The 57,671-nt window shown below is 72.5% G+C and carries 44 protein-coding genes and 4 pseudogenes (1 of these 48 cut by a window edge); 29 read left to right on the forward strand and 19 right to left on the reverse strand.

Features of this window, described 5'->3' with window-relative positions; all coding sequences use genetic code 11:
• The 10 genes from ACIQUT_RS23790 to ACIQUT_RS23835 all read left to right on the forward strand — a co-directional run.
• Nucleotides 1–100 carry the final stretch of an alpha-ketoacid dehydrogenase subunit beta gene (locus ACIQUT_RS23790; RefSeq protein WP_403565438.1) on the forward strand. Its footprint begins 887 nt before the window's first position, so 100 of the gene's 987 nt are visible here — the last part of the coding sequence; its start codon lies beyond the left edge, outside the window; its stop codon occupies nucleotides 98–100.
• Complete coding sequence (locus ACIQUT_RS23795; protein WP_403565439.1) at nucleotides 97–879, forward strand: thioesterase II family protein; 783 nt, start codon at nucleotides 97–99, stop codon at nucleotides 877–879. Before ACIQUT_RS23790 ends, ACIQUT_RS23795 begins: the two co-directional genes overlap by 4 nt.
• Before the next feature lie 367 nt (nucleotides 880–1,246).
• Entirely contained in the window at nucleotides 1,247–1,465 is a 219-nt protein-coding gene (locus ACIQUT_RS23800) for an MbtH family protein (protein WP_218783205.1), read from the forward strand.
• Nucleotides 1,462–2,823 carry a PLP-dependent aminotransferase family protein gene (locus ACIQUT_RS23805; RefSeq protein WP_403565440.1) on the forward strand — a complete coding sequence of 454 codons (1,362 nt, stop codon included), beginning with the start codon at nucleotides 1,462–1,464 and terminating at the stop codon, nucleotides 2,821–2,823. The genes ACIQUT_RS23800 and ACIQUT_RS23805 overlap by 4 nt, the downstream gene beginning before the upstream one ends.
• A 382-nt stretch (nucleotides 2,824–3,205) precedes the next feature.
• Nucleotides 3,206–10,513, forward strand: a complete 7,308-nt coding sequence (locus ACIQUT_RS23810; protein WP_403565442.1) for an amino acid adenylation domain-containing protein — start codon at nucleotides 3,206–3,208, stop codon at nucleotides 10,511–10,513.
• A 30-nt stretch (nucleotides 10,514–10,543) separates the two neighbouring features.
• A complete protein-coding gene (locus ACIQUT_RS23815) occupies nucleotides 10,544–11,839 on the forward strand; it encodes an LLM class flavin-dependent oxidoreductase (protein WP_403565444.1) in 1,296 nt (431 codons plus the stop codon).
• Nucleotides 11,836–12,762, forward strand: coding sequence for an LLM class flavin-dependent oxidoreductase (locus ACIQUT_RS23820; protein WP_403565445.1), 927 nt, complete (start codon nucleotides 11,836–11,838; stop codon nucleotides 12,760–12,762). The genes ACIQUT_RS23815 and ACIQUT_RS23820 overlap by 4 nt, the downstream gene beginning before the upstream one ends.
• Before the next feature lie 13 nt (nucleotides 12,763–12,775).
• Complete coding sequence (locus tag ACIQUT_RS23825) at nucleotides 12,776–13,333, forward strand: NADPH-dependent FMN reductase (RefSeq protein ID WP_403565446.1); 558 nt, start codon at nucleotides 12,776–12,778, stop codon at nucleotides 13,331–13,333.
• Between the two features lie 27 nt (nucleotides 13,334–13,360).
• Complete coding sequence (gene metK / locus ACIQUT_RS23830; protein ID WP_403565448.1) at nucleotides 13,361–14,587, forward strand: methionine adenosyltransferase; 1,227 nt, start codon at nucleotides 13,361–13,363, stop codon at nucleotides 14,585–14,587.
• A 123-nt stretch (nucleotides 14,588–14,710) separates the two neighbouring features.
• Nucleotides 14,711–15,244: a hypothetical protein gene (locus ACIQUT_RS23835; RefSeq protein WP_403565449.1), complete on the forward strand. Its 534-nt coding sequence runs from the start codon at nucleotides 14,711–14,713 to the stop codon at nucleotides 15,242–15,244.
• 12 nt (nucleotides 15,245–15,256) lie between these two features.
• On the opposite strand, the pseudogene ACIQUT_RS23840 reads toward ACIQUT_RS23835, so the two are convergent.
• Nucleotides 15,257–15,535: pseudogene (locus tag ACIQUT_RS23840) on the reverse strand (MarR family transcriptional regulator); the annotation flags it as partial.
• 216 nt (nucleotides 15,536–15,751) lie between these two features.
• Between ACIQUT_RS23840 and ACIQUT_RS23845 the strand changes: the two are divergent.
• Nucleotides 15,752–16,423, forward strand: coding sequence for a DUF4097 family beta strand repeat-containing protein (locus tag ACIQUT_RS23845; RefSeq protein WP_403565451.1), 672 nt, complete (start codon nucleotides 15,752–15,754; stop codon nucleotides 16,421–16,423).
• A 122-nt stretch (nucleotides 16,424–16,545) separates the two neighbouring features.
• Nucleotides 16,546–17,328, forward strand: coding sequence for a hypothetical protein (locus ACIQUT_RS23850; protein WP_403565453.1), 783 nt, complete (start codon nucleotides 16,546–16,548; stop codon nucleotides 17,326–17,328).
• A 493-nt stretch (nucleotides 17,329–17,821) separates the two neighbouring features.
• On the opposite strand, the gene ACIQUT_RS23855 is transcribed toward ACIQUT_RS23850, so the two are convergent.
• On the reverse strand, nucleotides 17,822–18,298 hold the full coding sequence (locus tag ACIQUT_RS23855) for a hypothetical protein (protein WP_403565455.1): 477 nt from the start codon (nucleotides 18,296–18,298) through the stop codon (nucleotides 17,822–17,824).
• A 663-nt stretch (nucleotides 18,299–18,961) separates the two neighbouring features.
• On the opposite strand from ACIQUT_RS23855, the gene ACIQUT_RS23860 reads away from it, so the two are divergent.
• From ACIQUT_RS23860 to ACIQUT_RS23885, 6 genes and pseudogenes are all read left to right on the forward strand, one after another.
• Nucleotides 18,962–19,630, forward strand: a complete 669-nt coding sequence (locus tag ACIQUT_RS23860) for a hypothetical protein (protein WP_403565456.1) — start codon at nucleotides 18,962–18,964, stop codon at nucleotides 19,628–19,630.
• A 248-nt stretch (nucleotides 19,631–19,878) separates the two neighbouring features.
• A complete protein-coding gene (locus ACIQUT_RS23865) occupies nucleotides 19,879–20,193 on the forward strand; it encodes a hypothetical protein (RefSeq protein WP_403565457.1) in 315 nt (104 codons plus the stop codon).
• A gap of 312 nt (nucleotides 20,194–20,505) precedes the next feature.
• Nucleotides 20,506–20,781, forward strand: a pseudogene (locus ACIQUT_RS23870) (PEP/pyruvate-binding domain-containing protein); the annotation flags it as partial.
• Between the two features lie 796 nt (nucleotides 20,782–21,577).
• Nucleotides 21,578–21,673, forward strand: a pseudogene (locus ACIQUT_RS23875) (hypothetical protein); the annotation flags it as partial.
• Between the two features lie 138 nt (nucleotides 21,674–21,811).
• Nucleotides 21,812–23,617, forward strand: a complete 1,806-nt coding sequence (locus ACIQUT_RS23880) for a hypothetical protein (protein ID WP_403565458.1) — start codon at nucleotides 21,812–21,814, stop codon at nucleotides 23,615–23,617.
• A gap of 370 nt (nucleotides 23,618–23,987) precedes the next feature.
• Complete coding sequence (locus ACIQUT_RS23885; RefSeq protein WP_403565460.1) at nucleotides 23,988–24,566, forward strand: GNAT family N-acetyltransferase; 579 nt, start codon at nucleotides 23,988–23,990, stop codon at nucleotides 24,564–24,566.
• 11 nt (nucleotides 24,567–24,577) lie between these two features.
• On the opposite strand, the gene ACIQUT_RS23890 is transcribed toward ACIQUT_RS23885, so the two are convergent.
• The 3 genes from ACIQUT_RS23890 to ACIQUT_RS23900 all read right to left on the reverse strand — a co-directional run bounded on the left by ACIQUT_RS23890 (nucleotide 24,578) and on the right by ACIQUT_RS23900 (nucleotide 26,630).
• A complete protein-coding gene (locus ACIQUT_RS23890) occupies nucleotides 24,578–25,138 on the reverse strand; it encodes a hypothetical protein (RefSeq protein ID WP_403565462.1) in 561 nt (186 codons plus the stop codon).
• Nucleotides 25,139–25,239: 101 nt separating this feature from the next.
• Nucleotides 25,240–25,545, reverse strand: a complete 306-nt coding sequence (locus ACIQUT_RS23895; RefSeq protein ID WP_403565463.1) for a hypothetical protein — start codon at nucleotides 25,543–25,545, stop codon at nucleotides 25,240–25,242.
• A 164-nt stretch (nucleotides 25,546–25,709) separates the two neighbouring features.
• On the reverse strand, nucleotides 25,710–26,630 hold the full coding sequence (locus tag ACIQUT_RS23900) for a hypothetical protein (RefSeq protein ID WP_403565465.1): 921 nt from the start codon (nucleotides 26,628–26,630) through the stop codon (nucleotides 25,710–25,712).
• Nucleotides 26,631–26,828: 198 nt separating this feature from the next.
• Between ACIQUT_RS23900 and ACIQUT_RS23905 the strand changes: the two genes are divergently transcribed.
• Both ACIQUT_RS23905 and leuE read left to right on the forward strand, forming a co-directional pair.
• A complete protein-coding gene (locus ACIQUT_RS23905) occupies nucleotides 26,829–29,639 on the forward strand; it encodes an AAA family ATPase (RefSeq protein WP_403565466.1) in 2,811 nt (936 codons plus the stop codon).
• A 358-nt stretch (nucleotides 29,640–29,997) separates the two neighbouring features.
• Nucleotides 29,998–30,618, forward strand: coding sequence for a leucine efflux protein LeuE (leuE, locus tag ACIQUT_RS23910; protein WP_403565543.1), 621 nt, complete (start codon nucleotides 29,998–30,000; stop codon nucleotides 30,616–30,618).
• A gap of 143 nt (nucleotides 30,619–30,761) precedes the next feature.
• Here leuE and ACIQUT_RS23915 read toward each other — a convergent pair whose 3' ends face one another.
• Both ACIQUT_RS23915 and ACIQUT_RS23920 read right to left on the reverse strand, forming a co-directional pair.
• The gene (locus ACIQUT_RS23915; protein WP_403565468.1) at nucleotides 30,762–31,589 is read right to left on the reverse strand and encodes a nucleoside-diphosphate kinase; all 828 of its coding nucleotides are present in this window, start codon (nucleotides 31,587–31,589) and stop codon (nucleotides 30,762–30,764) included.
• 345 nt (nucleotides 31,590–31,934) lie between these two features.
• Nucleotides 31,935–32,432 (reverse strand): GNAT family N-acetyltransferase, encoded by a 498-nt coding sequence (locus tag ACIQUT_RS23920; protein ID WP_403565470.1) that lies wholly within the window; start codon nucleotides 32,430–32,432, stop codon nucleotides 31,935–31,937.
• A 173-nt stretch (nucleotides 32,433–32,605) separates the two neighbouring features.
• Here ACIQUT_RS23920 and ACIQUT_RS23925 point away from each other — a divergent pair, with 173 nt between their 5' ends.
• Nucleotides 32,606–32,926: a hypothetical protein gene (locus ACIQUT_RS23925; RefSeq protein WP_403565471.1), complete on the forward strand. Its 321-nt coding sequence runs from the start codon at nucleotides 32,606–32,608 to the stop codon at nucleotides 32,924–32,926.
• Nucleotides 32,927–33,162: 236 nt separating this feature from the next.
• On the opposite strand, the pseudogene ACIQUT_RS23930 reads toward ACIQUT_RS23925, so the two are convergent.
• The 3 genes and pseudogenes from ACIQUT_RS23930 to ACIQUT_RS23940 form a co-directional block, all read right to left on the reverse strand.
• Nucleotides 33,163–33,356: pseudogene (locus ACIQUT_RS23930) on the reverse strand (transposase); the annotation flags it as partial.
• 126 nt (nucleotides 33,357–33,482) lie between these two features.
• Entirely contained in the window at nucleotides 33,483–36,176 is a 2,694-nt protein-coding gene (locus ACIQUT_RS23935) for an NACHT domain-containing protein (RefSeq protein WP_403565473.1), read from the reverse strand.
• 251 nt (nucleotides 36,177–36,427) lie between these two features.
• Nucleotides 36,428–36,685 (reverse strand): hypothetical protein, encoded by a 258-nt coding sequence (locus ACIQUT_RS23940; protein WP_403565475.1) that lies wholly within the window; start codon nucleotides 36,683–36,685, stop codon nucleotides 36,428–36,430.
• 261 nt (nucleotides 36,686–36,946) lie between these two features.
• On the opposite strand from ACIQUT_RS23940, the gene ACIQUT_RS23945 reads away from it, so the two are divergent.
• The 5 genes from ACIQUT_RS23945 to ACIQUT_RS23965 all read left to right on the forward strand — a co-directional run bounded on the left by ACIQUT_RS23945 (nucleotide 36,947) and on the right by ACIQUT_RS23965 (nucleotide 41,362).
• Complete coding sequence (locus ACIQUT_RS23945; protein ID WP_403565476.1) at nucleotides 36,947–37,993, forward strand: hypothetical protein; 1,047 nt, start codon at nucleotides 36,947–36,949, stop codon at nucleotides 37,991–37,993.
• A 17-nt stretch (nucleotides 37,994–38,010) separates the two neighbouring features.
• Entirely contained in the window at nucleotides 38,011–39,171 is a 1,161-nt protein-coding gene (locus ACIQUT_RS23950; protein ID WP_403565477.1) for a trypsin-like serine peptidase, read from the forward strand.
• Entirely contained in the window at nucleotides 39,165–39,359 is a 195-nt protein-coding gene (locus ACIQUT_RS23955) for a hypothetical protein (RefSeq protein ID WP_403565479.1), read from the forward strand. Before ACIQUT_RS23950 ends, ACIQUT_RS23955 begins: the two co-directional genes overlap by 7 nt.
• Before the next feature lie 68 nt (nucleotides 39,360–39,427).
• Entirely contained in the window at nucleotides 39,428–40,258 is an 831-nt protein-coding gene (locus tag ACIQUT_RS23960) for a helix-turn-helix domain-containing protein (RefSeq protein ID WP_403565480.1), read from the forward strand.
• Nucleotides 40,259–40,390: 132 nt separating this feature from the next.
• Nucleotides 40,391–41,362: a methyltransferase gene (locus ACIQUT_RS23965; RefSeq protein ID WP_403565545.1), complete on the forward strand. Its 972-nt coding sequence runs from the start codon at nucleotides 40,391–40,393 to the stop codon at nucleotides 41,360–41,362.
• Nucleotides 41,363–42,040: 678 nt separating this feature from the next.
• Here the strand turns inward: ACIQUT_RS23965 and ACIQUT_RS23970 are convergent.
• Nucleotides 42,041–43,132, reverse strand: coding sequence for a helix-turn-helix transcriptional regulator (locus ACIQUT_RS23970; protein WP_403565482.1), 1,092 nt, complete (start codon nucleotides 43,130–43,132; stop codon nucleotides 42,041–42,043).
• Between ACIQUT_RS23970 and ACIQUT_RS23975 the strand changes: the two genes are divergently transcribed.
• The gene (locus tag ACIQUT_RS23975) at nucleotides 43,122–44,471 is read left to right on the forward strand and encodes an FAD-dependent oxidoreductase (RefSeq protein ID WP_403565484.1); all 1,350 of its coding nucleotides are present in this window, start codon (nucleotides 43,122–43,124) and stop codon (nucleotides 44,469–44,471) included. The two genes, ACIQUT_RS23970 and ACIQUT_RS23975, sit on opposite strands and share 11 nt — an antisense overlap.
• Before the next feature lie 382 nt (nucleotides 44,472–44,853).
• Here the strand turns inward: ACIQUT_RS23975 and ACIQUT_RS23980 are convergent, their stop codons facing one another.
• Complete coding sequence (locus ACIQUT_RS23980) at nucleotides 44,854–45,426, reverse strand: hypothetical protein (RefSeq protein WP_403565486.1); 573 nt, start codon at nucleotides 45,424–45,426, stop codon at nucleotides 44,854–44,856.
• 485 nt (nucleotides 45,427–45,911) lie between these two features.
• Here ACIQUT_RS23980 and ACIQUT_RS23985 point away from each other — a divergent pair, with 485 nt between their 5' ends.
• Entirely contained in the window at nucleotides 45,912–47,549 is a 1,638-nt protein-coding gene (locus tag ACIQUT_RS23985) for a serine/threonine-protein kinase (RefSeq protein WP_403565488.1), read from the forward strand.
• A 279-nt stretch (nucleotides 47,550–47,828) separates the two neighbouring features.
• Here the strand turns inward: ACIQUT_RS23985 and ACIQUT_RS23990 are convergent, their stop codons facing one another.
• Together ACIQUT_RS23990 and ACIQUT_RS23995 are read right to left on the reverse strand one after the other, a co-directional pair.
• Nucleotides 47,829–48,029 (reverse strand): hypothetical protein, encoded by a 201-nt coding sequence (locus ACIQUT_RS23990; RefSeq protein WP_403565489.1) that lies wholly within the window; start codon nucleotides 48,027–48,029, stop codon nucleotides 47,829–47,831.
• 240 nt (nucleotides 48,030–48,269) lie between these two features.
• Complete coding sequence (locus ACIQUT_RS23995) at nucleotides 48,270–48,650, reverse strand: hypothetical protein (RefSeq protein WP_403565490.1); 381 nt, start codon at nucleotides 48,648–48,650, stop codon at nucleotides 48,270–48,272.
• Between the two features lie 77 nt (nucleotides 48,651–48,727).
• Between ACIQUT_RS23995 and ACIQUT_RS24000 the strand changes: the two genes are divergently transcribed.
• A complete protein-coding gene (locus tag ACIQUT_RS24000; protein WP_403565547.1) occupies nucleotides 48,728–49,084 on the forward strand; it encodes a barstar family protein in 357 nt (118 codons plus the stop codon).
• Nucleotides 49,085–49,253: 169 nt separating this feature from the next.
• On the opposite strand, the gene ACIQUT_RS24005 is transcribed toward ACIQUT_RS24000, so the two are convergent.
• The 5 genes from ACIQUT_RS24005 to ACIQUT_RS24025 form a co-directional block, all read right to left on the reverse strand.
• Complete coding sequence (locus tag ACIQUT_RS24005; RefSeq protein WP_403565492.1) at nucleotides 49,254–49,643, reverse strand: hypothetical protein; 390 nt, start codon at nucleotides 49,641–49,643, stop codon at nucleotides 49,254–49,256.
• 190 nt (nucleotides 49,644–49,833) lie between these two features.
• Nucleotides 49,834–51,084 (reverse strand): SWIM zinc finger family protein, encoded by a 1,251-nt coding sequence (locus ACIQUT_RS24010; RefSeq protein WP_403565494.1) that lies wholly within the window; start codon nucleotides 51,082–51,084, stop codon nucleotides 49,834–49,836.
• The gene (locus ACIQUT_RS24015; RefSeq protein ID WP_403565549.1) at nucleotides 51,081–53,915 is read right to left on the reverse strand and encodes a DEAD/DEAH box helicase; all 2,835 of its coding nucleotides are present in this window, start codon (nucleotides 53,913–53,915) and stop codon (nucleotides 51,081–51,083) included. Before ACIQUT_RS24015 ends, ACIQUT_RS24010 begins: the two co-directional genes overlap by 4 nt.
• 186 nt (nucleotides 53,916–54,101) lie before the next feature.
• Nucleotides 54,102–56,342 (reverse strand): hypothetical protein, encoded by a 2,241-nt coding sequence (locus ACIQUT_RS24020; RefSeq protein WP_403565496.1) that lies wholly within the window; start codon nucleotides 56,340–56,342, stop codon nucleotides 54,102–54,104.
• A gap of 830 nt (nucleotides 56,343–57,172) precedes the next feature.
• Nucleotides 57,173–57,367 (reverse strand): hypothetical protein, encoded by a 195-nt coding sequence (locus ACIQUT_RS24025; protein WP_403565498.1) that lies wholly within the window; start codon nucleotides 57,365–57,367, stop codon nucleotides 57,173–57,175.
• Between the last annotated feature and the right edge of the window lie 304 nt (nucleotides 57,368–57,671).

A 57,671-nucleotide genomic window follows, 5' to 3' on the forward strand; every position in this document is an offset into this window, starting at 1 on the left:
GCCGTACCCGGCGCCGCTGCTGGAGCGCCACTACCTGCCCGGCGTGGACCGGATCCTGGACGCGGTGGCGTCCCTGGAATGGGAGGCGGTCCCGGCATGATCACCGAGCCCGGCACGATCACAGAGCCCACCGCCACCTGGTTCCGCTGCCTGCGCCCCCGGCCGGCCGCCCGGATCCGGCTGCTGTGCTTCCCGCACGGCGGCGGCTCCTCCGCCGCCTTCCGCCAGTGGCACGCCCTCCTGCCCGACCACGTGGAGCTCCACGCGGTCGAGTACCCCGGGCACGCCGACCGCCTCCTCGAACCCCTGGTCGACGACCTCGCCCGGCTCGCCGACCGGGCCTGCGAGGCCGCACTGCCCCTGCTGGACCGGCCGTTCGCCCTCTACGGGCACAGCCTGGGCGCCCTCGTCGCCTTCGAGACCGCCCGCCGGCTGGAGGCCCGCGGGCACACCGCGGTCCGGCTGACCGCCTCCGGCATGCCCGCACCGCACCTGGTGCGCCCCGGCACCGTCCACCTCGGCGACGACCGCGCCGTACTGGCCGAACTCGACCGCCTCGGCGGCGTACGGCCCGAAATACTCGAACACCCGGACCTGCGCGACCTGGTTCTGCGCACGGCCCGGGCCGACTACCGCCTGGCCGAGACCTACCGGTCCGCGCCCGGCGCGGTCCTCCGGACGCCGGTGACGACCCACCGGGGCCTGGAGGACCCCGAGCTGACCGAGGCCGAAGCCGCCGGCTGGCAGCTGGCAACCACCGCCGAAACCACCCACCACACCTTCCCCGGCGACCACTTCCACCCGACCGCCGACCCCACCCCGGTCATCACCGACGTCCTGACGGGCCTGACCAACCGCCGACTCACCGCAACACAGTGAAGCCCCACGCCCCACAGGAGCGCGGGAAACCCCGCGCCCAGCCCCCACCGCCCCGATAGAGACGCGGGGAACCACGCGCCCAGCCCCAACGGGCCCGCAGCCGACAGCGGCCCCGTAGGGGCGCGGGGAACTGCGCGCCCAGCCCCCACTGGCCCGCAGACGACGACCGACCCCACAGGGGCGCGGGGAACTGCGCGCTCACCCCCCACCGGCCCGCGGTGTCACAACCGGACCCCGCGGAGCGCCCACCCACCGCGGCCATATCAACGGCGTCAGCGCCCTGACAGCCCCGCCCCCCACCCTGTTCGCACGGCCCGGCCGGCCCGGAGCCCGGTCCACCGATCCGTCGACCCATCCGAGGAGCATCATGACCAACCCCTTCGAGGACGCCGAGGCCACCTATCTCGTACTCGTCAACCACGAGGGCCAGTACTCCCTGTGGCCGTCGTTCGCCGAGGTCCCGGCCGGCTGGACGGTCGCCGTCCAGGCCACCGGCCGGCAGGACGCGCTCGACCGGATCGCCGGGCTGTGGACCGACATGCGGCCCAAGAGCCTGGTCGACGCCATGAACGGCGCCTCCGCGTGAGTCCCGCCCCCGGCCCGGCGGCCGGACTCCTCGACCCCCCGCGTCCCCCGGCGCCGGCATCGGCGTCGGCGTCGGCGCCGGCCGGGGGAGTCCTGAGCACCGCCGACCTCCACGCCTCGCTGACCGACCCCGCACTGACCTCGATGACCCTGCTCAACGAGGTCACCGGCCGGTACCCGCAGGCGGTGTCGTTCGCGGCGGGCCGCCCCTTCGAGGGCGGCTACGAGGTGGCCGCGCTCCACCGCCACCTGGAGACCTACACCCGCCACCTGGCCGGGCAGGGCCTCGACCCCGACCAGGTGACCCGGGCCCTGTTCCAGTACGGCCACACCAAGGGCATCATCAACGACCTGATCGCCCGCCATCTCGCGGTCGACGAGCAGCTGACGGTGGACCCGGCCTCGGTCGTGGTCACCACCGGCTGCCAGGAGGCGATGGTCCTGGTGCTGCGCGCGCTGCGGCGCGATCCGCGGGACGTCGTGTTCGCCGCCGCCCCGACGTACGTCGGCTTCACCGGCGCCGCCCGGCTGGTCGAGATGCCGGTCCGGCTGGTCCGGGAGGGCCCCGGCGGCCTCGACCCCGACGACCTGGAGGACCAGATCCGCCGGGCCCGCGCCGCCGGCCTCAACCCGCGCGCCTGCTACGTGATCCCCGACTTCGCCAACCCCGGCGGCGCCGCCATGCCGGTCGCCGACCGGGAGCGCCTGCTGCGGATCGCCGAGCGCGAGAACATCCTCCTGCTGGAGGACAACCCGTACTCGATGTTCCACGACGGCGTACCGCGCCGGCCCACCCTCAAGTCGCTGGACCGCGGGGCCCGGGTGGTCTACTTCGGCTCGTTCGCCAAGACCGCCTTCCCCGGCGCCCGGATCGGCTACGTCATCGCCGACCAGCCCGTCCGGGAGGGCGGCGTCCTCGCCGACCAGCTGGCCAAGCTCAAGAGCATGCTGACGCTCAACACCTCCTCCGTCGCGCAGGCCGCCATCGGCGGACTGCTGCTGGAGCACGGGTGCAGCATGGAACGGGCCAGCGCACCCGCGGCGGAGGTCTACCGGCGCAACCGGCACGCCCTGCTCGACGGCCTCGCCCGGCGGTTCGGCGACCCGGCGCACGGCGTCCGCTGGAACACCCCCGCCGGCGGGCTGTTCGCCGTGGTCACCGTCCCCTTCCGCGCGGACGACGCGGCCCTCGACGACTCGGCGCGCCGCTTCGGCGTGCTGTGGACGCCGATGCACCACTTCTACGCCGGCACCGGCGGCACCGAGCAGCTGCGGCTGTCGTTCAGCGTGCTGACACCGGCCGAGATCGACACCGGCCTCGACCGGCTCGCCGCGTTCGTCGCCGACCGCACCCACTGATCCATCCTCCTCCGGGCCCGCCCCGCACCCCCGTCGGGGCGGGCCCCTTTCCCACGCCCTCGCCGGTGCACTCCGCACTCCGCCGCAGCACTCCGCCGCAGCACTCCGCCGCAGCACTCCGCCGCAGCACTCCGCCGCCACCCGCTGCCGTCACACGCTGCCGCCGCCCTCCGTGCCGCCCCGGCCCCCGTCAGCACTGTCAGCGCCGTGTCGACGGCCCCCGGCAGACTCGTGACCGCACGTCACAGCGGTGACCCGGCATGCCCGGAGTACGACGCTGCCCCCGAGGAAGCGGCAGCCGCGCTGCGGAGGTGTGCGTACAGCCGGTGGAGGCGAACCGCCCGCCGTCCCACGCCCTGATCCGATCCAGGAGAGACCTCAGATGACCCATGACCCCTCCGCAGGCGTGCTGACCGGGACGCGGGCGGCGGCGGACGGCACCCGCCGGACCTCCCTGACCGAGGAGCAGCTCGGCCTGCTGCTCCAGCACCGCGCCGACCCCGCCGCATCCCCGTACAACGTGCCGCTGGCGCTCGACCTGCGCGGACCCCTCGACCCCGCCGCCTTGGAACGGGCGCTCGCCACCCTGACGACCCGCCATCCCCTGCTCTCCGCCCGCGTCGTGGACGACGCCGACGGCCTCCCCGAGCTGGAGATCCGCCCCGGCCGCACCCCGCGCCTGGAGCGCAGCACCGTCGCCCCCACCGCCGACGGCGCCGATGCCGCCGCGCTGCTGGCCGTCGCCCGCCACGAACTGGACCTGGAACGGGACGGCGTCCTGCGGGCCCTGCTGCTGCGCCACGGCGCCGAGCACCACACCCTGCTGCTCGTCGTCCACCACCTCGTCGTGGACGGCGAGTCCACCGCCATCCTGCTCGCCGACCTCCTCACCGCCTACCGGGAGGGCGAGGTCCCCGGCGAAGCCCCGGCCGACTTCGCGGACTACGTCGCCGACCGCGCCCGGCGCGCCGACGACACGGACACCACCGCCCTCCAGGAGTACTGGCGCGACCGCCTGGACGGGGCCGACGTCGACGTCGACTTCCCCCTGGACATCCCCGGCCGCGGCGACACGCCCGTCGGCCGCAGCGTGCCGGTCGAACTGGACGCCGGCCTGTCCGCCGAGATCGGCCGCTTCTCCCGCACCCACCGGGCCGGCCCCGCGGCCGTGCTGCTCGCCGCCTACCTCAAGGCGCTCGGGACGTACGCCCGCCAGTCCGCCCCGACCGTGGCCGTCCCGCTGGGCGTCCGCAACGACCTGCGGTTCGAGCGCACCGTCGGCTACTTCGTCCGGACCCTGCTCGTCCGCTCCCCCGAGCAGGCCGGCCTGACCGCGGCCGGCTTCGTGGCCCGCGTGCAGACCGAACTCGCCCGCGCCGTCGACCACTCCCGGCTGCCGTTCCCCAAGATCGCCCGCCTCATCCCCGGCACCGACCCGGCCGACCCGCAGGTCTTCAACTGCACCTTCGTCCTGCACAGCTGGGCCGACTCCTCCGCGGCCGCCACCGAGGGCGTCGAACTGCCCGGCGGCCTGCGCGCCCGCTGGCGCCAGGACGTCCCCTCGCCGGGCCTCGGCCTGCTCACCCTCGAACTGTACGAGGGCGAGGGCCGGGTCCGCGGCCGCCTCAAGTACGACGCCTCCCGCATCGAGGCCGGCACCGCCGAGGCCTTCGCCGAGCACGTCACCACCCTCGCCCGGGAGATCGTCCGCGAGCCCGAGCGCCCGGTCACCGACCTGGAGGGCATCGGCCCGGCCGCCCGCGCCACCCTCGACCTGCTCAACGCCACCGACCACCCCATCCCCGACACCGACATCGACACCCTGCTGCGCCGCCGCACCGAGCAGCAGCCCGACCGCGTCGCCGTCGAGTCCGGCGACCGCGCCTGGACCTACCGCGAGCTCGGCGACCGCATCGACGCCTACGCGGAGGCCCTGGCCGGCCGCGGGATCGGCGCCGGCGACCGGGTCGGCACCATGCTGCCGCGCACCGACGAGGCGGTCGCCGCCATGCTCGCCGTGCTCCGGATCGGCGCCGCGTACGTCCCGGTCGACCCGGCCCACCCCGAGGCCCGCCGGCGCCACATCGTGGACAGCAGCGGCATGCGGACGGTGCTGGTCACCGCCGACACCGAGCAGGCCTGCCCGCCCGGCCCCGCACCGGTCCGCCTGGACACGCTCACCGCCGGCCCGTCCTCCGTGCCGCAGGGCGCCCCCACCGCCGACAGCGCCCTGCACGTCCTCTACACCTCCGGGTCCACCGGCCTGCCCAAGGGCGTGCAGCTCAGCCACCGGGCGCTGGTCACCGACGTCCTCGCCGCGATCCGCCACTTCGGCATCGGCCCCGACGACGCCATGCTGCTGAAGGCGCCGTTCACCTTCGACGTCAGCGCCCACGAGATGCTGGTCGCGCTGGTCGCCGGCGCCCGGCTGGTCATCGCCCCGCCGGACGCCGAACGCGACCCCGACCTGCTCGCCCGGACCCTCGACCGGCACCGGGTCACCCTGCTCCACCTGGTCCCCTCCCAGCTGCGGCTGCTGCTGGAGGCCGAGGGCTTCCCCGCCAACCGCAGCCTGCGCACCGTGGTCAGCACCGGCGAGTCGCTGCCCAACGAGCTGCGCCGCGCCTTCGAGGCGGTCCACCCGGCCCGCCTGCACAACGCGTACGGCCCGACCGAGACCTCGTACTCGACCGTCTTCTCCTGGCCGCGCGGCGACGCGGGCTCGTGGACCGGCCGCGGCGAGGTGCCGATCGGCGTGCCCTTCGACAACATCCGCTGCCACGTCCTCGACGACGGGCAGCGGCTGCTGCCGCCGGGCGCCCCGGGCGAGCTGTGGATCGGCGGCGGGACGGTCTCCGACGGCTACCTCGGCGATCCCGAGCGCACCGCCGACCGCTACCGCACCCTCGACCTCGGCGACGGCCGCCCCGGACGGGTCTACCGCACCGGCGACCTCGTCAGGCTGCTCCCGGACGGATCCCTCACCCACCTCGGGCGGTTCGACGACCAGGTGAAGATCAACGGCAACCGGGTCGAACTCGGCGAGGTGCGCGCCGCGCTGATGGCCGTCGAGGGCGTCGAGGACGCCACCGTCCAGGTCGCCCGGCACGCCGCGGGCAGCCTGCAGATCACCGCGTACGTGGTGCCGCAGGGCCTGGACGCCGCGGTGGTGCGCCGGGACGTGAGCCGGGCGCTGCCCTCGCACATGGTGCCGGTGCGGATCACGCCCGTGTCCCGGATCCCGCTGCTGGCCAACGGGAAGACCGACCGCCGGGAGCTGGCCCGGCTCGCCGCCACGGCCGGGCCGTCCGAAGCGCAGGCCGCCGAAGCACCGACCGCCGAAGCGCAGGCCGCCACCGCGCCCGCCGACACCACCGCGCCGACCGCCTCCGCCTCCGCCGGTGCCGCGCCGACCGCCGCCCCCACCGATGCCGCCCCGACGGCATCCGCCCCTGCCGCGACGGCATCCGCCCCCGCCATGCCGGCGCGGCCGGCCGTGCTGCCCAAGCTCCGGGCCGTCTGGGCCGACCTGCTCGGGGCCACCGAGGACAGCAGCCAGTTCTTCGAGGACGGCGGTGACTCCATCCTCGCCATGCAGCTGGTCTCCCGGATGCGGCGCGAGGGCTACACCCTGACGATGCGCGAGATCTACAAGCACCCGGTGCTCGCCGATCTCGCCGCCCATCTCGACTCCGGCGTGCCGCAGGGCCCCACCGCGGCGGCCGCCGCCGCGCCTGCGGCCGCCGGCCCGGCCGGCGGACGCCCGCTCGCCCCCGTCCAGTCGTGGTTCTTCCGCCACATCAGGACCGACCTCCACCAGTGGAACCAGTCCGTCCTGCTGGAGCTCAACCGCCCGCTCGACGCCTCCGCGCTGCGCCTCGCCCTCCAGGCCGTGGTGGCCGCACACCCCGCGCTCAGCGCCCGCTTCGAGCACGACGGCGCCACCGGCGACGGCCGGATGGCCGACGCGGCCCCGTTCGCCGCCTACCCGCCCCGCGAGGTGCTGTGGGAGCGGGAGTTCGGCGGCGAGGACGAGCTCGACCGGGTCCTCGAAGAAGCCGAGGAGAGCCTCGCCCCGCTGGACGGCATCCACGTGCGGGCCGTCCTCGCCCGCGACCGGCGCGACGGCACCGGGCTGCTGCTGATCGCCGTCCACCACCTGGTCGTCGACGGCGTGTCCTGGCGCATCCTCCTGGAGGACCTGGAACACGCCCTGGACGCCCTCGCCGACGGCGCCCTGCCCGCCCTGCCCGCCGAGGCCTGCTCGTACGGCCAGTGGGTCGACGGCCTGCCCGCCGTCGCCGCCCGCCCGGGCGAGGCCGACCACTGGCTGGCCCTGGCCGAGGAGCGCAAGGCCGCCCGTACCCTGCTGCTGACCACCCCGGCCCCCGACGAGCAGCAGATCCGCCGCATCGAGTTCTCCCTCGACGCCGACGCCACCCAGCAGCTGATCGGCCCGCTGCCGCGCCGCCTCGGCCTGTCCGTGCACGAGACGATGACCGGCGCGTTCGCCCAGGCCCTCGCCCGGTGGCGCGGCACCTCCACGGTCACGTTCGACGTCGAGACGCACGGCCGCCACGGCCGCGACGACCTGTTCCGCACCGTCGGCTGGTTCACGGCCATCCACCCCGTGCTGATCAGCGCCGAACGCGCCCGCCACCCCGAGGAGTTCGTCACCGAGGCCGGCCGCGTCCTGGCCGCCGTACCGCAGGGCGGCGTCGGCTTCGGCGCCTGCCGCGAGTACGAGCCCAGGCAGGAAGTCCGCGACGCCCTGCGCGCCCTGCCGCCCGCCTTGGTCTGCTTCAACTACTACGGCCAGGCCGACCAGCTCAGCCCCGCCGGCCGGTTCCGCATGTCGGGCCGCCCGATCCCCCGGGAGCACTCGGCGCGCTGCGAGCGCGTCTACGGCATCGAGGTCTACGGCATCGTCCACGACGGCCGCCTGCGGATGGGCCTGACCTGGGTCCCCAGCCCCGCCGACGGCGTCGACGAGGACGCAGTCGAGGCACTGGTCGCCCAGATGCGCTGGGTCCTCGCCACCCTCGCCGGCGCCGATCCCGACACCGTCCTCGCCGGCGAGATCACCGCCCCCGGCCAGGCTGCCCGGCCCGCCCGGCCCGCCCGCACCGGCCGCACGACCCCGGCCGGACCGCAGCGCGAGAGCGTCCCGGTCACCGCCCAGCAGCACGGCCTGCTCCTCGACGCCCTGGCCCACCAGGGCACCGGCCGCTACGTCGAACAGCTCCACTGGCGCTGGCACGGGCCCCTGGACACCGACCGCTTCACCGCGGCCTGGGAGGCGGTCTTCGCACGCGAGGCCGTCCTGCGCACCGCCTTCGACTGGCAGGCCGAACCGCGGCTCGTCCTCCACGACGAGGCCCGCCCCGAGGTCGTCCGCCTCGCCCACGGCAGCGACGACTGGGACGACCTGCTCGAACGCGACCGGCTGCGCGGCTTCGACCTGCGCCGCCCCGGCCTGCTGCGCGCCACCCTCTTCGACGAGGCCGCCCCCGGCGACACCGAAACCGCGTCCACCCGCGTCCTGCTGACCTTCCACCACGTCCTGCTGGACGGCTGGAGCGTCTCCCTGCTGATCCAGCAGTTCTACCGCGCCTACCTGGCCGGCGGCACCCTGCCCGAAACCGGCACGCGCCGTCCCGACATCCGCGACTACTCGCGCTGGCTGCACGCCCAGGACACCGCCCCGGCCCGCGAGTACTGGTCCGCAGCCGTCCCCGCGGGACCGCTCGCCGTACGCCCCGCCCTGCCGGGCGAACCGACCGGGCAGCAGGGCTCCGGCCGCGCCCAGACCCGGCTGACGCCGGCCGAGGCCGACCGCCTGCGCCGCTGGGCGGCCTCCCACGCCGCCACCGAGAGCAGCGCGCTCAACACCGCCTGGGCCCTGCTGCTCAGCCGCGCCTGCGGCGCCGCCGGACCGGTCCGGGTCGGCTTCGGAGTGACCGTCTCCGGACGCGGCATCCCGCTCGACGGCGTCGAACGCCTCCCCGGCCTGCTCATGAACTCCCTGCCCATGACCATCGAGGTCGACCCCGCGGCGACCGTCCCCGGCCTCCTCGCCACCCTGCGCGACCAGGCCCTGGACATGGCCTCCTACGAGTGGGTGTCCACCGGCCAGATCCACGAGTGGAGCGGCCGCGGAGCCGGCGAGAAGCTCGTCGAGAGCCTCCTCGTCCTGGAGAACTACCCGCGCTCCCAGGACGGCCTGGAGGACGACCTCGCCGCCCAGGGCATCCGGGTCGAACTCCCCGACGCCGCCGGTTCGGAGACCGCCTTCCCGGTCGCCCTGCTCGCCTACCGCGACACGGACGGCAGCCTCGTGCTGGCCGCCGTCCACGACCGGTCCCGCCTGGCCGACGCCGACGCCGCCACCCTGGTCGAGCTGTGCGCCCGGCTGCTGCGCGACCTCCCCGTGACCGGCGACGACCTCACCACCGTCGCCGACCTCCTGGAGACCCTGCCCGACGACGCCCTGCCCGCGATGGCCGACCGTCCCGACCGGGACCGCGACGGCGGCGACGGCGCCTCCTGGCCCGAGGGCCCCGACACCCAGCTCCTGCGCGACGCCTGGCAGGCCGTCCTCGGCACCGGCGACGTCGCACCCGGCGACCACTTCTTCGAGGCCGGCGGCCACTCGCTGCTCGCCATGAAGCTGCTGCGCGAGATCGCCGAACGCACCGGCCGCACCCTGCGCCTGGACGACCTGCTCGCACACCCCACCGCCGGGGCCCTGGCCCGGCTGCTGGCCGACGGCCCGGACGGCGGCGAGCGGGGCGTGCTCGTACCGCTGCGCGAGGCCGCCGACCCGGACGCCGGAACCCTCTACCTGGTCCACCCCCCGGGCGGGCAGGTCGCCTGCTACGCCCAGCTCGCCCAGAGCTACCCGGGCCCCGAGGCCCTCACCGGCATCCGCGACCCGCGCGTCGACCAGGCCGAGCCGGAGCACCTGACGACGGAACAGCTCGCCGGGATCTACCGGGAGGCGCTGCTTCCCGTCCTGGAGAGCGGACAGCGGGTGGTGCTCGGCGGCTTCTCCGGAGGCGGAGTCATCGCCTACGAGATCGCCCAGCGGATCGCCGCCGACGGCTGGCAGCCGCCCCTGGTCGTGATGATCGACGCCGGCGCCCCCGACGGCGTGGTCACCGACGCCGAGGCCGAGGGCTCGTTCGTCTCCCGGCTGCGCGCCGTCGCCGAGAACCGCGCGGACACCGGTGCGGACACCGGGGCCGGAACCGACGCCGGTACCGGCACCAGCACCGACGCGGGCGCCGAGGCGCGGCCCGCCGACGGCCCGGCGCAGGGCAGCAGCACCGACGAGCCCGCCGACGCCGACGCCTACCTCGCCGAACTCGCCCAGATCGCCGACTGGGTCCGCGGCGACGGCGGCGGCGACCCGGTCGCCCTGATGACCGACAGCGTCGAAGCCGTCCAGCGGTACCGGCCCCTGCCGTACCACGGGCCCGTCGCGGTCCTGCGGGCCGGCGACACCGGCTTCGGCCGCGGCACCGACTACGACGAGTCGGACCGCTTCCACGGCCGCCCGGGCCTCGGCTGGGAGGACCACTGCGAGGACCTCGCCATCCGGATCGTGCCCGGCAACCACGTGACCATGCTGACCGGCGACAACGTGCGCGTCCTCGCCCGCATCCTGGCGTCCGCCGCCAGGACCTGACCGAACCCCGGCCCCAAGGAGCCCACACCCATGTCCCGACCCCGCAGGCGGATCACCCTCGCCGGCATCATCGACGGCCCCGGCGGCCACGTCGCCGCCTGGCGCCATCCCGCCACCCAGGCCGACGCCCAACTCGACCTCGACTTCCACGTCCGCAACGCGCGAACCCTGGAACGCGGCCTGTTCGACGCCGTGTTCATCGCGGACATCGTCGCCGTGTGGGGCACCCACCTGGACTCGCTGTGCCACACCTCGCGCGCCGAGCACTTCGAGCCGCTGACGCTGCTCGCCGCCTACGCGGCCGCCACCGAGCACATCGGCCTGGCCGCCACCGCCACCACCACCTACAACGAGCCGCACCACATCGCCCGCCGCTACGCCTCGCTCGACCACCTGAGCGGCGGCCGCGCCGCGTGGAACGTCGTGACCTCCGCCGCGCCCTGGGAGTCCGTGAACTTCGGCCGCGCCGACCACCTGGAGCACGGCCGGCGCTACGAGCGCGCCGAGGAGTTCATCGACGTCGTCAAGCAGCTGTGGGACGCCGGCGCCGACATCCGCGACGGCCTGCCGGGCACCCCCGTCCACCACCGCGGCGAACACTTCGACGTCACCGGGCCGCTCGACGTGGCCCGCCCGCCGCAGGGCCGGCCCGTCATCATCCAGGCCGGGTCCTCCCCGGTCGGCCGGGAGTTCGCGGCCCGCCACGCCGAGGTCATCTTCACCCGCCACAACCGGCTCGCCGACGCCCAGGACTTCTACACCGACCTCAAGGCCCGGGTCGCCCGGCACGGCCGCGACCCGCAGAAGGTCCTGGTCTGGCCGACCCTCGCCCCGATCATCGCCGGCACCGAGGCCGAGGCCCGCGCCATCCTCGCCGAACTCCAGGACCTGGTGCCCGACCACGTCGCCCTGCGCACCCTGCAGGACTTCCTCGGCTTCGACCTGACCGGCCACCCCGTCGACGGACCCGTCCCCGACATCCCGTACACCAACCAGTCGCAGAGCACCACCGAGCGTCTGATCGGCCTCGCCCGCCGCGAGAACCTGTCGATCCGCGGCCTCGCCCTGCGCCTGATGGGCGACGTGATCGCCGGCACGCCCGAGCAGATCGCCGACCACATGGAGTCGTGGTTCACCCAGGGCGGCGCGGACGGCTTCAACATCGACTTCCCGTACCTCCCCGGCTCGGCCGACGCCTTCGTCGACCACGTCGTCCCCGAACTCCAGCGCCGCGGCCTGTACCGGACCGCCTACGAGGGCACCACCCTGCGCGAGAACCTCGGCCTGGACCTCCCCGTACGCTCCCAGAAGGCAGGTGCCGCGTGACCTCCGGCCAGAACACCGCCCCCGCCCCGCTGCTCGTCGCGTCCGTCGCCCCCCGCACCGCGGGCGGGGCCCCGCTGGACCTGCGCGGCCTCAAGGCCCTCGCGTACGCCGCCGAGCGCGCCGGCCTCGACGCCCTGCTGCTCGGCGACGGCACCGCCGAGGCACCGGCCGCCTTCGAGGGCACCACCGCCGCCGCGGCCCTGGCCGCCGCCACCGAGCACATCGGCCTGCTGCCGGCCACCCCGCCCGGCGACCTCGCGCCCTACCACCTGGCCCGGATCACCGCGTCCCTGGACCACCTCAGCCACGGCCGGGCCGGCTGGTGCGCGACCGGCACCGGCCCGGGCACCGCCGCCGCGGCCGAGTACCTCCACGTCGTCAAGGGCCTGTGGGAGAGCTTCGACGCCGACGCCTTCGTCCACGACCGCGCCGGGGGCGTCTACTGGCGGCTCGACGGCCTCCACCGGCTCGACCACACCGGCGAGCACTACACGGTCGCCGGCCCGCTGAACGTCGCCCGCCCGCCCCAGGGCCACCCGGTGACCGCCGTCACCGACCCCGCGCTCGCCGCCGGCGCGGACCTCCTCCTGCTGGAGACCGGCGACCCGGCCGAGGCCGGCCGGATCCGCGCCCGCGTCCGGCAGGACGCCCTCGACGCCGGCCGCGACGCGGACGCCGTCAAGGTCGCCTTCACCCTGCCCGCGGGCGCCGGAGCCGACGAGATCGCCGAATGGTGCACCGCGCAGCTCGCCGACGGGTTCGTCGTCCCGCTCACCGCACCCGACGACCCGTTCCTCACCACCACCGCCGAAGAGCTGCGCCGCCGCGGCCTGCTCCGCGCCCCGTCCACCACCGGCACGACACTGCGCGACCGCCTCGGCCTCGCCCACCCGGCCGGCCGCCCCGCCGCCGCGGCGTCCTGACGGAGCGGCCCCCATGGAGACGCTCATCCTGACCGGCAGCACGGCGGCGGCGTCCACCTCCGCCCGCCTGGCCGGACTCATCCGCCGCCGGATCGAACTGCGCGACCTCGACTCCGTCGTATCCGACCTGGACCGGAGCCTGCTGCGGCTCCCGGGCCTGGACGCCGACGCCTACACCGGCGGCGCCCTCGCCCGGGACCCCGGCGTCCGCCACCTGGCCGACCGCCTCGCGGACGCCCGGGCCGTCGTCCTGGTCACGCCGGTCCAGCACGGCAGCTACTCCGGCGCCCTGAAGAACCTGCTCGACCACGCGCCGCGCGCGGCGCTGCGCGACAAGCCGGTGCTGCTGGCCGCCACCGGCGGCACCCTCCACCCGGGCTCGGCCGCCTGCGACCACCTGCGCGCCGTCGTCCGTTCCCTGGGGGGCTGGGCCGTGCCCACCCAGGTCATCGCGCAGCGCTCGGAACTGACCGCCGCCGCCGAGCCGCCGCCGCAGCTGGCCGCCCGCATCGACCGCGCCGTCGGCGAACTGCTGCTCGGCGCCCGCATGCTGGCCCCGGCCGCCCTCTGACCCCGCCAACCCGCACCCTGGAGAAACATGTCCCGCCGCCTGTTCACCTCGGAGTCCGTCACCGAGGGCCACCCCGACAAGATCGCCGACCAGATCAGCGACACCATCCTGGACGCCCTCCTGGCGGAGGACCCGGCCTCCCGCGTGGCCGTGGAGACACTGATCACCACCGGCCTCGTCCACGTGGCCGGCGAGGTCACCACCAAGGCGTACGCGCCGATCGCGCAGCTCGTCCGCAACAAGATCCTCGAGATCGGCTACGACTCCTCGAAGAAGGGCTTCGACGGCGCCTCCTGCGGCGTGTCGGTGTCCATCGGCGCACAGTCCCCGGACATCGCGCAGGGCGTCGACACCGCGCTCGAACACCGAGTCGAGGACACCGCCGCAGCCGAAGAGGCCGACCACCTCGACCGGCAGGGCGCCGGCGACCAGGGCCTGATGTTCGGCTACGCGTGCGACGAGACGCCCGAGCTGATGCCGCTCCCGATCCACCTCGCCCACCGGCTCTCCCGCCGCCTGACCGAGGTCCGCAAGAACGGCACCATCCCGTACCTGCGTCCCGACGGCAAGACCCAGGTCACCATCGAGTACGACGGCAACCGCGCGGTCCGCCTCGACACGGTCGTGGTCTCCTCCCAGCACGCCTCCGACATCGACCTGGACTCGCTGCTCACGCCCGACATCCGCGAGTTCGTCGTCGAGCACGTCCTCAAGGAGCTCGCCGAGGACGGCATCAAGCTGGACACCGACGGCTACCGCCTGCTGGTCAACCCGACCGGACGCTTCGAGATCGGCGGCCCCATGGGCGACGCCGGCCTGACCGGCCGCAAGATCATCATCGACACGTACGGCGGCATGGCCCGCCACGGCGGCGGCGCCTTCTCCGGCAAGGACCCGTCGAAGGTCGACCGCTCCGCCGCGTACGCGATGCGCTGGGTCGCCAAGAACGTGGTCGCCGCCGGCCTCGCCTCCCGCTGCGAGGTGCAGGTCGCGTACGCCATCGGCAAGGCCGAGCCCGTCGGCCTCTTCGTCGAGACCTTCGGCACCGAGACGACCTCCGTCGACCGCATCAGCCAGGCCATCACCGAGGTGTTCGACCTCCGCCCGGCCGCGATCATCCGCGACCTCGACCTGCTCCGCCCGATCTACGCCCGTACCGCCGCCTACGGCCACTTCGGCCGCCAGGACCAGGACTTCACCTGGGAGCGCACCGACCGCGTCGACGCCCTGCGCACCGCCGCCGGCCTCGCCTGACCCGCCGCCCCCGCAACCCGTCCGCCACGGGCAAGCCCGCACCGCGAGCCTGCCCGTGGCGGACGGCTGCGGGGACGCGATACCCGGTTCCCTGCCCCCGACGGCGCATGACAGCATTCCGTCATGCCGACGGGGGATACACCTGCAACGGTGGCCGAGGCGGTGCAGGAACTGCGGGAGATCGCCCACTCATGGGTCGACGGGTGGCACGGCGACCCCGACCTTCTGATCGAGGCTGCCCTGCGCGCCCTGTGCGCCGGTGTCGACACACCGTCACTGCTGCACCTCGCCGCGCTGAACCGCGGCGAGCGCGACCAGGCATCGGCGCTGTTCGGCCGGGTGATGGACGAGCTCGGGTTCGGCTTCCACCCGCCCGAGGACTACTGGGAGGGCCGGCTGGCGCTTGCCCGCTGGTGGGCTTCCGAGATCGTCGGCGGCCGGCTGGACCCCGGGGAGGGCATCGCGCTCATCTTCTACAACGTGGCCGAGCCCTACGGGCGGTGCGAGGAGCTGAACCCTCTCATCGACGCGGTGGCGGCGCACTGGGAGCACGGCGGTCCGCAGCGGTCCCCGGACGGGACCACCGCACAGCTGACCCGGATCGCCCGCGAACTCCTGTCCCGCATCCCGCCCCCGCCCGCCCTGCCCGAGGACTGACACCGCGGCACGTCACCCGCCCTCACGGGGATCGCCGTGATCGGGAAGACGCCCGCTGGACGAGGTGTGGAGGACCTCGCGGGCTTGTTCGGCGGCGCGCGTGATGCTCCCGGAGACGAAGTCGACGAAGCGGGCGATGTATTCGAGGCGGGTGGCGGCGGGGGTGCCGGGGCCGAGGACATGGACGCCCTCCTGCGCGGTGTGGGCGAGCCGGGTGGTGGCCTGGGCACTGGCGATCATGGATTGGTACCAGACGTCGCCGTCGACGACGTAGCGGTCCCGGCGGCGCTCCCCGGTACCCCCACCATAGCATTCACTCTCAATCCATTGCAATGCACCACCTCCCGCTCGTTGCGTTAAATGGCAGTCCACTGCAACGATCTAATGCCTCTGACCTGCATTGATGCAAATCAAGCGCAACGACACGATTGTCGACTCCATAAACGCAACGTAGCGTTTCCACTGTCAGAAAGAACGACGGAAACAACGAGTGCAGGAGAAACCACCATGCAGAAGTTCGCCACCCCCGCCCCGGTCTCGGTCGTCCTCGACATCCCCGCGGGACGCATCCGGTTCATCGCCGCCGACCGGGCGGACACCGCGGTCGAGGTCCTGCCGGCCAGCGCCTCCAAGAGCGCGGACGTGAAGGCGGCGGAGCAGACCGGGGTCGCCTACGCCGACGGCGTCCTGCGGATCGAGGCCGCACCGGCGAAGAACCGGATCCTCGGCTCTTCCGGATCGGTCGAGGTCACCGTCCAGCTGCCCGCCGACTCCCGTATCGAGGCGAAGACGGCCGCCGCCGAACTCCGCGGCGTCGGACGGCTCGGCGACGTCGTCTTCGAGAGCGCGCAGGGCTCGGTCAAGCTCGACGAGACCGCCGCCGCCCGCCTCACCCTCCAGGCCGGCGACGTCTCGGTCGGCCGCCTGAACGGCCCGGCGGAGGTCAGTACCCAGAAGGGCGACATCCACATCGCCGAGGCCGTGCGCGGCACGGTCACGCTGCGCACCGAGCACGGCGGGATCTCGGTGGGCGCCGCCCGCGGCGTCTCCGCCTCCCTGGACGCGGGCACCGCCTACGGCCGGATCCACAACGCGCTGGTGAACACCGACGGCGCCGCCGCCGGCCTGAGCATCCACGCGACCACCTCCTACGGCGACATCACCGCCCGCACCCTGTGAACAGCCCGCGCCGGTCGCCCCGGAGACCGACCGGCAAGCCCGTGGGAGGTGGACACCGCACCTCCTACGGCACCCGGAAAACGCGTGCGAGGCCGGCCCGTGTTCGTGAAATGCTCATCACAATGAACACCAGCACCGGCCCTCTCCCCTCACCCCCTCGCGGCACCGTCCGCGCCCTCGCCGCCACAGCCTGCGCCGTGATCCTGCTGGCCGGCTGCGACAGCGGCTCCGGCAGCAGGGCGGCTCCGGCGTCCCCGACCGGCCCGGCAGGGGCCGCTTCGGCGACCCCGGCACCCGCCGTGCCCGCGGACAAGGCGTTCGACCCCGAGAACGCCCTCGCCGCTGCCGGGCAGAAGCCCTACGCGGCGAGCATCAAGATCACCAACGAGGCAAACGGCGTACCCGCGTTGACCATGAGCGGCCGGGCCAACCTCAACGGCCTCTTCACGGGACGCGTGGAGATGAAGTCCCCGGCCGCCACGATCGAATCGGTCACGACGGAGGACACCGACTACTTCCGCGGCCTCGACGTGGAAGGCGCCCAGTGGACGAAGCGTCCCCGCACCCAGGGCGGCAGCCTGGTCAGCTACGAGGCGTACGCGAAACTGCTGCTCGCCGCCGGCCCCGCCGCGCGCAAGGGCATGGAGGACCAGGGCGGCGTCGCCACCTACCACCTCTCGGGACACCTCGACCTGGAGCAGATCGCCTCCGCCGACCCGCGCACGTACGCCTCCATGAAGGCCAAAGGCGTCACCGGCTTCGACTGCGACCAGTGGATCGACAGCCAGGGCCGCACCGTCCGCTTCGAGCAGCGCTTCGACATGCGCGGCGTGAAGGCCGTCAACAAGGCCGTCTTCGCCGACTTCGGACCCGCCGAGAAGTTCGCCGCGCCGACCGGCAGCTGACCGGCAACGCTCCCGCCCTCCCCCGGACCGCCGACAGCCGAGCACCACTTCGCCGACCCCATCACTCCGCACCAGGACCGCAGCGACGGCCGGCGCCGTGGTAGCCGCAGCCGAACACCTCGTGCGCACGCACTGCCCGGAACGCCCCTGGGGCGTCGGCCGGCGGGGAGGCGCCGGCTGCGACCCGGACCAGCGCATTCTCGCCGTCTTGGGGAGGGGTGCAAACAGGCGGACACCCTGCGGCATTTGGGTGAGGGCCGCCCGTTCCCTCTCCACCACCACGTCCGCGGGGGCCGGTGAAGGCCGCTGACGCGGCACTTCACCGGCCCCCGCGCGAACGTAAAACCGGCCCGGCCGACCGGCCGACCGGCCACCCGGCCAACCCGCCGCCCGCGCGCGCCCGGAGGCACTGCGGACGGCGCCGGGAGGCCGGCGCCGTCCGGGACGGCGACGGCCTCCCGGCCGGGAAGGTCCGGGCGGCGCGGGAACGCCGCTACTTGAGCCGGTACAGGCAGCCCTTCGGGTTCTTTCCGCCGTCGTTGTCGGCGACCTGCTTGCCGTCGACCTTGATGACGCACGCGGCCTGCTGCAGCATCCCATCAGCGCCCTGAACCGACCCGGGGACGACCGTCACCAGACGCCCGGCCTTCTGTTCCGCGCCGATGAGCTTGACGGTCTCCGTCTTCGTCCACGGCAGCACCGCCTGCTGCTCGGAGCCGCTCGTCTCGGCGTTGTACATGAGCGGGACCTTGCCCTGCCCGGAAACCTCCAACGTCACTTCGTGGGTCGCGTTGCCGCTCCCCTTTGCGGCGGCAGGCTCCTTGGCCACGGGCGAAGCGCCCTGGGACACCGAACCCGTGGCGCCCGCGCCGTCCGCCTTCCCACCACCATCCTTTTTGCCGTCACTTCCGCAGCCGGTCAGCAGCGCCACTGCAGCGAGCAGTGCCAGTCCGGTAACCGTCTTGCGCATGTTCCCCGTACTCCATCTTTCGGCCTTGCTGTTCTCGTCTTCCCTCCGGCGAGGGAACGACACCCAAGATCCAATCACGCCCCGTGAGGTGACGCGTCACCGGGGTACGTCGAAGCGGGGTCAAGCGGGCATCTCGACTGCCGGGAGGGACGGTTTGACTACTGTCCGCAATCATGGTCAGGGGTCCGCGGCTTGTGCCCACGGCTCGGGACCGGGTGCCGGGAACGGCTCGCGCTGTCGGCCGGACCGCGCTTCACGGCCCGGAGTCCTGCCCCTGCTGACGTCGTGTCCGTCCTCGACCTTCAGCAGCTCCGGGCCGCCGGGGAAGAGAAGAGGGGTGCTGCTCGCGAGCGCTGACCGGCCCATTGCGCCGGGGCGGGCCGCGTAAGGAGAGACCGCAGGATCGGATCGAAAGCGCGTCCGCTTCGCGCTCGTCGCCCTCCTGGCGTCCGGGGCGGCGTTTCGCCGCGCCGTCGGCGCAAGCCGCAGCGCCAACGCGCTGACCGCGCCGACCGCGCCGACCGCGCCGACCGTGGTGACAGCCCCCCTCTGTCTACTCTCTGTCGACTCCCCCGCGAATACAAGACTGCAATTTTTGCGGTCAAACCCGGACACTCATTCCCGGGCGGCGGCCTGCGCCCGCACTCCAACGGGAGGACTTTCATGGCAGACATCTGGGATCCGCACGGCAGTCTGCACCGCATGCTGTGGATCGGAGGCGCGCAGTGGTCCGGCAAGACCACCGTCGCGGAGCTCGTCGCCCGCCGACATGGACTGACGGTGTATCACTACGACTACCACGACGCTCGTGGCCATCAGGACCGCCGGATTGCGCGGCGGGTCGCCCAGGGCGCGCCCGTGGCTGACCCGACCCCCGACCGGGTCTGGTCGGACCGGAGCCCGCAGGAGATGGCCGCGGAGACACTGGCCGGCTTCCCGGTCCGTTTCGGGTGGGCGTTGGACGACCTGCGCGCACTGTTCACCGCCCGCCCGGCGATCGCCGAGGGCTGGGGACTGCGGCCGGAGCTGGTCTCGCCGCTGCTCGACTCGCCCCGACGGATGGTCGTCCTCGTCCCCACCGAGGACTTCCGGCAGCACCAGATCCGCACCGTCCCGCGCGCGGGCGCTCTCGGCATCCCGGTCAGGGACCCGGCCCGCGCCCAGGCCAACCGCATCGCTCGCGACCGCCTGGTGGCCGAGGACGCGGCCCGGAACGCCCGCCGCCTCGGCATCCGCGTCATCGAGGTCGACGGCACCCGCGACGCGTCCGCGGTGGCGTCAATGGTGGCCGAGCAGTTCTCCCCCTACCTACGGGCATCGGCGACTGCATGACCCGCCCACCGTAGTCTGCGACGGTGGGCGGGTCCTGATCGACAGACTGGAGAACCAGCCGTGACCGGCATCGCATTCCTGGCCTCCTTCATCACGACCGGACGCCTGCACGGCATCGGCATCGGTGCCACACTCGGCGAGGTCGACCGGGCCCTGCCGCACCGCTGCGTCGATGTCGTCGGCGAGGACAACGCCTCGCTGCGTCGCGACTACGGGTTCGTCGAGTTCTACTTCAACCCCGGGGAGGAGTGGGTGATGTCCGGCGGGTCGATCGAGCTGCACCGCCTCGCCAACGCCCCGAGCCGACGGCACGGTGGAGCGCGAGCACGGGCGTCGGGTTCACCCCCCACACCGCTTGGGCGGACCTGCGGGAGGCGCTCTCCGATGTCGCTCCGGACCCGGAGTTCACCGTCACCGACCAGGGCGGTTTCCTGGAGTACCGGGCGGAGGCGTCCTGTGTCTCGGTCCTCGTCGTGGACGACGAGGAGGAGGAGAGGGGCTACCGCGTGGGGCACGGGGACGTGTGGAGCGTCAGCCTGTGGGCGCCCGTACGGGCGGACTGACACCGGCACCACGCGCGGAGGCGTCGGCGTCGGTGCCGGTGCCGACCGGCCGGCACCGGCGCCACTGGCGCGAGGTCACGTCCGGAGCGCGAGTGCTGCCGACGTAGGGCGGGGGGAGAGAGGAACGCGTCCACAGGCCCACCGCCCCCCGCCCCCGCCGTTCGTCGTCGGCGGACAGGTCTGTTCGCGCGGGCGGTCCTGGTGCGATCATGACCCTTTCTCGGGGGCCGAGTCGGGGGACCGGAGCATGGACTTCGTCCTGCCGTTGGACGCTGCCGCCGCGACGCTGGAGACGGCCGGGGCAAGGGAGCGGCTCTGTCCGAGCTCGCGCGCGCCGGGCTGCCGGTGCCGGGCGGGTTCCATGTGACGACCGCCGCGTACCGGGAGTTCGTCACCTCGACCGGTGTGGCCGGCCGCATCCGCGCCGAGCTCACCGCCGCCTCCGGACCGGACGGCGATCCGGACGCGGGGGCCGGTGGACTGGCCCGGCTCGGACTCGCGATCGAGGAGCTGTACGGGGAGCCGCGCGACGTCGAGTGGGCGCGCGAGGCGGGTTCCTTCCGCATCCTCCAGGCACGGCCGATCACCACGGTCGCGGCGCCCACGCCCGAGGTGTGGAACGACAGCACCGGCACCGACTCCCTGTGGACGAGCGCCAACCTGGGCGAGGCCGTCCCGGATGTGATGACGCCCGCGACCTGGTCGTTCGTCAAGGCCTTCATGGGCGACGTCATGGTCGGGGCGAGCCTGGAGGGGCGCCCGATGTACGGGAACATCGGCGGCCGCTTCTACATGAACCTCAGCGTCACGGAGACCCTCGCGGCCGCGTTCGGGCAGGGCAGTAAGTTCGCCCGGGCCAACGAGCTGGTGTTCGGGCGCCTTCCGGAGGGCATGGCCATTCCGCTGCTGCCCGCGTCCAGGCTGCGGGTCTGGCGGGACACCATCGGCGAGGCGTTCGCGGTGATGAGCCGCATCCGCGCGACCGGGAAGCAGCTGCCGGCGTTCCTGGAGGAGGCGCCCGAACGCTGCGGGGAGCTGCGGGCCCGCGTCGCCGCCGCGGCGACCGCGGGGGAGCTGTCGGCCCTGTGGGAATCGGAGGTGGCGCCGTACTTCCGCCGCTGCTGCCACATGCTCCAGGCCGCCACCCGCCAGGACGGCGACTCCCTCGTCAAGGTACGCGGCACCCTGGAGTCCCTGGTGGGCGAAGAGGACGCCGACCTGATGACCACCGGCCTCGGCGACGAGGGCCAACTCGCCAGCATGGGACCGCTGCTCGGCCTGGAACGGCTCGCCCGCGGCGAGACCGACCGCGACACCTACACCCGTACGTACGGCCACCGCGGCCCCACGCCTCTTCCGCACGCTGCTGGACCGCCGGATCACCCTGGTCACCACCTCCAACCACCCGCCCGCCGGACTGATGCCGGACCCGCTCTACCACCACCTGTTCGAGCCGACCATCACGCTCATAGAGGAGCGGATGGACGTCCTGGACGTCACGGGTCCGGTGGACTTCCGCCGCCTCGGGCCGCCTCCCCGGACGCGTACCTCCTCGACCGCGGATGAACCGGGAACCGGGCGGGCGCGCCTGTCGGTACCGTCCGTCATGATCGGACACATGAACGAGACCGAGGCGGTCGCAGCCGCACCTCCCACCCGCCGCAGCTGGAACGGATTCCAGTCGTCCGCCGCCCTCCAGGGCTTTGTCGGGGCCTCAGGCTGCTGGAACGAGGATTCCTTCGCCGACATCACCCGCATCGGCCGCTTCATCGAGGGCAGCTGGGCGCCCGAGCCGGGCGACCGCGAGATCCGCCCCTCCGCGGCCGGCAGCTGGACCGAACTCATAGGCCGCCCGGGCGCGCTCGCGCTGCGCGCCGCCTCTGCCGCGACCAGGCCGGAGCGCCGCGCGGTGCTCCTCGACTTCCTGGAGATGTGGGCAGGCACCCCCTTCGCCGACCCTGCCTACCGCTTCCGCGTGGGCCGCCTCGCCGGGACCACCTCCTTCACCGTCCGCGACCGGCACGGCGCCTCGTTCGGCCTCCACCTGCCGGCCGCCCGCAGGACGCTCTACTTCGAGGCCCTGCTCCCCGGCGCCGAGCACGCCCCACGCCCCGAGGAACCGCTCTACGCCGCCGACTGCCACCGCGGTTGGGGCACCCCCGAGCAGCTGCTGCGCCTCGTGGAGCTCGTCCGCGAGCGCGGCCCGGTCGCCACGGACGCGGACGCCACGCTCGCCCTGAGCGGGGCAACCGGCCTCAGCCGCCCCGCCGCCGCCCTCGTCCTGGCCGGCAACTGCGGCGGGGGGAGCTACTACGTGCCCTTCCTCGACGCGCACGAGCGTGCCACGTACGGATTCAAGGCCGCCGAACTCGAATCGGCACGCGAAGAGATGGCGGTGCTGAACGACGACGAGCGGCTCGCCCTGCTCGCCGACGTACTGCCCGACGACCCCGCCGACCTGTGGGAGCCGGGCGGCCCCGCCCGCGTCGCGGAGCGCATCGCCGCCGCCTGGGCCGAGCAGCACGGCACCCGGCCGACCGCGCCGTGGAGCACCTGGCAGGCCGCGGTCGCACTGGACACCGAGATGCCGGCGGCCCACCTGTGCCACCTTCTCCTCGATCCGCCCAACGCCCCCCTCCCGCCCGGCTTCTACCTGCGCATATGGCCCTTCGCGCCCGAGCACCGGCACCTGCGCACCGCGTGGGACGTCATGGGCCGCTACGACGCCGAGACCCTCGCGGACGCCCTCTTCACCGGCCTGACGTGGGCGTACGCTGACCTCCCCGCAGGCGACCCCGTGCGCGCCGGGGCGCCGGAAGCCGTCCGCCACCTGCGCAGGGTGCTGGCCGGCGGCGACTCCCCGGCCCGGGTGCTGCGCGCGGGCGTGGTCCACGGCGACCGGGGCGGCGCCCGCTGGGACTGGCTCACCGACGGCACCTGCGACCGCATCATGGCCCGCATCACCGCCGACGACCTGCCCGCAGGCCGCTACGAGTCCGACCCGCGCGCCTGCGCCCCCGACCTGGTCGCCGACGTCGCGGAGACCCTCGGCCTGTCCGAGGACGCCGCCGCCCTCCACCTCCAGCTGCTGACGCTCCCCGTTCCGTCGGACCGCAACGTGCGGCGCTGGAACGCCTGGACACCGGCCCGCCACAAGGCGGCCGCGGCCGAGCTGCTCGCGCACGGCCTGGCGGTGGAGGACCGCCGGGCCCGCGCCGGACGCACCCTCTTCCTGCCCGGCCCGTGGGCGCACGCCAAGAAGCCGCTGCCGCCGATGGAGTCCTGGAAGGCGCCCCTGACCGGCGCCCGGCTCTCCGCCGCCGGGACCGAGGTCCGGGGCATCAGGCTGTCGCCGGGCACGCTGCCCGAACTGTTCGCCGAGGCATGGCGGCTGGTCCGCAGGGGGCAGGGCCCGAAGCCCTGAGCACACCCCGCCCGCCTTGGCCGGGGCCGGCCGCCGGGCGGGGCGGGGTGACCTACGGTTCCGCTCGGGGTGCGGGTGCCACCAGGGCTTCCCGTCCCCGTCGGGTTCGGTGAAGTCGGGCTCCTCTTCGGCGAACTCGATGCAGGTCTGCCAGTGTTCGAGGATCCCTGTGACGGGATGGTGCCAGGCGTCACCGACAGCAGCGGCCCGGTCGTCGCACCCACCCGGCTGGAGCAGCCGGTGGCGTCGCGCCATCGCGCCATCGCGCCATCGCGACGAAGGCGTCGATGGAACGTGGTGAGCATGGCGTCCATGCCCCCATGCAACCAGGCGCGGAACAGCAGGAGTTGTGCTGGCATACCCTCGCCTGATGGACAAGATCACTGAACGGATCGAGATCGAGGCGGAGGCAACCCGGTCCGCCCCTGCTCTCCTCCTGCGGCCGTGGACGTTGGCGGACGCCGCCGGCCTGGTCGATGTGTACCGGGACGAGGCCCTGCGCCGCTGGACGAGTGAAGACGTGGACGACGAGGAGAGCGCGGCCAGGTGGGTTCAGGACCAGCAGCGCGGCTGGGAAGCCGGTGATCGCTTCGCGTTCGCCGTCGTGGAGCCGCGAGCCGGTGGGCCTGAGGGACGGCGGCCGTTGGGGAACGTGGTCCTCAAAGCCGCCGCCCCTGACACCGGGTCCGCCGAGGTCGGCTACTGGACCGCGGCACATGCGCGCGGCCGGGGAGTGGCGCCGCGCGCAGTGCAGGCCTTGACCGACTGGGCCTTCACTTCCTTCGCCGACGACGGCTTGACCCGCCTGGAACTCCTCCACCAGGTCGACAACCTGGCGTCATGCCGTGTCGCGCAGAAGTGCGGGTACGAACTGACCAGGCTCCTGACTCCGGCACCACCGGCGTATCCCCTCGACGGCCACCTCCACGTACGGGAGCACAGCCCCTGAAACCGGACCCGTCAGACGCCTCCCGGCACAGCCCCCCACCAGGACGGGGACACACTCAACGAGGACACGCTGCTGGCTCGCCCTGTCTCCGAGGCGTCGACACCACGGCTGCCGCCCCCGTGGGGGTCGGGATCGGCGAAGACGAAAATGCGCACGCCGGACTCGGGCACGCGATAGCGGTGGATGCTCCCCGTGAGGTCATCGGGCTCGACCGTGCACCCCAGGGACAGGACCGCCCGCCGCAACCCTTCGAACCGGGGACGGGGCGCGAACTCCCCGTATTCCCGCTCCAGGGCCGCCGGTACGCAGGGGCCGTGGACCAACCTGTGGACCTGCACACTGATCCCGAAGCAGGACGGGGACCCCTCGACATCCGAGAAGGAGAGCTCCACCAGCCCGTAGTCCCGGCGCAGCAGCCCGTCGCCGGGATCGTCGAGGTAGTCGGGCCCCACCGCGGCCTCCCATACGGCGGGGCGGGATCCGATGCCGGCCCCGAGGACGTCGCAGCGTGTTGCGACATGAGCGTAGAAGTCCAGGTCAGACACCCCGTTGATCTCCTCCAGCGTGATCATTTCGTACGGCCGAACCTTAACGGGAACGGCATGGAGCCCCGCAGCGGCCGGCGAGGCCGCTGCGGGGCTGTCAGTTCACGGAATCCCGCGCTCGCTGCGGGTCAGCCCTTGGCGGTGGGCACGTTGGGCACGCAGAACAGGCCCTGCAGGTAGCGGAAGACGATGTGCTGGCCATCCGGGCACCAGCCCTGGTTCGGGTCCTTGTCGAACGGGATGCCGTCGTATACGCCGCGCGTGCAGAACGCCTTGGCGTCGCTGTTGTAGCCGCCGAAGAAGCCGCCGTTCTTGAAGCACTGATCGGCGGTGACGGTGGTCGGGGCGGTGGCGGCGGAGGCGGAGACGGTCGCCATGGGCGCGATCGCGAGGGCAGCCCCAAGGGCCATGGCGGCCGGAATGCGGTGTCGCATCATCAACTCCTTTGTCTATCGGACAGATTCGTCAAATGCAGACCACTCATGCTTCCCGCTCGCCAACCCGCGGACTACACATTTCGACCCCTGTTCCACCCCCTAATATTCCGGCTTGTTGTTTGACCTGCGGATTTGATCGGGCGGCCGGAGCCGCCGGAGTATCAGGACGGCGCTTTCCTGTAGATGCGGTCGAGGCTGCCGCACATCACGTTGGAGGAGCCGATCCACATGATCGTGAAGGTGTGGCCGTTGCTCTTCCTGGTCACGGCGTCGGCGCAGTAGTCCGGTTTGATCTCGTCGGGTGCGATGCCCTGGGTCGGCGGCGGGAACGGCAGCCGCTTGGGCAGCCAGCAGGCCCCGACGTCGACGATCCCCTTGAGGTCCTTGCGGACGACCGCCACCATGCCGATCGACCACGGCGTGCTCTTGTGCTGGTACACCCCGACGGCCAGGCGGTCGGTCTCGTAGGCGCACTTTGCGACGTCGTTGGCCGCGTCCAGCTTGCCGACGAACTGGCCGAGCCCGTTGCGGAAGCTCGTGTACCTCGGGTTGCCGCTCTTGGGGACGAAGCCGAGGATCTGGTCGGCCAGCCTGGCGAGGGGCACGCAGGGATTCTGATTGATCCTGCTGACTTCGTCCGCCGGCGGGAAGCCGGGGAGCTGGGACCTGGTGAGGGGCCCGGGGGTGGGGCAGGCGGGTTTCTTGCTGCTGGTGGTGCCGTCACTCTCGCCGGTCCCGGCCGAGGGCTTCGAGTCGGAGGGCGCCGCGTTGGGCTCCTGCTCCTGCTCCTGCTCCGTGCTGCCGTGGTCCGACCCGGGGTTCGGCTGCGTGCACGACACGCCGGTCAGTGCGACGACGACCGCCACCGCCACCGCCCACGCCCGCCGCCTCCCCGTGGCTGTCCCCAGCGATCCGCGTGCCCCGCGTACGGAGGACGGCTGCGGGGCGACGGGCCTCGGGCTTCCGGAGCGCAATGAGGGAGGATCGAGCTCGTTCGGAGCGGGACCGTCCTTGGACCTGTCGCCGTGGCCGGCGGCGGCCGAAGCGGCGGCCGTGACGGCGGCGGCCCGGTGTGCTCGCATCGTGTTGTCTCCTTGGGCGTCGCAATGGTGTGTCCGGTCGGGGCGGGTGGGATCACGAGCCGCCTCCGGGTGGGTGTCGACAACAGTGGTCTGCGCAGGTCGCCCGGGACATCAGTACTGGCACTGAACCGTGGTACGCAGCCGGTGCCGGTGCCGCAACCGGGTCCTCGTCGAGTGCGGCTGCGGGATACTCCCGGAGTGGAAAGCGAATTCGTCGGCAGGGAAGCCGAATTGGCGATTCTCGCCCAGCGCCTCGAAGAGGCGGCGCGGGCCTCCGGATCCGTGGTGCTGCTCGCGGGGGCGGCGGGTGCCGGCAAGAGCACGCTCGCGGTCGAGGCGCTGCGCCGCCACGCCGACCCCGAGCGCGTCACCGTCGTACGGGGCCACTGCCCCAGGGACGCGGTGGCACCGCCGCTGTGGCCCTGGCAGCGTGCCTTGCTCCTTGCCGAAGCCGCCCCCGGAGTCCCTGGAGGCCCCGGGGCCCCCGGACACCGGACGGCCGAGCCTGCGGGGGCGTCGACCGCGGTCGAGCGGGTGCCGTGGAGTACGGCGAAGCCGGCCGACGCAGCGGCGGCGCGGTTTCTGGAGCTGGCCCGGATGAGTGAGGCTCTGGCCGCGGCCGCCACCGAACGCACACTCGTCGTTCTGCTGGAGGATCTGCACTGGGCCGACACCGCCAGCCTCGACCTGCTGCGGCACCTGGCCGGCCGGGTCGCCGACTGCGGCCTGTTCGTCCTCGGCACGTTCCGGGAACCGGTGCCCGAGGAAACCGCCGGAGCCCTCGCGGACCTGGGCCGCTACGGTGCCGCCACACTGCGCCTGGCGCCCTTCACCCGGGATGAAGTCGCCCGGTGCGTCGGTGAGGCCGACGCGGCCGAGTCCTACCGGCGCACGGGCGGACTGCCCCTGCTGGTCACGGCACTGCGCACGCACCCAGGCGGCCTCGGCACCGTCGTCAGCGGCCTGCTGGCCGGGCTCACCGCCGAGCAGCGCGACGTCGTACGGGCCGCGGCAGTGCTCGGCGAACACCTGGACACCGACCAGCTCGCCGCGGTCCTGCCGGAGTCGGGCGAGACCAGCGTCGCCCGGGCGCTGGAAGCCGCCTGGCATGCCGGGGTGCTCACCGCGGCAGAGGACCCCCGAGCCGGACGCACGTATCGCTTCAGCCACGACCTCGTACGCGACGAGGTGCTCGGCCGGACCACCCCGGCCACCTCCCGTGCGCTGCACCGGGCCGCCGCACGGGCACTGGAGCAGGCCGGCAACCCCGCCGACGCAGCCCGTATCGCGGCACACTGGCGACGCTCCGGCACGGCTCCCGCTCACCGTGCCGCCGCCGCACGCTGGTCGCGGACCGCCGCGGATCTGGCCCGCGAACGGCACGCCCATGCGGACGCCGCCCGACACCTGGCGGACGCCGCCGGCGTCCTCGACGCGGCCGACCCGGAGCGTGTGTCGGCGCTCATCGACCTGGCCCGCGCCGAGTACCTCGCCGGGCGCTACGACGCCAGCCTGCGCCACTGCGACGAGGCGTCGGACGCAGCGATCGCCGGCGGCCGACCGGCCCTGCTCGCCGAGGTCGCCCTGGTGTTGCAGGGCGTCACGTTCCCCCGTGCCTCACAGGCCATCACCCGGCTGTGCCGAGCGGCACTGGCCGTCGACGGCCTGCAGGACGCGATGCGTGCCCGGCTGATCGCCCAGCTCGCCACCGCCTCGGCCGATCTCGGCTCACCCGAGGAGGCGGCCGAACTCGCCCGCGCCGCCCTCGATCTGGCCGGAACCACCGGCGACGTGCGGGCCGAACTCGACGCCGCCCGGGCGGTGGAGATGACCCTGGCCCATCCCGACGACACCGCCGAACGCCTGCGCCTGGGAGAGCTGGCCGTCACCCGCGCGGAACGACTCGGCGACCCGCTCGCCGCCGTCCTCGGCCACCAGTGGCGCGTCCAGTCCGGATACCTGCTCGGGCGGACGGACGTGGTGGACGATGCGATCCGCGGCATCGAAGCGCTCGTGGCCCGCTCCCCGAGACCGCTGATCCGCTGGCACCTGCTGCGCGTCAGCGCGGCCCGGGCCGCGCAGGAAGGACGGTTCACCGACGCCCGCCGCCACAACGAGGACGCCACCGAACTCGCTCTGGCCGGCGGAGACCAGTACGCCATCGCCATGGGCTACGTACTGCACCAGCAGCTGGCCCTGGTGCGCGGCGACGCCGCGGAACTGCGCGAGGAGATGTGGCGCGACCTCGACCGTGCGCCGAGGAACCCGCTGATCCTGTCCCTGCGAGCACGAGCACTGTTCCTCGCCGGGCGGCCGGACGAGGCGCGGGACGCCTACCACCGGCTGCGCCCGCTGCTTCCGATCCCGATGACGAACCCGCCGTGGCCCGCAGTACTGCTGAATCTGGTCGACCTGATCGAGCTGGCGGGCGACGCCGGGGCCGCGCGGCTGGTGTACGACCAGCTCACACTGTTCCGGCCGTACCCGGGAGCCCTCGGCACGTCCACGGCGTACTTCTCCGGCACGGTCAGCCGCGACCTCGGCCGTCTCGCCCGGACCGCGGGCCGGCCGGAACAGGCCGAGGAACTGTTCCGCGAGGCGCTGATCCGCAATCGGGCCCTCGGCGCGAGGCCGTATGTGGCACTGACCTGCCTGGACCTCGCCGCCGTCGCACGCGACAAGGGCGACCTCCAGGCCGCGGCGGCCCTCGCCCGGGAGGCACTGGCGATGGCCGACCGGCTCGACCTGCCCGGCCCGTCCGCCGCTGCGGCACGCCTCATCGGCGAAGTCACCGCCCGGCGAGACGACTCCGACCCGCTCACCCCGCGCGAACGCCAGATCGCCCGGCTCGTGGCCCGGGCCCACACGAACCGGCAGATCGCCGACGACCTGGTCATTTCCGAACGCACAGTGGAAAGCCACGTCCGCAACATCCTCGCCAAACTCGGCTACGCCAACCGCACCGAAATGACAGCGCACTGGCCCTCCCCGTACCAGGCAAGGGAATGACATACGAAGGTACTGCTCGCGAACGCCCCCAACCCCACGGCGAACAGGAACGCCCGAACCACGCCTGCTACCCGCACCTCGGGAACGTCCAGCCCGCCACGGCCACCGGGCGCGGCCGTGACGGCGAACAACGCACGCGGCTGCGAGAACAGCCGGGACCCCGCCGACCCCGAAATGCTCACGGCACAGCGGAAGAACAAGACGACCGGCGAAACCAATCCCGAAGCCATCCGCATGCTGCTCTCGCGCTTTATTCCGTTGCCGAACAGCCCAGTATGGGATCTGCTGGTCGACTACGAGCGGCCGAACTTCTTCAAGAGCAGCGCCGAGATCGACAGCTGCCTGGCCGCCGGGCGCTCTGCTGATCATTCTGCTGCCGGGGCCGAGCTCCCTGTTCACGCTGTCGGTCGCCGCACGGCTCGGGGTCAAAGCCGGATATCGCGCCGCGGCAGGGGTGTTCCTGGGCGAGACCCTGCTCATGATGGCGACGGCGGCAGGACTCGCCTCGCTGCTCCAGAACAACGAGCTGCTGTTCGCCATCGTGAAGTACGCCGGGGCCGGGTATCTGACCTGGATCGCCGTGAGCATGATCCGGGCAGCATGGGCGATGTGGCGACACCGCGACGAGAAGAGCGCGGAGGACGCGGAGGACGCGGCGGCCCCGGAGCCGTCGACGGGCGGGCGGTTGTCCCGGCGCTCGCTGGTGATCACCATCCTGAACCCGAAGGCAATTCTGTTCTTCATCTCGTTCTTCGTGCAGTTCGTCGACCCTGACTACGCCCACCCGGAGCTGTCCTTCGCCCTGCTCGCACTGGTCTACCAATTCATCAGCGTTGCGTACGTGACCGCGCTGATCCTCGGCGGCACCTATCTCGCCACGCAGTTCCGCCGCCGCCGGAAGCTGTCGGCGGGCCTGACGACGGGGGCGGGAGCCCTGTTCCTCGGTTTCGCGGCGAAGCTGGCCACGACAAGCAACTGAGCGTGGCTGGGACGTCCCTCACGCCATGGACCGCACGGGTGAGGTGGCCTCACACCGACAGACCTCCCATACGAGTGCCGAGAGATCCGTGGCGAACGCCGGCGCCGGAGCCGCACCCCCTCGGGGCGCCTGCCGCCGGCGCCTTATGGGGTGTCGGCGCTCAGAGCCAGGTGGCGCAGTGTGGTGTAGGTGAGGTAGCCGGGCCATGGGTCGGTGTCGGGGACCAGGCGGGTGAAGTGGGAGTAGGAGGTGCTCCCGTCCAGCACGCCGGCGAGCAGCGCGCCGGTCTCGCCGCCGGCGCGCTGGGCTGCACGTGTGCAGGCCATCAGGGCGGCGCCGACTGCAGGGCGGGAGGGACCGTGGGAGTCGGCGGGCCAGTCGATGGGGCGTACCGCCTCTGGTCCCAGCCAGGCCGTCAGGACTTCTGCCACGGTGCTCCACAGTTTGAACGGGCGCAGGAGGTGCGGGGTTTGCGCGATTCCGAATGTCGTGTCGGCGCCCGGCCGCAGTAGCTCGGCGAGGGGTCGGTCGAAGAGGCCTCGCGTGTCCCGGTCGAGGGTGTCGGTGTTGTCCGTGGCGTGGACGAGGTTGAAGACGGGGTTCAGCGCTCCGAAGTCCCTGCGCAGTGTGCCGGGCCGCGCCCGGTGGGGCAGGACGTCCCCCATGAGCCGCTCCGCCAGTTCGGCTGCGGCCGTCTGTTTGCCCGGGGGCCTGTCGTTCTTCTGCTCCAGCAGCAGGGCATGGACGGGGCCCAGGGTGTATATGACCGCGTCCAGTTCTCCGTCGATGGGGCCGCCGGTCTGGCTGTTCGTGCGCAGGAGGCTCTGGTGCTCCGGGCTGAGGATCAGCTCACGGAACCCGCACAGCCAGTAGCCGTGGTCCCGCATCCACGAAGAGATGAGTCGGGTCAGGTGCTGGGCCACGCCGTCCGGTTTGACGATGAGGAGAGCGAGGCGGTCCGGCTCGGGCAAGCATGACTCCTGTACGGGGAGGGAGCGCAGCACAGTCGTCGACTCTACCCGCATGCCCGGCGGGCGGAAATGCGACGGCTACCCAGGTCACCAAGCAAAGCACCCCGCTTGTAAGTGCCCATCGTCTGGCCCGACTCATGACGCCCCGGCTTCTCCTGATGCCAGCCCCACCTCATGATGCCGGAGGAAGCCTTGGCGGGGAGAGTGTCCTGATGGGGCATGCCCGGGTAAGCCTGCGCCTGCAATCGAGAAGACCTGAACATCATGCTGGAAGTATGGGGAGGGCCGTCCACCGTATTGCTGCCTCGGCAGGCCGACGGTCGTCGCGCTGGTCGGCACAGGCCTTCAGCAGGGACGCTCGTATTCGAGTTGGGCGAGCGGGTTGCCGTCGCCGAAGTCGAGGGCGCGTTCACGACCCGATTCGGAGAAGCCGCACTTGGCATAGAAGCGGCGGGACCGGAGGGTGTCGCGGAGCGTCCAGAGGTGGACCTGGGGGAAGCCGGCGTTCCGCAGGTGGCGCAGCGTCTCGGCCATCAGGGCGGCGGCCACGCCGCTGCCCCAGCCGTCCGGGTGGCCGTAGAAGCTGTAGATCTCCGCGAGGCCGGGCCGGCTCGCGGACGGAACGGCGTAGGACATGGCGAGGGGGCGGCCGTCGAGGGCGGCGAGCAGGATCGTTTCCGGGCCGTCCGTGATGCGTGCGTGCCAGCGACCGCGCCTGTCGCGTACGCCGTCGGCGGCGAACTCGGGCGCGAAGAAGGGAGCGTAGGCCGCTTCCCAGGCAGCGGCGTGGATCTCACCGAGGGCGTCCCCGTCCTGCGGGACCGCGCGACGAACTTCGATCATCCGTTGAGCGTAGCGGGCGGAGCCCCGAACCGTCCCGGGGGTCGGGCGGCAGGCAACCCTCGCGGGGCGGCGGAGCTCTTCGTACGTGGACGCGGGGCGCAAGCCGTGTCCCGCGGCCGCACAACGCCCCGGCCGCCGACGACACCGACCGGCACCGCTCGCAGGGGGGAACCGTGCAATTCGACTTCGACGAGAACGAGCCCCAGGCCGTCCGGGACGAGCGGCTGGCGGCCGAGCGGGCCGAGCGACGGGCCGTGCGCAACGCGGCGCCCGTCCAGGACTTCTGGGGTGCCCACATCGGTGCGGCCATCGTGACCGTTGCCCTGGTCGTCCTCGGCTGGACCGGCAAAGTCGTCGCGCTCGGGATCGTCGGGGGAGTCTTCCTGCTCTGGTTCGGCATCGCCCTCGCCTGGCTCCGCGTCGACGGGGACCGAGGCCGACACGCACTGCAGCTCGCCTACAAGGCGACCTTCGGGTGGGGCGACGGGCTCTGATCCCGCTGCCCGGCTCCTGCCGCCCCGCTCGGCCACATATACGATCACGCGTTCGGATCGCGGCGCGTTACGGCCGAGGATCCGTCATGACGACGGCATACTGCGGTGCCGCCGACGTTGACCTGCAACGTCTGGCCGGGCGTCACGGTCAGGGTGCCGGTGACGACCGCACCAGCCCCGGCCCCTCCGGATGGGGATCACCGGCTCAGGCCCCTCCGAAAGCACCGCGGCCCGGCCATGTCGAGCGCGAGCTGCCACGTCTCGACATGGCCCGTCTCCGGCGGGATACCGCACGCGTGCGGCGGGCGACCTCGGCGGGATCGGCTTCCGGGAAGGCAGGGTCCCCACTCTTGGGCAGGAACAGGCGCCAGTCGACGGCTGCTGAGGTGTGGTCGGAGGCCGAGTGCAGCGAGACTCCGGCCCGGCAGTTGAGTCCCGGCATCCGGTGCGAGCACCGACGATGCACTGGACCCGCCCACCGCGCCGCGAACCGCGCCGCGCGCCGCTCGGACGATGCCGCGGGCGCCAGGACTTCGGCCGGGGGATGCCGTGGCGGTCAGTGCCGGATCCGGTAGATGCCGAGGAGGATCAGGGAGGTCGCGGCGTTCCGCCGGTGCCGTTCCTCGTACGCGGTGTCGTCGGCGAAGCCGGCGAGGAGCCTGATGCCTGCCGCGCGGTGCCCGTCGAGCACCGCCAGGCCGCGGGCGGCACGGATCTGCTGGTCCGACGGCACCGCCGGGTCCTCGGCGAACGCGGTGAGGAGTGCGGCCGCGTCCTCCTCACCGAGCGCTGCCAGCGCCGCGGCCGCGTCGACCCGGTCCCAGGCGTCGACGGCGGTGTTGCGGGCGATCCCGGTGAGCAGCCCGACGCCCTCCTCCCGGTGCCCGCTCAGCGAGGCCAGCAGCTCGGCGGAGCGCACGCGGTCGGCGGTTTCCGCCCCGGGGTCCGCCACATGCGCGGCCGGCAGCGGGGCGGCCTCCTCGTGATGCTTCGGGGAGCACGCCAGCACGTACAGGGCGGTCCCACGGTGGATCGGGTGGCCGACGTCACCGACGGCGACGGGCAGGGCCAGTTCGGCGGCGAGTTCCGGGTCCAGCCGGGCGAGTTCCTGCACGGCGGCCATGTAGGGGTCCCGGCCGGGTACCGAATCGTGGGCGAACGCGGTCAGCAGGGCGATGGCCCGGGGCCGGAAGCCGTCCACCTCGCTCAACGCCCGGGCGGCGCGGGCACGGTCGTAGTGCGGGGTGAACGGGTCGCCGGCGAATGCGGTGAGCAGGCCGGTGCCGTCCTCGCCGGGCCGTCCGCCCATCGCGGCGAGGTGTGCGGCGGCGGTGACGTCGCCGTCCCGGGCGATGTCGAGGAGCACCCGGGCCCCGGTCTCCCGGTGCCCTTCGAGTTCGGCCAGCCAGTGCGCGGCCTCGCGGCGGAGGTCGTCGTCCGTCTCCGCCCCTGTGGCGAACTCCGTGAGCAGGAGGGCCCCGTCGTCCTCGTGCCCGTCGAGCCGGGACAGGTCCCGGGCGGCGATGATGCGGCACTTCGGGTCCGTCGCGGGCTCCAGGGCGAGCCCGGCGAGGAGTACGGCGCCGGTCTCGCGGTGCCCGTCCAGCCCGGCCAGGACTTCGGCGGCCCAGCCGCGGTCGAACGGTTCCAGGGCGCGGTCGGCGGCGAGGCGGGCCAGCAACCGGGCGCCGTCCTCCCGGTGCCCGTCCAGTTCGGCGAGGGTCCACGCGGCCTCCACCCGGCAGCGGGACCGCAGGGCGGGCCCCAGGGCGAAGGCGGTCAGCCAGCGGGCGGTGGTCTGCCGCGGCAGGCTGCTGCCGAGCTGGAGCAGCGCGTTCAGGAGGTGGTACCCGGCGATTCCGGGCGGTGCGACGAGGCCCTCCAGGGCGCGCAGGGTGGCGGCGGTGATCGAGTCGCCGGGGACCACCAGCGCGTCGATGAGGAAGCCCAGGTAGGACGGTTCCAGGTCGAGGGGGTCCAGGGGTGCGGCGGCGGGGGAGCGCCGGGCGGCCAGGGCGAGCCGGTCGCGCAGCCGCCGGGCGCCGAACAGTCTGCGCAGCAGTTCGACGCGGGCGCCCTCGCCGCGGGTGGCGTGACGTGCGGCGTGGTACTCGAGGAGGGTGCGGTGCACGAAGTCGACGTCGCTGCCCCGGCCGGCCAACAGCCCCGTGGCACGCAGCAGATCGGCCAGCAGCGCGTGCCACAGCGCCGGTTTCACTTTCTCCGGGCGTACGGCGCCGGGGTGCGCGGCGAGGATGCCGGTGACCGGTTCCCGGTTGCCGCCGATCCTCTCGTACGCCAGGTGGTCGATGAGACGGGGCAGGTCCTCACGGACCCGCTCCGCGGCCGCTGCGACCGTCCGGCGGTCCTCCGGGATCTGGTACCGGCCGGCCAGGGCGCGGATGGTCTCGTCGTGGAGGGAGGCGACGCGTTTGTGGACGTTCTGTTCGTAGATCAGCTCGACGAAGGACCGGAAGATCCCGGCCCGGCCCTCGGGGAGCGGCTGGTCGGCGTCGGCCGCGTACAGGTGGCACAGCATGGCCGCCATCAGGGGAATGCGGGCCAGGTCGTCGAGGCGGGTGCGCAGGATGCCGTTCGTGAAGGCGCGGACGTGGTGTGCGGGGTCCGGCAGACCGCTGAAACGCTTCTCCACGTAGGTGCGCAGGTCGGTTTCGCTGAACGGCAGCAGGGTGAAGCGGTCGGCGGTCCGGCCCAGTCCTTCGAGTTCGCCACCGGGCAGGGGGCGGCTCGAGATGAGGAACCGGTACGCCGAGTCCTTCTGCCCGGCCTCGCGTGAGAGCCGGTGCAGCAGCGACAGGCGGGTGGTGCGGTCGGGGACCTCGTCGAGGCCGTCGACCATCACCAGCCACGCCGTGCCGGGACGCGGGCGTCGCCGGAAGAACTCCTCGGTCAGCGTTTCGGACAGCCCGAAGGGGCCGAGGGCCTCGGTGACGGCCGTGCCCAGGGCGGCGGCCAGCACCGGTACGGCGACGACCAGTTCGGCGGCGTGCACCAGCACCGGCACCAATCCCCGGCCGACGCCCCCACCGGCATCCGCATCCGGGCCGGTCGAGGGCTGCGGCCGGCAGGCGGCGGCGAGGTGATGCCGGAGCAGGGTCGACTTCCCGTGGCCCGGGCCGGCCAGGAGCACCCGCAGGCGGCTGCCGTCCGAGGTGAAGAGGCGCCCGGAGTCGACCGGCGAGCGCCCGGAACCGGCTTCGACCTGCCGCGGCACGTAGACGTCGGGCAACGGCGGCCCGTCGAGTTCGATGGCGAGCGTGCCGTACGGGTGCTGGCCGGCGGCGTACCGGACGGCACGCAGGTACGCGTCGAGCCGGTGGTCCGGGGCGGCGTCGCCGTCGCCCCGGGAGCCCTCGGGCGGGGGTGCCGCCGGCGCGTAGTACGTGACGCTGTCGGCGCGCCCGACGGCGAACCCGCCACCGGAGGCGGTGACGACGGTGTCCGCCGTGATGTGCGGGGCCTGACCACCGCCGAGCCCGCTCAGCCCTGCTGCGGACCCGGCGCCGGAGGGGTTCCCACGGTGACGTCACCCATCCGCAACGCCGCCGCGGAGCCGTGGTCGGCCCGGACGTCCACGTTGCCGCCGACGGCCTGTCCACCGCCCGGAGCGGTCACCTCCGGGGCGCCGCCCGCCCGGGTGTGCGCGTCGAGCAGGTCGCGGAGGGCCCGGGCGGCCTCCTCCCGCTCTGACTCGGGGAGGTCCTCCAGCGCAGGCGCCTGATGCCCTCCACCACTCACCGGGCCGCCTTCGCCCGTGCCCTGCCCGTGCCCTGACGTACTGCTCGCGGAGGGGCCTCCGCATCGCCTCCCGTTCCAGGCCAGGCGAAGCTGGATGAATGCTTAACTACTCAGAGTGGGCATGTAGTAGCAGACTCGCCCTAATCGTGACAAAATGGGGTTTGAGCTTCCAGTGCGGCATGCTCGTGCGTCGAGCCGGGCTGCCATCCATCGTCAGAGCGGTCGGGGACCGTATCGACATGCGATGCGAAAGGACGCGCCATGGAACTCGCATCTCCCATAGAACTCGAATCCCTCCCGGATGACGTCGTCGCGGCGATCGAAGTACGGGATCGTTGGAGGCGGCGGGCATCGGCCGGCGGTGGACTGGAGTTCCTCGTCACCGACATCGCGCGGTGGAGACCCGGTTCGACCGTGCGGGTCGCGTTCCTCGACGGGAACGACCAATTGCACGCGGACATCGCGGCAGCGACGGCGCAGATCACCGACGCCTGCAACCTGAAGCTCGACTTCGGCCACGACGAGGCAGCCGGCACGTTCCGACGCTGGACCACGGCCGATACCGCCTTCGCCGCCGAGATCCGCGTCAGCTTCGACCTGCCCGGCTTCTTCTCCCTGGTCGGCACCGACAGCACCGATCGCACCATCGGCGCGGGCGGCGGCCCGGTCGGGGGCAATCCCGGCCAGCGCAGCCTGAACCTCGGGCGCTTCACGGTGAACAGGCCCGCCCAGTGGGAAGGCACCGTACGTCACGAGTTCCTGCACGCCCTGGGATTCCACCACTCCCACCAGAACATGCGCGGCACCTGCGAGAGCGAGTTCCGCTGGGATGACGAAGCCGGGTACGTTCCCACGCAGGACGCGCGCGGCGTCTTCGTGGAGGACGCCCATGGCCGGCAACCCGGCATCTACACGTATCTCGCAGGTGAGCCGAACCGGTGGCCGCGCGCGAAGGTGAACCACAACCTCCGCACCCAGGACGACCCGGATGTCGTCGCCGGACCTTTCGACGCCCGATCCGTGATGCTGTACCGGTTCCCGCCGTTCTTCTACAAGTCCACCCCGAGCAGCTGCGCGCCGACCGGGAACGGGCAGAACCTGTCGGACGGCGACAAGCGCGGGCTCAACCTGCTGTACCCGCACACCACGGACGAGTTGGCGGGTCTCCAGGCCCGGGCCGACGCGGTCCTGCAGTCGATCGGGGCCGGTCCGGAAGGGCTTGCCGGCTCTGACGGCGGCAAGCTGGCCGAGGCATACCGCAGCCGGGCCCAGGAACTGGCCGCCGCACAGACCGCGGGCGCCGGCTGAGCCGAGCGGAGGACGTCATGCCTGACGGCACCCCTTACGACGGCCTCCTCGGTGGGTCGCAGGACGGAGGGCTCGAAGGAGCCGCAGGGCGCGGCGCCCCGAGTGCACCGGACCCCGATCGCCTGATCGCCGGGCTGTCCGACGACATCGGCTGGCTCGAACAGCGTTTGGGGGAGCGAGCCGATCCGCAAGCGTTGGAGCAGCTGATGCGCGGCGCCGAACACGCGCTGCGCGAGATCGTCGACCGCGGGGGCGATGCCCGGTTCGACCTGCAGGACAGGGCGAGCCTGGAGGCTGTCGTCCACAGCGACGGGTCTCGTCCGGTGCTGTTCGTCGAAGACGACTTCTTCGACGTCCTGGCGCCGGCGGCGGCGCAATGGGAGGCATCCCTGTCGCGGATACAGGCCGAGGTCCGCACCGTCTGCCAGGCGGTCGGCCGGGTGAACGACCCCGGTGCGCCCCTCGGCTACCAGGGCACGGCGTGGGCGGTCGAAGACGGTGTCGTCGTGACGAACTACCACGTCCTGGAGGTCATCTCCACGCATCCGGCCCGCACCGACGGCGCGTTCACGGGAACGCTCGTCCCCGGCGTGGAGGTCGATTTCGGGGCGGAGATCGGCGGCGGGCCGCCGAACCGCTCGTTCCGGATCCGCCGGGTGCTGGGGGTGGGCCGTGCGGGGGCTCCCGAGCACGCTCACCCCACCGTCGGAGGGGTCAACTTCGACGGCCTCGACCTGGCCGTGCTCGAACTCGACCGGGTGCCGGGACAGCAGTTCCCCGCCCCGGTCGAGGTGGCCCGGGGCGACGATCCGGCAACGCGGGGAGGGCTCGCCTCCCGAGGGCGCAGGGTCTACCTCGTCGGCTTCCCCGGCAGCTCCGGGTCGACGACGCCGGACGTGTTCGCCGAACTGTTCGCCGGAGTCAAAGGCGTGAAGCGCCTGACTCCAGGAGTGCTCACCGAGGGGCGGGGCGAGGTGGCGGACGACGCTCGGCGCTGGATCATCAGCCACGATGCCAGCACGCTCGGCGGCAGCTCCGGCTCACTCGTGGTCGATCTCGAGGCAGAGGGCCGCACAGTGCTCGGGCTGCACTTCGCCGGGGTGCCCAACCGGGTGAACTGGGCCTACGGCCTCGAAGGGGCGACGCCCCAGCTGGCCGCCGTAATACCGGGGTGGTGATCCCCGTGCCGGTCTCCTGGGATCCGGGCATCCTCAAGATGGCGGAGTCCATCACATGCGACATCCTGCGAATCCGGGCCATCCTCGGCCAACTCGGGATCCGCAACGCCGATTACGAGGACCCCGATCAACAGCTTCTGCCAGGACCTCTCAAGCCCGATCCGCCCCGTACACGGCAGGACTGCTGAACCGACTGCGGAACGGCCGCGGAACTTTCGTCCAAGACAACGCCTGCGACGTCAGCGAGCCTGGAGGCATGCCCAGAGACGACGCGGGGGACGTGCCCCCGGAGCGCACTGCCGACGACCGCTGGGAGGTCGCCCGCCCCCTGGGCGGCACCTCTCTCGACGGCGTACGGATGGCCGGGTTCCGGGACCGCATGGCCGGCGGGCTGGACATGCGGGTGCTGCCGCAGCCCGCCGTGATCATCGTCATAGGGCTCGGAGCCGGCCCGGTCACGGTGGAGAGCGCCTCCGGGCACCGGCCGCTGAGGGGTCTCGTCGCCTCCCTGTCGCCCGGCGCGGCCCGTATCCGCGGCGAGGGCGTCGAATGCGTCGAGGTGGCGTTGTCACCCCGGGCCGCCTACGCACTGCTGGGCGTTTCCCCGCTCGAACTGGACGGCTCCATCACCGGACTCGAGGACCTGTGGGGGCGGCACGCTCGGCTGCTGCGCGAGCAACTGGCAGACACTGCGTCGTGGCAGGAACGCCTCGCGCTCACGGACGGCTTCCTCAGACGGAGGGCCGCAGGGGCCCCGCCCATGGCAGCCGAGGTCGCCGCCGTCTGGGACGCCATCGTGGCCGGCCGGGGCCGAGTGCGGGTCGGCGACCTCGCCGCGTCCTGCGGATGGAGCCGCAAGCGGCTCTGGGCCAGGTTCAGCTCCCAGGTCGGCCTGACCCCCAAGCGTGCCGCCATGCTGGTCCGCTTCGACCACGCCGCCCGGGCGCTCCTCGCGGGCGAGCGCGCCGGCGACGTCGCCGTGGCGTGCGGATACGCCGACCAGCCCCATCTTCACCGCGACGTCCAAGCCCTCGCCGGGTGCACGCCCGGCGCACTGGCCGGCCTGACCGCGTCCACCGAACCCTGACTGTCCCTGTCCAGACCGATCGGTGATCGGTCGACTCCAAGGAAGGAAGTAAAACCTGTGGTGAACACCGAGGTCCGAGCAGCACAGACGGCGGCAGGCCGGGAGCTCGTCGTCCGGCTCGCGTTCGGGAGCATGGCCGCGCACACCCTGCGCGCGGCGGTTCGCCTGGGGGTCGTGGAACTGATCGGCGACGGGCCGCGCACAGCTGCCGAGGTGGCCGTCGGAGCCGGGACCGCGCACCAGCCCATGACACGTCTGCTGCGTGCCCTGGCCGCCCTCGGCCTGCTCGCGGAACACGCCCCCGACACGTTCTCGGTGACCCCCGCGGGGGCACTCCTCGGCCCCGGCCACCCCGACTCCCTCGCGTCGTTCGTCCGGATGTTCACCGATCCGGCGATCGTGCGCGCCTGGGAGCACCTGGACAGCAGTGTCCGTACGGGGGAGACCGCTTTCGACTCCGTCTTCGGCACGGACTTCTTCAGCCACCTCGCCCGGCACCCCGAGCTCTCCACGGACTTCAACGCGGCAATGAGCCAGGTCGTCTCCGAGACCGCCGCCGTGCTGCCGCGCGCCTTCGCCTTCGGCCGGTTCGCCTCGGTCACGGACGTCGGCGGAGGCAGCGGCACCCTCCTGGCCGGCGTCCTCGAAGCACACCCGGGTCTCACCGGCGTGGTCTTCGACACTGCCGATGGCCTGGCAGAGGCTGCGAAGACACTGGCGCGGCACGGCCTGGAGGAGCGCTGCTCCCTCATCGCCGGGGACTTCTTCCATTCGGTCCCGCAGGGATCGGACGTGTACCTGGTGAAGAGCATCCTGCACGACTGGACGGACGACCAGGCGGTCACGATCCTGCGCCACTGCCGCCAGGTGCTGCCGCCCGGCGGCGTCGTGCTGATCGTCGAGCCGGTGCTTCCCGAGGTCGTCGGCGCCGAGGACGAGGGCACCTACCTGAGCGACCTCAACATGATGGTGAACGTGGGCGGCAGGGAACGCACCCGCCGAGACTTCGAGGCGGTGTGCCGCCGGGCGGGCCTGCGCGTCACGTCGGTCACCCCGCTCGCGGAGGCCGCCCCGTACTCCCTGATCGAGGCTGAGGCCGGCTGACCACAGACCGCGCGCCGAGTACCGCGCGCCGAAGTGCCTCGGGTCGATCGTCTCGGCCGCGATCGGTGCCTTCCTCGGCGAAGGACCGCCCGCGATGGGGCTGCGGCTGGAGACGGAGTACGGGACGGAGGCGGTGACGGTCCACTCGGCGGCAACCGGAGGCTACGCCGCCGAGGAAACGGCCCTCTCGCAGGACCTGGAAATGCTGTGCCCGCTGAGGACCGAGCGGAGCTCGACGAGATCGAGCCCGTGTGGGCTTCAGGTTCGTGGCGGACCATCGGGTCTTCCTGACCGCCGGAACGCCGGACTCCCGCTCGGGTTCCCGGAACTGGCTGGACTGGCGAATCGGTACCCCTGGAGACCTGACGCAGCGGCACGTTTCTCCAGACCGGCCGAGGGCGTGCTGTTCGACGTCGAGCACAACGGATTGCGGCACCCGGTGTGGGGTCCGAGGCCGCCGGAGAAGTCGGCCGCGCTGCAGGGCCCTGCCCCCGGATGTTGGACACGAGCGCCACCACCGGAGTCCTCCGCCGGCACCACGCGCAAGCGCTCATCGAGCATGACGTCATCATCGGGGCCGGGCCGGCGGCAGTCGCTGCCCGGGGGCCGCGCATGGGGATCCGGGTTTACACCCGCTCCCCCGGCACCACGTGCCCGGGGACCGCCCGGCCGCCGCCGTCAAGTCGCCGGCCGCGGCGGGGGCGTTGCAGGTGTGCTGATCGGCTCCGCTCCGCGGCGCCGGTCGGCGGACCGCAGCGGGTCGTCAAGTCTGGTCCCCGGTGTGTCGGAGGCGGCAGCCAGCCGGGAGGCCAGCCGGTGGCATGCCCGTGCGAGTTCGGGCGGGTGGAGGTCGGTGAGTTCGGCATCGAAGGTGGCGAGGATGCCGGCTATGCCGGCCCAGGACCAGGCGCCCAGGGTAAGTCGGCAGTGCTCGCTGTCGAGGTGTTCGACGACCGAGCCGCTCGGTGCCCAGCGGGCGACGGTTCCGGCCGGCAGGGCGAGCCGGGCCTGGCCGGTACACGGCCAGGCAGCGGGGATGTCGCCGCGGTCGTGACTGCTCATGACGAAGCGGGCGAGATCGTCGTGGGGGAGCGGGCGCGGGTTGAAGGGGTGGGTCGTGGGGCGGGGGCGGAGCCGGTCGACACGGTGTACCCGCCACTGGTGGTCTCCGCGGTCGTAGGCGACCACGTACCACCGGCCGGCCCAGACGACCAGGTGGTGGGGTTCGATGCGGCGGGCGGGCGCGAAGTCGTCGTCCTCGGGTTCAGGGCGTGAGCCGTCGGCGCGCAGCGTTTCGGTGACGAGCACGTGGCGGTGGCGCACCGCGGTCCCCACGGTGGTCAGGGCGCCCGGATCGACAGGCGGTGCCGGGAACTCCCAGTAGTTCGGCAGCCTGGTCAGGCGCAGGGATTCCATCGACTCACGCAGCTCGGCAGGCATGGCCTGTTCCAGGGTGACCAGCGCCCGCGCCGCGTCGTCCCTCAGGCCGAACATGGTGCTGGGCGCGGTCTGGAGGGCCACCGCGACGGCGAGCGCCTGGTCATGGTCGAACAGCAGCGGAGGGAGGGTGTGCCCCGTGCCGAGCCGGTATCCGCCGTCGGGTCCGTGGACGGTGGTGATCGGGTATCCGAGCCGGCGCAGGGTCTCGACGTCACGGCGGACGGTGCGCTCACTGACCCCGAGCCGACCGGCCAGCTCGCGCAGTGACCACAAGCGGCGGGACCCGAACAGGGAGAGGAGCCGTAACGCCCGTCGTGAGGTGTTCGCCATTGTTCCATCCTGCCCGGTGGTGGCCATTCGGTGTCCACCACGGGTGTCACCGTGGGGCGAACGCAGCAGGAGATGGCGGGAGGAGCGGATACGTATGCGCGTCGTCGTGGTCGGTGGCGGGATCGGTGGGCTCGCGTTGGGGGCGGGGCTGCGCCGCAGGGGGTTCGAGGTGGCGGTGTTCGAGCGCGACAGCGACGTCCGGGCGACAGGCGGCTATCACCTCACCCTGGACGAGCAGGCCCAGGCCGCGCTACGGGAGCTGGTGGCGCCGGAAACCATGCGGCGGCTGCTGGCATCGGCCTCGGCGCTGCGGTTGCGCGACCGGGACGCATACTGGGACCGCCGCGGCCGACTACTCGGCCACGGGCCGGATCTCGGCGGCGACGCCGGCATCGATGTCGATCGGATCACGCTGCGCACGCTGCTGGCGGAGGAAGTCGGCGGAGACCTGCATCTGGGACGGACGGTGACCCACGTCGACCAGGGCGACCGCAGCGCTCCCCGTGTGCTCTTCACCGACGCCGCATCCGTACCGGCGGATCTGGTGGTGGGCGCGGACGGCGCCCGCTCCCTGGTCGCCCGGCAGCTGGCGGGAGGCCCGACCAACAGCCCGGCCGGCATCGTCGGATTCTCCGGCCGTACGCTCCGGGGGGATCTGAGTCGCGGGGAACGCCAACGGCTGGGACGGCGTTCGGGGATGGCGATCGGCCCGCGGGGCGCGGCGCTGTACGTCGGCTACCTCGATCCGGTCGGCAACGCCGCGCTCGACGCCCCCGGGCTGCGGATGTCCGTCACCACGGGTCCCACCTACATCTGGGGTGCCATGTTCCCCGAATCCGTCGCGGCCGGCTTGCGGCCCCTGCACGGCGGCCCTTTGCGGGACGCGCTGCTGGGGCTGTTCCGCGAGCGGCGCTGGGCCGAGCACACACTCGAAGTCATCGCCCGCGCCGATCCGGACAGCCTGGCCGCATACCGCTTCAATGCCGCTCCGACCCGCGCCACCGAGCTCGCGCCGTGGTCTGCGGGCCTGGTCACCGCGCTCGGCGACGCCGTCCACGCGACGCCGCCCACCGCCGGAATGGGGGCGGGGGCGGCCATCCGCGATGCCGCCACCCTGCTCCGACACCTCGCTGACGGCGCTACCACGACGGCTGAGGCCGTGCACCGGTTCGAAGCGGGCATGCGCCGGCGCGGCAGCGAGGTCGTCACCCTCGCCATGAGAACCGTCCGCCTGATCCTGGCCACCGACACCGCAGTCGGTGCCGCCACCACCGCTGCGTGCACCCCGGTCCTGGCCGCTGCCGCCCGGTTGCGTCATCGACGATCCATGCCCGGGTGAGCCACGGCGGCCGGCTCACGAGCGACGGCGATGCCCAGCGGGTGCGGCTGGAAGTGAGCGGTGGTTCCTCGACGCGCGTCCGTGGCAGGGTCGCGTGCAAGGATGTCGGCCGTCGACCGGATCGTCGTCCGCGCCCGTCGCCGAAGGCGTTGCTCGCAACCGATGCCTGGGGTCCCTGGACAGCGGCCGTGCTCGGGGTGAGGCCTCGCGGAACTCGGTCCCCGGGCGCGGTGGTGCACAGGGCCCGGACGGGCCGGGGTGCGGCCTCGGTGATTCGTGAAGGTCAGTCGCGGAAGCGCCGCCGGCCCCTGCGACCGCGGAGCCCGCGTACCGCCCTCGTCCCAGGTCCGCCGCCACCGCTGCACCGACCGGACGCTCAAGTTCAGTACTTCGTACCGATGGCTGCAGCCTGCGTGCGGCAACGCTCCAGCCCCGCCATAACCTCTGCATGGTCCGGGCCGCCCTGGCTCGCCAGGAGTGCGCCGGCCGTAGTCATGGCGGCCCAGAAATCGGGCGGCGAGCCCCGCCCGTCCCGGAACCGGGTTTTGGCGAAGTAGAGGAAGATCTTCGTGAGCTCCCCGGTGCGAAACCACCCGAGCAGGCCACCGGGATAGCCTCCGCGGGCGCCGGCGGCGGTCCCCAACAGTTCGCGAATGTGCTCCTCGTGCTCCTCAAGGGCCCGGTCCACGATGAAGACTTGCCCGAACGTCAGCACGAAGGCGAGGTCCTCCTCCTCGCCCACCGTGAACTCCGCGAGAAGTGGCTCAACCTCGCGGAGTCGCGCCTCGGCGTCCATCCGGGGCACGCTCAGGGCCAAGCACACGGCCAACACACAGACACCCCACTCGCCTGTCCTCGCGGCCAGTTCGGCGAAGACCTCCTCCTCGCTCTGCCCTGCGGCAAGCATCTGCTGTGCCTCCAGAACCAGCGCGTCCTCGCTCTCCCCGTGATTCATGGCGAGAGGCTACCGCGAGGGTGCGACGGCCGAGGTCGGCCGCGATCCCCTCGGCCACCGAGGCAGCACGAAGCCACCCAGCCAACGGGGTGTGAAGCGCAGCAGAGCCGGATTCCGGCCCCAATCCGCACACTCCAATATCCGAAGCTACCGATAAGTCCGTTCTCGGCTTTGAGGGTGGCGAGGTACTCGTGCTGGCGCATCACGAAGGTGGCGATGCCGGCCTTGTCCACCTTGGCCAGGGCCTGCTCCAACAGGCCGTAGACCTTCCTTCTCTGGACGCTGTTGGTGATCTTGTCGGGGCCTGTTGGCACGGAGCCGACGTGCCCCGTGATGCAGCTGCCTGACGTGCAGCCAATGAGCGAGGAGGGTCGGACCTTCGGCTTTTCTGGTGGAACGGCAGGCAGAGTTCTACGCTCGTGGGACGAGCGCGGCGGGCGTCGAGCCGTGAGGTATCCCCCGGGCGGGGAGACGAGGGGGGTTTCGTGCCGAGGGCAGCGTTTCGGTTTCCTGCACTGCAGTCGGATGATCCGGACAGTCTCGGGGGCTTTCATCTGGTGGCGCGGCTGGGCGAGGGCGGTATGGGGCAGGTGTTTCTCGCTCTTTCTCCCGGCGGGCAGCCAACGGCCGTGAAGGTGATCCGTCACGAGTTCGCCGGGGACGCGGAGTTCGGACAACGATTCGCGCGCGAGGTGGGCGCCGCACAGAAGGTGCGCGGTGCCCACCTCGCGCCGTTGCTGGACGCCGACCCCCAGGCCGAGCGGCCATGGCTGGCCACGACGTACGTGGCCGGGCCCTCCCTGCGGGATCTGGTGGCCGACCACGGTCCGCTGCCGACCGAGCAGGTGATGCTGCTGGCCTGGGGCATCGCCCACGCCCTCGTCGACATCCACGCCGCGAACGTGGTGCACCGGGACCTCAAGCCCGGGAACATCATGCTGGACGAGAGCGGTCCGAAGGTCATCGACTTCGGCATCGTTAAATCTCTGACCCAGTCGGTGACCTACAGGAGCCATTCCACCCGGATCGGCACTCCGCTGTACATGTCGCCCGAGCAGGCCTCGGGCCGACCCGTCGGTGCGGCCTCCGACGTCTTCGCTCTCGGTTCCACCTTGTACTTCCTCGCCGCCGGCCGTGAGGCGTTCGCCGCGGAGAACGAGTGGGCCGTTGCCCACCGCGTCGTCGCGGACGACCCGGACGTGTCCCTCTTCACTCCCTCTTTGCGCCAACTGATCGCCGCCTGCCTGCGCAAGGACCCCGACCGGCGCCCGACACCGTTACGTGTGCGGGAGTGGTGCGAGGAGGAGCTGGGTAACGCGCTCGGTCCGGGCGCCTGGATGGGGATCACCGGTGCCCGCGCAGCTATCCAGGCACGCACCAGCGCTTTGCGCGCCCTTACGGTCACCGGCTCGGAAGCGGCAGACACCGCCGTCCGTAATCAGCCCGATTCCCCGCATATGGCAGGTGGCGATGCAGGCGGCGGGACGCCGGAGACCGGGCTTGTCTCCGCATCGGCTCCGGCTGCGTTGCCGGGCACTCGGAAACTGCCGCAGCAGGTGCCGGACCCGATCGGGACTCCATCGGTGGGCGAAGTGATCGGCACCCACGTGGCAGAGATCCTCCTGGCAGCGGGAGCGCTCGTCTGGGCGAGCTTCAAGCCGATCTTTTCGGAGACCTGGAAGAAGGAGCCCTCCGGCACTCAAGTGGCACACGTAGTCGAACGCTTCAACTGGCAGCACCCTTGGGAAGCAATTCCCAGCGGCATCCCCGAAGTGGCGACGAGCTGGCAGGCGATACCCATCGGGATCATCGGTACAGCGGCTGTCCTGGCCTTGGCAGTCCTGTTCCTGCTGAGGCTGGCCGACGACCAAAACCTAAAAAAGTGCGGCCTGGTGGCAGGCGTGATCTGTGCCGGCTGGATCACCATCGTCACGTTCCTTGGGCTGTGGGTGCTCGCGATGACACTCGGCCTGGAGCCCTCGGATGACGCCAACCCTGGATACACGATTCGCAGCGTGCTCCTGCCTGGAGGATGGCTGCTTCTTCTCGCAAACGGCCTGATAGCCGACGCGCTCCGACGCACGCAGGGAAACCTCGCGAGGCTGGCGGCAGACAGTGCCTGACGCTCGGACCGTTCTCACCGAGGTGGGGCAGATCGGAGTCGCAGTATTCGTGCAGGTCCCAGCCCGCACGCCGCGGGGCGAAAAGCTGGCGCAGGCCAGTGTCAGAGCAGGGCCCTGGCGTTCGCTGGATGGATGAGAGCGGCCAGCCCTGCGGCAGGCCCCTGTCAGCCTGCCGCCACCACCGCGACGACCCGAGGCGCTTCATACGCGCCGCAGCGCGGCGCGGGGAGCTCCGGCAAAATCACCGACAGCATCAGTTCTGTGGTGGGTGACGCTCTGTCATTGCTCGACACCGAACAATGGGATGGACGGTGATGGTGATGGCGGAGCAAGGACTGCGCGCAGGCGGTTGAGGTTGGCCTGCCATTGCTTCCAGTCTTCCGGGTTGACCCAGTTCGAGGCTGGCCCGGCTTCGTCGCTGATGGCGCGGGCGAGGGCTGCATCCGCGAGCGTGCGAAGATCGTCGGGGAATGCGGGCATGGGTGTTCCAGGGCCGTAGGGTGTGTCGACCGGGTCACCGCCGGGGCAGCCCAGGCCCTCCCGCCCCAGCGTCGACCCGACCGCCCGAGAGGCGATGTCCGTCTCCACTGCGGCCAGGCACTCCACGCCAGCGCCCTCACCCTCTTCCGTACCTGCCGGTCGGCCCAGTCTCCCGAGGCCGGGCCGACCGGTCTCGGGAGACGCCCCGCGCCCCGCCGCCGGCCGCCCGTTCGCCGGGGATCAGGGACCGGTGACCCTGACGAGCTCCAGAGTGACGGGTCCGTCCACGTCCGGGTGCAGGAACACCTTCCTCGGGCTCACCGTCCAGAGCTGGATGTCACCCATGTCCCGTTGGCCCCCGGTGTCGTCGGGCTCCAGGTATACGAAGTTCGAGGGGGTGGGACTCCAGGTACCGCCGAAGTCGACGGGGACGGCACTTCCGTGCCCCATGGCGTCGTTCTGCGAGATGCCCACGGCGGAGAACCGCCCGTCGACGTGCAGCCGAATCTCTCCGCCGGTCTCGCCGTCGCGGTACACCCCGGGCAGCCTGTCCGGATCGACCTTGACCGCGCCCGGACCCGCACACCCCGAAGCGAACACCGCCACGGACGCGACCAGCACGGCGACAAACCTGCCTCTGCCCGTCCCCCTCGTCCTCACGGGTTTGACACCCATGTCCACAGCACCTCTCCCCCAAGATCAGACGGCAGGTCTGCCGCCACACACCCCCATTTGAACATGCTCAAAAATCAGGGTGTTCCCCGGGCCCTCGCCGGGTACGCCCGACCAACAGCCTCGGCAGCTGCTTCGGGCGGAATCTCGACGCCTTCAGCGACTGCCTGGCAAGCGGGTTCGGCACACCGGGCAACGACGATTTCGCCGTGAAGTGGCGCGATCATGCTCACTCCCAGCAGGCCCTCGGGCAGGCGGAGGCAGCCCGGCAACTGGAGATCCGCCTGGGGCACTGCCACCCCACGAATCGCCCCAGGGTGGCCAAGGAGCCTGCCGCGGCGCGCGCCGGCGAGGGCCCGACGGCCTTCGAACCAGTTGGTTGAGAAGGGTCTGCCCATCCAGCGGTGCGCATCGAAGTTGTCCAGCCGTGCTACCTGCAGTGCCCGGTCACAACGGTGTGACTGAGCCTCCGATCCGGCCCGTGCGGCCATCTCGTCTGCTCAGCTTGTCACGAACTATCTGCCACAGCCGATTCCGCGTCATCAACTGCGGTCATTCACCGCAGCCGCCTTCAACCGTCACCTCGGCGGGCCAGGTTCCATACTCGATGAAGTACGCCACGGCATGGCCGGCGACATCGAAGGCGACAGTGTCGCGGTCGGCGTAGCTGTCGGCCTGCCCGTTGGACAGTACGTAGCCATCGGAGGAGCCTTCGCCTCGCGGATCGACGAGATGCTCACCAGGGTCGCCTTCCCCGTCCAGCAACACGACCATCGCACGTTCGCCATTGGTGACCACGGCCAGGAGCCGCCCCGCGTCATTCTCGAAGCACGTCTCCCGGCTTCCCCAGTCCCACCGACTTCGGAGCAGCTGTCGAGCTTCCTCGCCGGAGTAGGCGTGACCAGCAGAGCCTCGCAGGTGCCAGCGGTTCGTAGTGGTCAAGGTCTCCTGCCTTGATCTGGCGTCCCCGAACCGCCAGGGCCGGACACGGGCGATGACAACGCCGGGACAGCGTCTGAAGGTCCTCATTCTCCCATCCACGACCACCGTCAGGAACGGCGACAGGGAGTCTCAAGCCATCTCCTCAAGCGCCGGTCATACGGCTGCGTCCGGCACAGCGGATCAAGCCGAGTCACCTGTCGGTCTGCTGCCAGACGGAGGTGAGCGCCGTGACGGGGTCGGTGGCGGCCGGCGCTGATGGCCACCAGTCGCCGTCGTCACCCCGGAGGTAGGGGTACCAGCGGGTGTCGGGGCCCAGGCGCAGCTGGATGCCGTAGTCGGTGAGCGTGAGGCGGTTGCGCCAGGCCCTGAGGGCGACCGGAGTGGTGGTCATTTCGGTGAGGGCCTCGGTCAGGGTGGTGCGGGCGGCTGCCATCGCCGTCGGATCGGGGGTGCGGGGCTGTTCGGCGACGGCGACGCCGGTTGGGCCGCCGTATCGCCAGGCGCGGGTGAGGCGGGCGAACGCGGTCGGTTTGGCACCGGTGTTCTGGATGAGGTGATGGAACCATTCGGGTCCGCAGTTGCTCGCGGCGATCCGGGCCGCGTCCTCGTGCTGGGACAAGTACAGGCTGGTGGTGTCGCCTGTGAGCAGCCGGGCGGCGCGTGCGGCGGTGTCCGTCATGAGGCGTTCGAGGTCCGCGGTGGACAGACCGGTGCCGGGTGGCGGGGCGGCGGGCAGTGCGGCGGTGTGGGGGGCCGGGTCGGGGAGCTCGGGAAGGGGCGGAGCCTGTTCGGCCAGGGCGGCCCAGGCCGCGTAGGCGCCGGCGGCCGGGAGGCCGGCGGCGGCCGGCCGGGTGCAGGTCGCTTGGGCGGCCGTACGGCGGGCGCGCAGCTCGGCGAGGACATCCTCCCGTCCGCGGCCGCGCAGGGTGAACACCACGAAGGGGTCGGCGTCGATGGTGGAGGCGATGGCGTAGCAGAGCGCGGCGGCGTGTTTGCAGGGGTAGCCCCAGTCGGGACAGGTGCATTCGGGGTCGAGTTCGGTGGGCTGCGGGAGCAGGGGGACGCCGGCGTGGCGGGCGTCGTCGACGAGTTCGGCGGGCATCTCGCCGTCGAGGAGTGCGGCGAGATGCCCGGCCCGGGCTGCGATGGTGTCGAGCAGGGTGTCCCACTGGGCGTCGGTGAGGACGGGCAGGTGGACGGCGGAGCGGTAGGGGCGGGGCCCGCTGCCCTGGACGGAGGCTTCGACCTGGCCGGGGGCGATGGTGGTCGGGCCTACCATGCCCTGGCGAGCGTAGGTGCGTCCGCGGGACAGGCGCCCCGAGTCCAGGGTGGAGTCCTCCAGGGCCGTCACCCATGCCTGGCCCCACCAGGTCGCGGCGAAGGCACGCCTGCCGCGGGCGGGCGTGCGGCGCGAGCGCGGGCCGGGGGCCGAGGGGCTCATGCCTGCCTCCCCAGGGCGACGAGTTCGGCGAGATCGGCGTCGGACAGTTCGGTCAGAGCGGCCTCACCGGAGCCGACGACGGCGTCGGCGAGCGCGCGCTTGGATTCGAGAAGCTTGGCCACCTTGTCCTCCACGGTCCCCTCCGCGAGGAGTTTGTGGACCTGTACGGGCTTGTCCTGGCCGATGCGGTAGGCGCGGTCGGTGGCCTGGTCCTCGACCGCCGGGTTCCACCAGCGGTCGTAGTGCACGACATGGGTGGCACGGGTGAGGTTCAGGCCGGTGCCCGCGGCCTTCAGGGAGAGCAGGAACACCGGCACCTCGCCGCGCTGGAAGCGGTCCACCATCTCCTCGCGCGCGGTGACGGGGGTGCCGCCGTGCAGGAAGAGGGTGGGGACGCCTCGTTCCGCGAGGTGCTTCTCCAGCAGGTTCGCCATCTGCTTGTACTGGGTGAAGACCAGCACCGACTCGCCTTCGGCGGTGATGGTGTCGACCAGTTCGTCGAGCAACGCCAGTTTGCCGGAGCGGTCGTGCAGCGGTGTGGACTGGCGCAGGCTGTGCTCTTTCACATACTGGGCGGGGTGGTTGCAGATCTGCTTCAGTGCGGTGAGGAGCTTCAAGACCAGGCCGCGTCGGGCGATACCCTCGGCTTCGGCGATCTCCGCCATGGTTTCGCGGACCACCGCCTCATACAAGCTTGCCTGTTCGGCCGTCAGTGGAACGACATGCTCGGTCTCGGTCTTGGCGGGCAGTTCGGGGGCGATGCCCGGGTCGGACTTCCTGCGGCGCAGCAGGAACGGGCGGACGAGGCGTGACAGCCGTTCGCCGGCCTGCGGGTCCTCGCCCGACTCGATCGCGCGGGCGTGGCGGTCGCGGAAGGCGGTGAGCGGTCCGAGGAGTCCGGGGGTGGTCCAGTCGAGGAGCGCCCACAGTTCGGAGAGGTTGTTCTCCACGGGGGTGCCGGTGAGGGCGACGCGGGCGCGGGCGGGCAGGAGGCGCAGCTCGCGGGCGGTGACGGCGTAGGGGTTCTTGACGTGCTGGGCCTCGTCGGCGGCGATCAGCGACCAGGCGTTCTCGGCGAGGGTCTTGCGGTCGCGGCGCAGGACGCCGTAGGTGACCAGGACGATCTCGTCGTCGGCGAGGTCCTTCAGGTGGCGGTCGCCGCCGTGGTAGCGGCGCACCGGCGTGGCAGGCGCGAACCGGGCCGCCTCGCGCTGCCAGTTGCCCAGCAGTGAGGCGGGGCAGACGACGAGCGTGGGGCCCGCGGTGGCCGGGTCGGTCTGGCGGTGCAGGTGCAGAGCGAGCAGGGTGATGGTCTTGCCCAGGCCCATGTCGTCGGCCAGGCAGCCGCCGAGACCGAGCTCGCACATGTCGGCCAGCCAGGCGAGGCCCCGTTTCTGGTAGTCGCGCAGTGTGGCCTTCAGCGCGGTGGGCTGCGGGGCGGGGGTGCGGGATTCGGGGTCGCGGATACGGGCGACGAGGTCGCCGAGCGCACCGACCGCCGCGCAGCGAAAAGTCTCACCGTCCCGCTCCGCTTCGCCGGTCAGCGCGGCGCCCAGCGCCTCCACGGGAGTGAGCGGTTCCATCCGGCGGCGCCTGGCGCGGGCCACCACCTGCGGGTCGGCGACCACCCACTGGTCGCACAGCCGGACGAGAGGGCGGCGCGTCTCCGCGAGGGCGTCCATCTCGGCCTCGGTAAGCGGGTCTCCGCCGAGCGAGAGCTGCCAGCGGAAGTCGAGGAGGGTCTCGGCGCCGAGGATGCTGCCCGCGCTGGAGCCGGGCGCGGTGCGTTGTCCGATCTCCGCGGTCGCGGCAAGTGCCTTGACGAGCTCGCGCGGCCAGTGCACGTCGACACCGGCGGCGCGCAGCGTGTCGGTGGCGTCGCCCAGCAGGTCGAAGGCTTCGTCGTCGGTCAGCCGCAGCTGGTCCGGAGCGGCGTCCTTCAGCAGCCGGTCGAGCGGTGGCCAGGCGCGGGCGCCGCGGCGCAGTGCGAGCAGCGTCTCGGTTTCGGCGCGCGGGCCGAGCAGGCGCTCGGTCTCGGCCGGCTCGCTCCACAGCTGTGCGGCCTCCACGACGAGCGCCGGATCCGCAGCGGTGTGCAGCTGGAGAACGGCCCGGAACTTCCGGCGGCGTCCCTCGGGTACGTCGACCCGCAGTGAGACCCGGACATCGGCGGTGAACGCGGCGGCAGTCTCCTCGGCCCACTCGTGCAGGGCGGGCACGGCACGCGTCTCGCGCCAGGCGTACGGCAGGGCTCCCATGGCGAGCGAAGCGGCGGGGGTGCGGACCAGGGCGTCGGCGACCGCATCGCAGAACCGGCGCACCAGCGCGGCCGGTTCGACGATCCGCAGCGGGGCAGGACCCGGCTCCGGCAGGCAGTGGCCGTGGGGAGGGAAGGCGGCGGCGAGGGCGTCCAGCGTCCGGCGCTGGGCGGCGGTGAAAGGGCCCGCCTGCCAGGTGTCGCAGCCGGCGGGGGTGAGGGCCGGGTGGAGACGGCCGTCGGAGACCAGCCGGAGTGCGAAGCGGGCGGCGGCCTGCCAGGCGGCGGCGGACGGATGCGGTGGCCGTGCCCCGGACAGCGCGGCAACAGCGAGGGCGACGGGCAGCGCGTAGCCCTCCACCCGGCGCCGCCTGACCGAGCGGCCGTGCGGCAGCACGAGCTCCGCCGCCTCGGTCTCGACGCCCGCGGGTGCCATGTCCTCGGTGGCGGCTGCCGGGGCGGGCTGCCAGAGCAGCAACCGGCCGAGGCGGGCGGGCTCGCCGGGCAGGAACACCGCCGCCCAACCGTCGTCGAGGAGACTCCGCGCCCAGGCAGCCGACTCCGGTGCGGCCAATGGCGGCACGCTCCCGGTGCCGGTGCCGGTGCCGGTGCCGGTGCCGGTGCCGGTGCCGGTGCCCGTGCCGGTGCCGGTGCCCGTGCCCTGTTCCCGTACGGGGACTCGTGCCACTCTCTTTCGCCTCACCGTCGCCCAGGCGGTCTTCACCGCGTCTTCGTCCACCAGCAGGCTCCGCCCCTGCCGTCACCGGCGGGAGTGGGCCTTGTTCGCCGCGGTACGCATGCGTTTGGCCAGCCGCTTGTCGACGCCGCGCAGGCCCTCACCCAGTTCGGCGAGCACGTGGGCGGTGGCCGGGTGCTCCACTCGCCACAGCTCGTCCATCCGCTGTTCGAGCGCCTCCGGCGCCGCGTTCCAGTTCTCCAGGAAGCCCTGGGCCAGCTCCTCGCTCTCCTGAGCACCGGCGAGGATCGACAGTCCGTCGATGAGCAGCCACAGACCGGCTTCCTCCGCCTGCGCCGGGTCCACGTGTGCTTCTGCCCCGAGGCGTGCGCCCAGGGCCACGGTGGCCACCTGGCGGCACCCCTCGGCATCGGAGTCCGCTGCCTTGCGCAGCACGCGCAGTGCCCGGGGGTCGTCGAGGTCGGTCAGCACCAGTTGGGCCACGGCGCGCTTCGCCGCTGCCTCGGGGCCGTCTCCCGCGCATGCGTCGACCAGCCCTACCGCGGCATCCGCCGCCGAACGGTGTGCCAGCCACCCTTCGACCTCCCGGCGCATCTCCTCGGGGGAGTAGCCCAGGAGCCCCTGGAGCAGGGCGCAGGCGTCCGCTTCGGCGTACTCACCGAGCAGCGGCGCGGGCACACCGCACTCCATCAGGTACGCACGGAGTCCGTAGCGGCCGAGTGGGGTGAGCCGCATGCGGTGCCCGCACTGGTCGCCCCACGACCGGTCCGACGCCGGCGTCGAGGTTCCCGAAATGCCGCCCGGCTCCTGTCCGATCACGCCGTTCAGGAGGGTGCGAGTCTCCTCGGACGCACCGTCGCCGTCACCGGGCTCGTACTCCACCGCGCCCAGCAGGGCGAGCCCTTTCCCGAACTCCCGGAAGGACGCCGCGAACAGTGTCTGGAAGAGATCGGACTCCGGCCCGTTCTCGCCCGCCTCACGGGCCTTCGCACACAGGTCGTCGGCATCCACCCAGGCGTCGTCCGGGGCCTCGTACAGCAGGCCGACCAGTCCGTCGGCGATCTCGGCCGTCAGCTCGCCCAGCTCACCGTGCCACCCGTCCAGCACCCCCGTCTCACCGATCTCCTCCAGCAGATCGCCCATCGTGGCGGCCCAGAACTCCAGGAGGCCCTCACCGGTGAAGTCGGTCGCCGCGCCACCCCACGCGCGGCCCCCGCTGATCGTGATCAGCCCGCCATTCACGGCGAGCCACCACGGATCATCGACAACGGCCACGTCCTTGGCGCTGCGCAGCGACTTCAACGCACGAGTCCGCGCGACGGCATCGGCATACGGCCAGTCGTCGCCGCCCAGCTTCCACAGCTGGAGCTCCTCGACGGCCTCACGGGCGAGCGCGGGCCGCAGCACCCGGCTGGCGGTGACCTGCCGTCCCTCGCGGCACCAGGCGGCAAGCTGCAGCGCAGCGTCGAAGAGCGGAACACCCCGCACGGCAGCGACAAGGTCCTCCCGTGGAGCCAGGGTCACCGGGCGCAGCACAGGCACATCCTCGGCCGGTCCGTCGACTTCGGCACCGACCGGAACGCCCACCTCGCACTGCCCGCAGGTACACGACGCCACGTCCTCGGTGGTCAGCCGACGGACACTGCCCCGCCCGGCCCCATCACCGGTCGGGCGCTTCGCATGGCCGGCCACGGTGTCCGGCGTCAGCTGGGCCAGCCGCGTGGTGATCCCGTCCCGGTCGAAGGCCGCCGGATCGTAACCGGCCGCCCGCAGCTCGGCGACAAGCTCACCGTACGGGCCGTCCCCGGCCCTGTCCGGGGTGTCGAGACACTCCAGCACCTTGGCCAGCCCCCACACGCCGCCGATGTCTTCGGCCGGTACCTCGGCGCGACGCCCGCCGGCGCAGCGCACCATCCGCTCCCCGCCGACGGGGCGCGGCAGTGTCTTCTCCAGCGTGATCCCGTCCTCCCAGCCGTCGCCGAAGTCGTAGACGTAGCGCAGCCGTGCTCCCTCCTCGGCCAGCACGTCGCCGAGCGCGGTGGAGTCCTCGTCGCCGACCCCGTGGCCGAAGCCGAGATCGCCGTCGGTGAGCCGGGCCGCATCACCGTACCGCCGGCCGAACTCGTCGGTGAAAAGGTGCAGATGGCCACCGTGCCATCCGAAGGCGATCTGGATGGCGTCGTGCAGCGTGCCGAGCGAGGTGTCGGACGGCAGCACGAGGCGCCGCCACAAGGGCGGTCTTGTGCCGTGCAGCACGACCTTCAGCTGGAGATCGGACGGGGCCGTACTTCCGTCTCGCCACATGCGCCGCTCCCACCACACCGGGCCACTCGAACGGCCCCATCATGGCGCTGCCGGTGTGCCCACCTCAAACCCGGTTTCGGCGGCTCCTGTTATTTGGGCACACACGGTCTCGGCGCCGCCCGCAGCGGATATCCTCTGTCCTCGCGACCCTTCGTGGGGCAGCACAGACGCGCGGGAGCCCGCGCCCCTACCAACTACGGCTGTCGCAGCCCTCGACATGCGGGGACGCGGCGCGATGCCGGGTATCGCCTGGCTCCTCGCCCCGCCACCGGGCAGGTGGCGGCCCAGCTTGGCCAAAGCGGTGTGCTGGTGTCCGGACGTTCGGGAGCATCGCCGGGTGACTACCCAGAGCACCGCGCCGGTGCACTGTGCCTGCGCCCTGCCGGGCGCTGTTGGCAGTGTACGGAGCCGGCCACCTACACGGTCCGGGCCCAGAGCGCTCGGCACCCGATGGGTGACGGCCGCGCCATGGCCGCCCGGGCCCAGATCATCGGCAGCCGGGTCCTGCCCGGCCATTTCGTCTGATCCTGCGGAAACCCCTCGGGCCGCCGCGCCCTGCGGTTCGGCTGCGCACGCCCGGCCGCCCGCGGAGCCGTCGCCGCTCTGGGGCGGCGGAGGAGCCACCGCCCGCAAGGGTGACTCGCTGCCGAACCGAGGGATGGCATGGTCAGGGATGTCGGAAGCGGTTCTGGCTCAACTTCTGTGGCTGTCAGCTCAGGCCTTCGGTCGTCTTCCGGCATCCGCTGGGGTTCACGAGGCTGCCGGACGTGACGGTGGAGGATGTGCCGCGGTTCGGGGAGGGCCCGACTGCGGCGGTGGGTTGATTGTTCTCATGGCTCGTCCTGACTGTCTGGGCTCTTCTTGGAGAAGGGGTGCAGGCTCAGGAGGTCCCTGGCTGCCTTCCCCCTGCTGCTGCCGGGGCTGATGAGCACGATCAGTACGAGCAGCACGTAGGAGCCTGCAATGGAGCAGGCAAGGATCAGAGCGGGGCTGGCGTCGGCGTGGAGGAGTTCGTAGATAGACATCGTTTCGCTTGATGAGGGGCCTCTTTTGGAGGCGCCCGGGGAGCGTTAGGGCATGGGAGGGGAGCGACCGGCCGTCGAGCCGGTCACGGTCATGAGGAAGGCGAAGCGTCGATTCATCTTGGGAGTCATTTCGGGGGTCCTTCCGGGGTTGGGCCGGTGGGCAGCGGGCGGCTTGCCCGCGTCTGCTTCCATTACGTCTCACCAGGAGCGTCAGGTCGTGTCACGGGAACTCGTGGCTTGACAGCCCGTAGAGCGTGCACCGGGGGTCGTGAAGTCACCTGCTGCAGGTCAGGCGGTCGCATTC

This window comes from Streptomyces sp. NPDC090445 (genome assembly GCF_044769385.1).
Classification (GTDB): domain Bacteria; phylum Actinomycetota; class Actinomycetes; order Streptomycetales; family Streptomycetaceae; genus Streptomyces.

Excerpts from the sequence above, each read along its gene's own strand:
- ACIQUT_RS23950 (WP_403565477.1), top strand. The coding sequence starts at position 38,011 with ATGCCTGACGGCACCCCTTACGACGGCCTCCTCGGTGGGTCGCAGGAC.
- ACIQUT_RS23825 (WP_403565446.1), top strand. The coding sequence starts at position 12,776 with ATGGAGACGCTCATCCTGACCGGCAGCACGGCGGCGGCGTCCACCTCC.
- ACIQUT_RS23990 (WP_403565489.1), bottom strand. The coding sequence starts at position 48,029 with ATGCCCGCATTCCCCGACGATCTTCGCACGCTCGCGGATGCAGCCCTC.
- ACIQUT_RS23980 (WP_403565486.1), bottom strand. The coding sequence starts at position 45,426 with ATGAATCACGGGGAGAGCGAGGACGCGCTGGTTCTGGAGGCACAGCAG.
- ACIQUT_RS23885 (WP_403565460.1), top strand. The coding sequence starts at position 23,988 with ATGGACAAGATCACTGAACGGATCGAGATCGAGGCGGAGGCAACCCGG.
- ACIQUT_RS23795 (WP_403565439.1), top strand. The coding sequence starts at position 97 with ATGATCACCGAGCCCGGCACGATCACAGAGCCCACCGCCACCTGGTTC.
- ACIQUT_RS23800 (WP_218783205.1), top strand. The coding sequence starts at position 1,247 with ATGACCAACCCCTTCGAGGACGCCGAGGCCACCTATCTCGTACTCGTC.
- ACIQUT_RS23850 (WP_403565453.1), top strand. The coding sequence starts at position 16,546 with ATGAACACCAGCACCGGCCCTCTCCCCTCACCCCCTCGCGGCACCGTC.
- metK (WP_403565448.1), top strand. The coding sequence starts at position 13,361 with ATGTCCCGCCGCCTGTTCACCTCGGAGTCCGTCACCGAGGGCCACCCC.
- ACIQUT_RS23880 (WP_403565458.1), top strand. The coding sequence starts at position 21,812 with ATGAACGAGACCGAGGCGGTCGCAGCCGCACCTCCCACCCGCCGCAGC.
- ACIQUT_RS23895 (WP_403565463.1), bottom strand. The coding sequence starts at position 25,545 with ATGCGACACCGCATTCCGGCCGCCATGGCCCTTGGGGCTGCCCTCGCG.
- ACIQUT_RS23900 (WP_403565465.1), bottom strand. The coding sequence starts at position 26,630 with ATGCGAGCACACCGGGCCGCCGCCGTCACGGCCGCCGCTTCGGCCGCC.
- ACIQUT_RS23860 (WP_403565456.1), top strand. The coding sequence starts at position 18,962 with ATGGCAGACATCTGGGATCCGCACGGCAGTCTGCACCGCATGCTGTGG.
- ACIQUT_RS23960 (WP_403565480.1), top strand. The coding sequence starts at position 39,428 with ATGCCCAGAGACGACGCGGGGGACGTGCCCCCGGAGCGCACTGCCGAC.
- ACIQUT_RS24025 (WP_403565498.1), bottom strand. The coding sequence starts at position 57,367 with ATGTCTATCTACGAACTCCTCCACGCCGACGCCAGCCCCGCTCTGATC.
- ACIQUT_RS23815 (WP_403565444.1), top strand. The coding sequence starts at position 10,544 with ATGTCCCGACCCCGCAGGCGGATCACCCTCGCCGGCATCATCGACGGC.
- ACIQUT_RS23970 (WP_403565482.1), bottom strand. The coding sequence starts at position 43,132 with ATGGCGAACACCTCACGACGGGCGTTACGGCTCCTCTCCCTGTTCGGG.
- ACIQUT_RS23835 (WP_403565449.1), top strand. The coding sequence starts at position 14,711 with ATGCCGACGGGGGATACACCTGCAACGGTGGCCGAGGCGGTGCAGGAA.
- ACIQUT_RS24010 (WP_403565494.1), bottom strand. The coding sequence starts at position 51,084 with ATGAGCCCCTCGGCCCCCGGCCCGCGCTCGCGCCGCACGCCCGCCCGC.
- ACIQUT_RS23855 (WP_403565455.1), bottom strand. The coding sequence starts at position 18,298 with ATGCGCAAGACGGTTACCGGACTGGCACTGCTCGCTGCAGTGGCGCTG.
- ACIQUT_RS23965 (WP_403565545.1), top strand. The coding sequence starts at position 40,391 with ATGGCCGCGCACACCCTGCGCGCGGCGGTTCGCCTGGGGGTCGTGGAA.
- ACIQUT_RS23890 (WP_403565462.1), bottom strand. The coding sequence starts at position 25,138 with ATGATCACGCTGGAGGAGATCAACGGGGTGTCTGACCTGGACTTCTAC.
- ACIQUT_RS23920 (WP_403565470.1), bottom strand. The coding sequence starts at position 32,432 with ATGATCGAAGTTCGTCGCGCGGTCCCGCAGGACGGGGACGCCCTCGGT.
- ACIQUT_RS24020 (WP_403565496.1), bottom strand. The coding sequence starts at position 56,342 with ATGTGGCGAGACGGAAGTACGGCCCCGTCCGATCTCCAGCTGAAGGTC.
- ACIQUT_RS23945 (WP_403565476.1), top strand. The coding sequence starts at position 36,947 with ATGGAACTCGCATCTCCCATAGAACTCGAATCCCTCCCGGATGACGTC.
- ACIQUT_RS23810 (WP_403565442.1), top strand. The coding sequence starts at position 3,206 with ATGACCCATGACCCCTCCGCAGGCGTGCTGACCGGGACGCGGGCGGCG.
- ACIQUT_RS23845 (WP_403565451.1), top strand. The coding sequence starts at position 15,752 with ATGCAGAAGTTCGCCACCCCCGCCCCGGTCTCGGTCGTCCTCGACATC.